Origin of the sequence: Flavobacterium sp. TMP13, from assembly GCF_050847115.1 — a bacterium.
In the GTDB taxonomy this organism is placed as follows: Bacteria; Bacteroidota; Bacteroidia; order Flavobacteriales; family Flavobacteriaceae; genus Flavobacterium.
In genome coordinates, this window is sequence record NZ_CP193656.1 from 1,153,426 (window position 1) to 1,211,096 (window position 57,671).

Below are 57,671 nucleotides of genomic sequence, written 5' to 3' on the forward strand. Positions count from 1 at the left end.
CTCATTCTTTTTTTGCTCTTTTTCAATCTTTTTGTACGTTTTGTCGATACTTTTTTGTGCACTTTTTAAACTTTTTTCGTGCTTTTTAATTTCCTTTTCTCGCTTTGCAAAACCAGACTTTTCTGCTTTAAATTTATTCTGGTACGATTCCATTTTTTTTGCTTGCTCTCTTTTTTGATCAATCGCGGTATTTTCGGGATTAGCAGCATCAACCTTTTGAGCAAAAGAAGGAATCGAAATAACTAAAAAGCAAGCAACAATAAAAGCATTTAATTTTGCACACATAATTTTACTTATTAAATGTTATTATAGATTTTCAATTAAAATCCAAGCCTCAGGATTTTCTGCTTTATGAATTTCACGTTGTGCACGTTCTGCTTCCTGCATTGTCGCGTAACTTGCGTACAAAACGGGATACAATCCGTACTTGTTCATTTCGATGCATTTGGCATTTTCAAAACCATTTTTAATCAAAATGGTGTATAATTTTTGAGCACCTTTTTCACTTCTAAAAGCACCTGCAACAATATGATACGACTTGCTTTCTTCTTTTTCTGCCACAGTTAAAGTAACTGCTGGCATTGGATTTTTAATAAAGAAAGTTGCTTCTTGAATCTTATTTTGAACTTGTTTTTGAACCGCGTTCTCAACCACAATAGTTTGTGATGCAATTTGGTTTTGATACATTGGGTAACCAATACCTCCAGCAACGGCAAGACCTAAAACAAAAATGGCAGCGTATTTTAAGAAAGAGCCAGATCTGCTAGTTTCTTCAGAAAAATATTCAATAACTTCAGTTTCTGTAATCGTTGGTTCTAAAGTAGCTATTCTTTGTTCAAAGACCTCTCTTTGCACCAAAGGGGAAACAAACGGACTCAAACCAAAAGAACTGGTCAAATAATTGTGTTGATCGCTTGGTGTAAAAATGATATTGTGATCTGCATTCAAACGCAATTCACCGATATTTTTTATAAATAAAGTTCCATTTTGTTCCAATTCTTTCTTCCAAGACAAGACCTCATGACCAATAGCGCTTACGGCGTAATCATAAGAAGTTTTTTCTGCCTGAGCAATGTGATTGGCTAACAATCCATCGTTATTTTTTAAGTAACCGTTAAACGAGATCGTCTTTTTTGGAGGAAAAAACGAATTCGAGCTTTCATTAAGCTGTGCCGATTGAATTTCGGTTAAAAAAGCGCCGAATCCAGGAACCGTTACGCACTGATAACGATATAATAACTGAGAGATGTATTGTTCAATTTTCATAGTAACAAAGTTAGGCAAGAAGAATAGTTATCAAAATTTTATTCACAATTTTTATTAACAATTCGGTTAATTTTATAGACAATTCAAGCTCAATAAGTTGAATATTTACAAGTTGTTGAAAAGTAAAGATAAACAAGAGCATAATTAATATTTTTATAAGAATTTACGTAAATAATTGCCAATTTATTTGTTAGAAGATTTAATTTTGATTTAGTTTGACGGAATTTTTAAGTAAATAATAAGGCATAAAGTAAACTGATTTTTATGACAGAAGAAGAATTGTATTATACGTTGGCTTTACTTCGTGTAGATGGTATAGGCGACATAATGGCTAAAAAATTGTTGCAGCATTGTGGTACTGCTAAAGCTGTTTTCGAAACGAAAAGAAACCATCTTGCTGCTATTGATGGCGTAGGTTCTTTTTTAGTAAACAATTTAAAAGTGACTTCTGTTTTTGAAAAGGCTCAAAAAGAGCTTGATTATATTCGTAAAAATAATATTGCAGTTTCTTTTTTAAAAGAAGACAGCTATCCCGAACGACTGAAACATTGCATTGATGCTCCTGTTTTACTTTTTGCATCGGGCAATTTGGACTTTAGCAATCGTAAAATAATAAGTATTGTTGGTACCAGACAAATTACAAGTTATGGTACCGATTTTTGTAAAAAATTAATCGAAGATTTGGCACCATTGAATCCGATAATCGTAAGTGGATTTGCCTATGGAGTTGACATCGTCGCACACCAACTAGCGATGGAGTTCGGTTTGCAAACTATTGGGGTTTTAGCACACGGTCTCAATCAGGTTTATCCGAAAGTGCACAAAAGGTATGTAGCTAAGATGGAGGAAAATGGTGGATTTTTGACTGAATTTTGGAGTTCATCGAATCCCGATAAAGAAAATTTTGTGCGCCGCAACCGAATCGTAGCTGGAATCTCAGAAGCAACAGTAGTTATAGAATCGGCCGAAAAAGGAGGTTCGCTCATAACAGCCAATTTAGCCAACGATTACAACCGAGATGTGTTTGCCGTTCCAGGGCGTGTCACAGATAAATTCAGTTTGGGATGTAACAATTTAATTAAAACTCAAAAAGCCAATGTCTTAACTTCGGCAGCCGATTTGGTGTACATGCTCAATTGGGATATTCAAGAAAAGAGCAAACCTATTCAAAAACAGTTGTTTGTAGAATTAGAACCCGAAGAACAAAGAATTTATGATTACTTACTTCAAAAAGGCAAAGAATTGTTAGATGTCATTGCGTTACAATGCGAGTTGCCTGTTTATAAAATAGCGGGTATTTTAGTCAATATGGAACTCAAAGGTGTCATTCGACCGCTGCCAGGAAAATTATTTGAAGCAATTTAAGATTGTATGTTATTCATTTTTTGAATTGCGGAACTGTAAAAAAAATCCCTTTTAAAGTCAAGGCTCAAAAAGGGAAAATTTTATACTATGTAATTATTTTTAGTTGGTTTCAAATCCTAATTTAACACGCACGCGGTGCAAAACACCATTAGCTACAAACGCGGCTTTTTCAGCGCCTTTTTTTAACAAAGCATCAACTTCATCAAGGTTGTTCATGTAGTAGGTGTATTTTTCTCTTTCAGTTTTAAACTTCTCGCATATCAATTCAAACAAAGCTTGTTTGGCGTGACCGTAACCGTAATTTCCACCCAAATAATTCGCTCGCATTTCGGCAATTTGCGATGCTGTGGCTAGTAACGAATAAATAGCAAAAGCATTACAAGTATCCGGGTTTTTAGGATCTTCCAAAGGGGTACTGTCGGTTTCAATTCCCATTACTTGTTTGCGCAACGTCTTGTCATCCACAAATATATTGATGAAATTATTGGCCGATTTACTCATTTTTCCGCCGTTGGTTCCGGGAATCAACATGCTGTCTTCCTGAATTTTTGCTTCAGGAATGACAAAAGTTTCTCCCATTTGATGGTTGAAACGAGAAGCTACATCGCGTGTAATTTCTAAATGTTGCAATTGGTCTTTTCCAACGGGTACTAATTCCGCGTCGTACAACAAGATATCAGCAGCCATTAACATCGGATATGAAAACAAACCTGCATTAACGTCGTCTAAGCGATCTGCTTTATCTTTGAAGGAATGAGCAAGCGTTAAGCGTTGAAACGGAAAAAAACAGCTTAAATACCACGTTAATTCGGCCGTTTGAGGAACATCTGATTGTCTGTAGAAAGTTACTCGGGCAATATCCAAACCAAAAGCCAGCCAAGTTGCGGCTACGCTAAAGGTATTTTTACGCAGCGTTTTGCCGTCTTTTATTTGTGTAATGGAATGTAAATCAGCGATAAACAAAAAAGAAGTATTGCCTGGATTGTTCGATAATTCGATTGCCGGAATAATTGCTCCCAATAAGTTGCCTAAATGTGGCGTTCCCGTACTTTGTACGCCCGTAAGTATTTTTGCCATTATAATTTTTTCTGATCTGCGAAGTTCGCAAAGTTTTTTTCAAATTTCGTAAAAGTTTTTGGAAACTGAATTAATTTACTAAATACCACCGCTCTTTTATTACATTTGAGCCTTGTAAAATTGATCTAGGCTTACAGATTTTTTTTGTAAGTAACTTTAGAACAAGAAGTCAGAACGTATTTCAACATTAAAAACTATATTCCCCATAAATGAAATTTCTCAAAAAGCCTTTTTGGATTCTGTATCGCATTTGGTTTTACGTCTTAATGGCGATTCCAATTCTAATTATGTTTCCATTTTTAGTTCTTTCCATTTTAAAAGAAAGTGGCTATCCTTATTTTTTTAAAATGGCTCGAATTTGGGCTAAATTTATTTTATTCGGAATGGGGTTTTACTATAAAGTGGAGCGAGAACAACGGTTGCAAAAAGGTAAAAGTTATATGATCATTGCCAATCATACCTCAATGACCGATATTATGTTGACATTGGCTGTGGTTAAAAATCCATTTGTTTTTGTAGGTAAGAAAGAGTTGGTGAAGATTCCGCTTTTTGGATTTTTTTATAAACGGACCTGTATTTTGGTTGATAGAACGTCTTCGAAAAGTAAGATGGACGTTTTTGCTCGCGCTCAAAGTCGCTTAAAACAAGGACTTAGCATTTGCATTTTTCCGGAAGGTGGAGTACCAGACGACGAATCGATTGTATTGGACGAATTTAAAGATGGCGCTTTTAGATTAGCGATTGAACATCAAATTCCTATTGTACCCATTACGTATGCAGACAATAAAAAACGATTTTCGTATACCTTTTTTAGTGGGAGTCCTGGAAAAATGAGAGTAAAAATTCATGCCGAAATTGCTACGCAAGGGAAAACTGCAGAAGATCGCAAAGCTTTGCGGGATGAATGCCGCCAGCTAATTTACCAGCAATTATTAAAATTTCAGTTGCGAAAAAAAAGGAAAAGAGAAGTTGAATTAGTTCACAATCAAAATGTTATCGATGAATAATTTTTTCGGATATAAAAGTAAATACACGACGAATTTTCACTCTGGTTTTTCTGCTGAAAAAAGGTTTGGTTAGTAGCATTTTACAAAAGATTAGTTAGACAAGCAAATGACGTTACTTTTGTAAGAGTAGCTTTTATAAAAAAGGTTGCGTGAAAAATAAAAAAAGCCCGAAAATTTTTTCGGGCTTTTCAATTTTAAAAAATTATGCGTTCGCTAATTCTTTGATATGTGCTTTAATTTTTACTTCTAATTCATCGGCCATTTCAGGATTGTCTTTAATTAAAGACTTTACAGCATCACGGCCTTGTCCCAATTTAGTTTCGCCATAACTGAACCAAGAACCTGCTTTTTTAACGATTTCGAACTCAACGGCTAAATCTAAAATTTCACCTGTTTTCGAAACTCCTTCTCCGTACATAATGTCGAATTCGGCAATTTTAAATGGTGGAGCTACTTTGTTTTTAACGACTTTTACTTTAGTTCTGTTTCCAATTACGTTGTCCCCATCTTTAATTTGAGACGAACGACGAATGTCCAAACGAATCGAAGCGTAGAATTTTAGTGCATTTCCACCCGTTGTCGTTTCAGGATTTCCGAACATAACACCAATTTTCTCTCTCAATTGGTTGATAAAGAATACTGTACAATTTGTTTTGCTAATGGTTCCTGTTAATTTACGCAGAGCTTGTGACATCAAACGTGCATGAAGACCCATTTTAGAATCTCCCATTTCGCCTTCAATTTCACTTTTTGGAGTTAAGGCAGCTACGGAGTCAATTACGACAATGTCAATCGCTCCCGAGCGAATTAAATTTTCAGCAATTTCCAAGGCTTGTTCTCCATTATCAGGTTGAGAGATAATCAAGTTTTCAATATCCACTCCTAATTTTTCGGCGTAATTTCTATCAAATGCATGTTCCGCATCAATAAATGCAGCAATTCCTCCTGCTTTTTGAGCTTCCGCAATTGCATGTAGTGTCAAGGTTGTTTTACCAGAAGATTCAGGTCCGTATATTTCGATAATTCTACCTCTTGGATATCCATTTACTCCTAAAGCCAAATCGATTCCAAGAGAACCAGAAGAAATAGTTTCCACTTCAACAATGGCCTTGTCGCCCATTTTCATCACGGTTCCTTTTCCGTATGTTTTATCTAATTTATCAAGCGTTAACTGTAACGCTTTTAATTTAGCATCTTTCTCCGAACTCACTTTTTCTTTTTCTTTCATCTAAATAATTATAAATCTGTTCTGTAGTATACAAATCAGTACCAATAAAAGTCTGATTTTGATTGTTTTCGCGTTCTAGTTTTCGTAAAAATAATTCTTTTTTTCGAACAAACAATGGCTTTATTTTTATGGCAAAAATAAGGCTCTTAATTCGGTTGCATCCGCAGGTTTTATTTTTCCAGCGAGCAATAAACTCAGTTGTTTGCGTCGCAGGGCAGCTTCAAACCTGCTCTTTTCTAAGTCAGTTTCTGGAACAACTGGTGGCACTTCAACAGGAACGCCGCTATCATCAACGGCTACAAAGGTATATATGGCTTCGTTGGCTTTGGTACGGTTACGCGATTCGCGGTCTTCTACCCAAACATCGATGTAAATTTCCATGGAACTTTTAAAAGCACGAGAAACTTTGGCTTCAATTGTTACCACCGCACCTAGTGGAATTGCTTTGTTAAAGGCTACGTGATTCACGGAAGCAGTTACAACAATACGACGAGAGTGTCTTCGAGCAGCAATACTTGCGGCACGATCCATTCGGGCCAAAAGTTCACCACCAAAAAGGTTGTTTAAAGGGTTTGTTTCGCTTGGCAATACCAAGTCTGTTAATATTGTTAATGATTCTGAAGGATGTTTTGGACTCATTTGCATGTTTTAATGTAATAGTGTTGAAATTTAATTCAACCAGTAAACAGCCATTACAGCTGGAATAAAATAAATAGCGATGGTTCTTGCTCCATCATAATCTTTGGCCAATCGTTGACCGAAAAGCAACATTAGTAATGTAATACACGAAAAAACTGCTCCATAAAAACCGTATTCGCGACCATCATTCATAAGCAGTTGAATGGCTCCGACAATGCATAAGATACTCGAAATTAATTCAAGAATCAAAATATGCAAGAGCGCTAGTGGAACTTGGTTTTTAAGTTGGGTTTTAGCAAAGTGCTCTTTAAGCCAAGAGACATTGTCTTTCCAATAAAAAAGTTTATCATAACCCGATTGTAAAAAGGTTATTGTTAAAAAAGCTAAGATTAAAATTGAAGCTACATTATTCATTAGGTTATTTTTTATGAATTAAACGGGTTAGTTTTATGGATAAATCGGTTAGTATAATTTTAGCATTTCCATTGCGCTCAATGTGATACATGGCAGTGGATAGTTCCTCAAAAATGGAGGTTATATTGTTACCGTTTACAAAAGGAGCAAAGTTTTCGAGTTTAAATTTCGCTACTTTAGGTTGCATATAAACCAATTTTGGCGTTTGGTAATTTAACAATAAAGCTTGACGGAACATTTCGATACAAAAGCCGATAAATTTTTTCTGACTTTCACGACCAAGACCAGCAATTTTTTCACTCCATTCAATTAAATCTTGAATCGCGGCTGCATTTCCTTTTGCTTTAAAAGCAGCACGAACCCAAACGACAAACCATTGTTCAAATGGATCCTCAGTAGCATCTTGGTTCAATAAAGACACGGCTTTATTATAATTTCCTTGTGCTTGATGCGCAATTTTAAGAGCCAAATTACTTTCTATTTTATGCTTTTCAATTAAGGCTTCAGCAACTACTGCTTCACTTAAGCCATTAAAATGAAGTACTTGACATCTGGATCGAATGGTTTGAATAATGTCTTCTTCGTTTTCGGAGATTAATATAAATAAGGTTTTATCATGAGGCTCTTCTAATAACTTCAATAGTTTATTGGCTGCTGCAGTATTCATTTTGTCCGCCATCCAAATAATCATAACCTTAAAACCACCCTCATACGATTTTAAGGCGAAAGATTTTAGTACTTCTTGGGCATCTTCTACGCGAATTTCTCCTTGTTTGTTTTGTACGCCCAACAGGTTATACCAATCAAATAAACCGCCGTATGGATTTTCTAAAATAAATTTGCGCCAATCCTGAATAAAATCTAAACTTTTAGGTTTCGTTTTTACGTCTTCGGTGGTTACCGTTGGGTAAATAAAATGCAAATCGGGATGTGAAACCGAATCGAATTTTAAATTACAAGCTGCATTTCCATTTGAATTTTCGCCGTCGCTATTGCCACACAAGATATACTGCGCATAAGCTAGCGCAATGGCCAAAGTTCCGCTGCCTTCTGGGCCAATAAAAAGTTGCGCATGCGGAATGCGCCCCATAGATGCGCTCTTGGTTAAATGCGTTTTAATGTGATCTTGACCTAATATATCTGAAAATAGCATGCAGCAAAGATAACAGAAAATGATTTATGCAATAATTTAAGGGACTTAAACTTTCGATAGCTAATTTTTATAAAAATCGACGTTTCAGGAGCCTCGAAAAGCATTTCTTAAGGCATTTTTTCACAAAAACTTTATTAACAGTATTTTGTTAATATTCTTTTGAAGGACAGCAGCAATTGAAAATATTCTTTGTTAAATTAATGCTGTTATTAGTGCTAAAAAGATGTTAAATTTTAAGAATTTACCTATGTAGTTAAAATTTAACAAATAGCCTTCCAAGCTCGATTAAAGACACTTTTAGCCGTCAGAACGCTGTTTATTAACACTATTAGTAGTTGCTTCTGTTAAAATATTATCACAATAAAGTTGCAAATTAACTTAATTTATATATTTTTGTTTTTATTAATGAATATTTAAAATCGAATTTATGAAAGGGAAAATTATTTTTTTAAGCTTATTCTTATTATTAGCTACCGAGGTGATGTCATCTCAAAATAAAAATGCACCTCAAAGTATAATTAGTACAACTGCAATTATCCGTAAATACCATTCTCAAGATGAATTGAAAGGAATGCAAAAAGGAGAATTACTTGAACTGTATATTGAACGTATTAAAGTTTTAACTAAAACCCTACCGTACATTGCATTGGCGACCAAGCCAGGTGTAACTATGGCAGATTTAGGTATCCCTATGGATAACGAAAATAAAAAAGTTCAGGACAGCCAAGTAGCATCTACAGACTCGTACTTAAATGTAACCGTAGATTTTCAACGTAAAATGATGCCCTATTCTGATAAAGATAATTTGGTAGCAGCAATTTTATTTTACGAAAATACCATTAAGTCATTACACCTTTTCAATGAATACAATTAGTAACTCTTTTAAGTTTTACTTTCATAAATAATAGTGAGAACATTTTATTTGAAAGTAAATTACTAGTTTTTTATTCTATTTAAAACTAATAAGACTTCAAATGCGTATGTTCTTAGTATTAACATAAATACCTACAATATCATGAAAAAATCATTACATGTTATCTGGATTACACTTGTTATGGTTTGCACAGCAAATGCACAACAAGAAAAAGGAATTATTGGATACAACAATTGGTTAAACAATTGGACTGAATTCAAACCTAATAAAATTGAGTATGGAGAAGCAAATCAAATACTAGCTGGAAATATTTCGGTAAATACTAAGTTATTAAAAAGAAACATCTACGTTTTGCAAGGGCAAGTATATGTAACAAATAATGCAGTACTTACTATTGAACCAGGTACTGTTATTATAGGTGATGCGGATACTAAAGGAACATTAGTTATTTCTAAAGGTGCCAGTATTATTGCTGACGGATTAGAAACTGACCCTATCGTTTTTACTTCTAGTAAAGGTTTAAAAAAAGCGGGAGACTGGGGTGGAATCGTGATTTTAGGAGATGCACCGATCAATAAATTTGGAGGGATTTCTTCTATTACTTACGATTTAAATCCGGCCTTAACTATTTATGGCGGTCAAAATGTGGAAAGTAATTCAGGTATTTTAAGATATGTTCGTGTAGAATTTGCTGGTAAAAAAGTAAGAGGTTCTACTGCTATGAATGCGCTTACATTGGCTGGAGTAGGAAATAAAACTGTTCTAGAGAATGTAATGGTAAGTAATTCAGGTGGAGATTCATTTGCAATTATAGGTGGAGAATTAAGTCTTTCTAAATTTGTGTCATATCACTCGGTGAATGACGATTTTAAATTTACTCAAGGAACACAATGTAAAATATTTAATTCGCTTGCTGTACGTTCTTCTTATGTAACGAGCAACAAAGATGGATCTCGTTGTATGGAAGTAATTTCATATGATAAAAAAGAAGAAACAGATTTTAGTAAAAAACGAACTTTAGTTACGGCTTCAAACATTACGATGTTAAATGACAGTCAAAACATTAGTGCTGATATCCAGTCAGGATTGGTAAAAGAAGCCATTTACATCGGTAGTGACGCTGCTCTTGAAATCAAAAGAAGTGTAGTTTCAGGATTTAATCCGGCCGTTATTTTAAACAGCCAAATTGAGATCAACGATAAAAATTTAAAGAAAATCAAAATTGAAGAAATGTATTTCAATATGTGTAAAGGAAATATCTTTACAGAATACAATTCAAACAATGAAGATTTAGAAAACTGGTACGGTAACAGTATCTTTTTTAACGTCTACTCACAAACAGATAACAATGAAACTTTTATTGATATCATGAATCCTAAGAGACCAGATTTTAGAATCAAATTAGGAAAAATTACTGCTGCTTCTGGCAAGTTTTAATTTCAGTAAAAACATAAATAATAGGTAAGGAATTAGTGATTCGTCGCTAATTCCTTATCACTTTTGCCCAAAGTATCTTATAAAAGAATGATAGCCCCCAAATGTTAAAAAAAATTCTTTTTATTTTGTTTTTGGTAACCCCATTAGCAAATAAAGTAATCGCGCAAACACTAAAAATTGGAAAACCTAATTTCGATTTTAGTCAAGCTTGTGCCAACTCGGCCTTTAATTCATTTGAAGTGAGATTTAATTTCTCCACTTCTACTCCATTAGATCCGAACAATCAGTTTATAGTAGAGTTGTCCGACCCCGAGGGCGACTTTGCTATACCTACTGCTCTATATCAGTCTAAAAAAGGTGAAATTACTAATAATGCAGTTTCGTTAATATTGAGTCTTCCAGTTACTGCGTCTGGCGAAAATTATCAGATTAGAGTTAGAGCAACAGAGCCTGCTGTTACTAGTTCAAAGTCCAGTATTTTCCCCGCTTATTACAAAGCACACGACTCACAATTTACCATAAATAATACTATTCCCTCTGCGACTTATTGCGCAGGAGGTAGCTATGTTTTATCTATTGATTCAAATGGTAATGGAGTAACAAATTCTCCTTTGCAATACTCTTTTTTAAGCTACAACTGGTACCGAGACAATAGTACACCTTCATTATCGCTACCTCCCACTTTGCTTGCCACTGCAACATCAGGGTCTTACACGGTAAGCACACCAGGAGTATATTATGTAGAAACTAATTACGGTACTTGTACGTCAGATTCTTATTCTAATTACGTGACCGTTACAGAGGCTAATACCACTGCTGCTGCTACCGTGGTTTCAAGCTTGGGCAATCCTTTCTGTTCAACTTTAGGAGCTACAATTTTAAGCACTACAGCAGGTAAAAGTTACCAATGGTTAAAAGATGATGTCGCGATAAGTGGCGCAACAAATAAAACTTTTTCAGCAACTTCAGCTGGAAAATATTCTGTTAAAGTAGATTATGGTGGATGTCAAGCGAATGGCTCTATCGTCTTGCAAGAGTATCAAATGACTGCTAGTCTTAATGTACCTTTGAGTCCTGCAATAAAACAGATTGTTTCTGGCGAATCTTTTAATGTAGTTGTTGCGACAGATGCAAATAATCCTACATACAAATGGTACCTTAATGAGACTCTAATTGAAGGAGTTAATTTAAACAATTACTTGGTTGAGGTAAAAGGAAAGTATAAAGTAATAGTAACTGAAGAAGGAACTTGTAACTTAAGTAAAGAGCTTTCTTTTATTATTAACGATTCCAATCCTTTTGCGGATGTTCCAAATATTCCCAATTTAATTAGTCCGAATGGTGACTTTGTAAACGATACCTGGATTTTACCAAACGAATATGTTAACGGTAGCAATGCAGAAGTAATGATCATTAGCGGTAATGGGAATGTAATTTTGCAAACGACCAATTATCAAAATGATTGGCCTTCAAATGAAATCGAATTTAAAAATATAAATCCAGTTTATTACTATATTATTACAACACAAGATAATAAAGTTAGAAAAGGATCCATAACGGTTATAAAATAATATGAAGAAAATTTTACTATTCATAACTTTATTTTACGGTGTTACCTTTCCACTCTATTCACAGAAAACTGATTCTGGGGATGGAGTTGTTTCGTTTTCACTGCCGATAAGGAATTCTATAAAGTACAACCGTTTTGCCGTTAATCCAGCTTTTAGTTTTGTTAGAGAACAATCTACTATTGCAAGTTTTTATAACAAAAGACAATGGATAGCATTTGATGATGCGCCACAAACGTATGTATTTAGTTATTCGGGTCGTTTCAGAGAAAACGAAGGAATAGGTATAGGCGTTTTTCAACAAAATTACGGGTTGCTTACCACTTTTGGTGTTATTGCAAATTTTGCGCACAATTTAGTACTTCAAGAAGACAGCAATTTGACCTTCGGTTTAAATGTATCTGCTTATAAAAGCGGTTTAGATCAAGGAAAAGTAATTGTAAATACACCCGATCCATCTTTAAATGATATCCCTTCCAATACCATTTTAGCGGTTAATCCAGGAATCAATTACGGAAATGCATTTTGGGACGTAGGTCTAGCGGTTCATAATCTAGTGCTATACAATTTTGCTAGTTCAGAAATTGTAAAAGAAGACCCAGAGCAAAGTGTACAAGTGCATGGTATGTACACGGGATATTTAGATTCGTACGGCTTTTTAGACCGAAGCAAATTTTCTGCAATGGCTCGAACTGAATTCAAAAAGGATGAAATGGTTATTTCTGGCGTTGGTATGTTCATGATACCGCAAGGGGCATGGGCTCAAGTAGGCTACAATACTGTTTTTGGTTTTTCAGCAGGATTAGGAGTCAATGTTACTCCAAAAATATCAATTGAATATAATTACGAAAGAGGCACAGGAAATTTTTCAAATTTTGGTGCTTCGCATGAATTTTTAATAGCATATAAGTTCAAAAGTAAAAATTATTATTACGGTGACGATGAAGAAGAGGGTGCTTTAATTGCTCCAGCTCCGGCGCCTAAACCAGCGGCAACGACTGCAACTAAAGCACCTGTACAACGTGTGAGTGCAGAGCAACGTGCTGCCGAGGCTAAACTTCTTGCTGCTGCAAAAGCTAAGGCGGATGCAGAAGCGCTTCAAGCTAGACTCGCAGCTACCAACAAAGCTAAAGCGGATGCTGAAGCATTGCAAGCAAAATTAGCAGCGGACGCTAAGTCAAAAGCCGATGCAGAAGCCGTTCAAGCAAAATTATCTGCTAGTGATAAAGCTAAAGCGGATGCAGAAGCACTTCAAGCTAAGTTAGCCGCAGACACAAAGGCCAAAGCTGATGCAGCCGCAGTTCAAGCAAAGTTTGCAGCTGAGGCTAAACTTAGAGCTGAGGCTAGAGCTAAAGCTGATGCAGAATCACTTAAATTAAAAATTGCGGCTGATGAAAAAGCAAAAGCAGCAGCTGTAGCATATCAAGTTCGTTTAGCAGCAGATAATAAAACTAAAGCAGAAGCAGAAGCGATCAAAGCAAGACTTGCCGCCGCCGCTAAGGCCAAAGCTGATGCTGAAGCACTTAAAGCCAAACTAGCAGCTGATGCTAAAGCGAAAGCCGATGCAGCAGCTTTACAAACGAAACTAGCAGCAGATAATAAAGCGAAAGCGGATGCAGCAGCATTGCAAGCGAAACTAGCAGCTGATGCTAAAGCGAAAGCCGATGCAGCAGCTTTACAAACGAAACTAGCAGCTGATGCTAAAGCTAAAGCGGATGCAGCAGCTTTACAAGCGAAACTTGCTGCAGATGCGAAAGCTAAAGCAGACGCCGAAGCTGCACAAGCGAAATTAGATGCAGCAGCATTACAAGCAAAACTAGCGGCGGATAGGAGAGCCAAGGTTGATGCCGAAGCTACACAAGCAAAATTAGCTGCCGATGCGAAAGCAAAATCTGATGCGGAAGCGTTGAAAGCCAAACTTGCTGCAGATGCGAAAGCTAAAGCAGACGCCGAAGCTGCAGCAAAATTAGCTGCCGATGCGAAAGCAAAATCTGATGCGGAAGCGTTGAAAGCGAAACTTGCTGCAGATGCGAAAGCGAAAGCAGACGCCGAAGCTGCCCAAGCGAAAGCCGATGCAGCAGCATTGCAAGCGAAATTAGCTGCAGATGCTAAATCTAAAGCCGATGCGGAAGCGCTTCAAGCCAAGATTGCAGCAGATGCGAAAGCTAAAGCCGACGCCGAAGCTGCCCAAGCGAAAGCCGACGCAGCAGCATTGCAAGCGAAATTAGCGGCGGATAGCAGAGCCAAAGTTGATGCCGAAGCTACACAAGCAAAATTAGCTGCCGATGCGAAAGCAAAATCTGATGCGGAAGCGTTGAAAGCCAAACTTGCTGCAGATGCGAAAGCTAAAGCAGACGCCGAAGCTGCCCAAGCGAAAGCCGATGCAGCAGCATTGCAAGCGAAATTAGCTGCAGATGCTAAATCAAAAGCCGATGCGGAAGCTTTACAAGCGAAACTTGCTGCAGATGCGAAAGCGAAAGCAGACGCCGAAGCTGCACAAGCGAAAGTCGATGCAGCAGCACTACAAGCGAAATTAGCGGCGGATAGGAGAGCCAAAGTTGATGCCGAAGCTACACAAGCAAAATTAGCTGCCGATGCGAAAGCGAAATCGGATGCGGAAGCGCTTCAAGCGAAACTTGCAGCAGATGCGAAAGCGAAAGCAGACGCCGAAGCTGCAGCGAAAGCCGATGCAGCGGCATTACAAGCGAAATTAGCGGCGGATAGGAGAGCAAAAGTCGATGCGGAAGCTACGCAAGCGAAGTTAGCAGCTAATGCAAAAGCGAAATCTGATGCCGAAGCGTTGAAAGCCAAGCTTGCAGCAGATGCGAAAGCGAAAGCAGACGCCGAAGCTGCAGCGAAATTGGATGCAGCTGCACTACAAGCAAAACTAGCGGCAGATATCAAAGCAAAAGTTGATGCGGAAGCTACTCAAGCGAAGTTAACAGCTGATGCGAAAGCTAAATCGGATGCCGAAGCATTAAAAGAAAAACTTGCTGCTGATGCAAAAGCGAAAGCCGATGCTGTACAAGCAAAATTAGATGCAGAAGAAGCAGCAAGAATAGCAGCTGCCAAATCAGTTCAGAAAGACGAAACGGCCAAAGCCATGGATAACTTGGCGGAGAATTTTGGGTCGACCTCAAAAACGCAGTCTGACTTAATTGCACAATTAAACGCTGCTGTTGCAAACAAACAAAAAGAATTGGATGACATGCGCGAAGAAAATGACTTGAGTGAAAAAGGAATTTACAGAGAGCAAAAAGAATTAGTGTTCAAAAGCGTTTCTGGAGAAGCAGCTCAGTTAGAGAGTTTGAAAAATCAAATTAGCGATGTCAATAGAAGTCAAAAAATCGCTTTAGATAACTTGACTAAATTATATAACGATAGACTTAAGAAAGTGCCGAATAAAAATGATGCACTCAACAAGTCGTACTTAGAAAAAATTGAAGCATTAAAGGCCGAGCAGTTGGCAGCCGAAAAATCGAATGCTGCACTCTTAGCTAGTTTAGAAAAAATTAAAGCAGAAACCGAAATCGAACGCAAGCGTCGTATTAAAAGAGCAGCTTTTGAAAACGATCAAGGAAAATATACCCAAGATCAAGTAGCCTTAAAACGAATTAAGGAAACGACCAAATTAAGTGCGACTGCTTTAAAAGCAGCAGATTTTGATTTTGGTGAAGAGCAATCGAACATGCAGATCATTAAAAATGTTAAGAACGAACAAAGCGGTTATTATTTAATTATTGCCGTTCATAATAGCGTCGAGAAGAGAGATCAGTTTTTAACCAAAGCAGTGGCAGCGGGACGATCAGATATTAATTTCTTTTACAATGTCAATACGAGTAAGTATTACATCTATTATGAGAAATTTGACGGATTAGAAGATGCTCAAAAAGCATTAGAAAATAAAGGGACAAAACCATATAATGAAAAAATGTCGGTGGTGAAACTCGAAAACGAATAAAAGTATAAAACAAAATTATAAAAGAACTGCAGTTGTTTTTTATCGCAAGAGAGCAACTGTAGTACAATAACATTTAAGGACGAGTTCGCTCTTTTTTAGAAACCCCTCTAAAAAGAGTAAACAGATCAAACCTCAAAATACCATGAAGAAACCTACTATTTTAAAAGCAGTTTTAGTTGTATTATTCTTAATACAGAGTTCTATTTCTGTAGCGCAGAATGTAGTGGCTTACAATTCAAATATGTCTTCGTACTTGAATACTGATCCTACTTTGTTAGGTCAATCAATTGCTAAGCATAATGTGAGAAACTATGTAAAGCAAGATAGAATAACTAACAAAATAGTTGAAGACTTCAATGCCAATCCTATAATAAAATACGCACAATTGCCTTATGCAGGCCAAGTTGCTCAATGTAGAAATGACGGTAAATTATTACCAAAATTATTTTTGTGTGGAGGAAATGACTCTAGGCCACTATCGACAGGTTTTATAGATGTCGAATCTATTACTTGGGAGCGATTTACTTCAAAAAATGGCTGTATAACAGTTTCTAATAGTAATTGTGCTAATGAACAAGCAGAAGGATGCTGGGAATTGGAGCAATCTGGAGAAAATTATTTGGCTAATAAGGCCGGTCAATTTCGCGTTAAAATAAAAGACAAGATAGGTACTGTTTATACGCATTATTTTAATGTATATCAAAATACATTAATACCAACAGCAGTAACTAAAAGTGATATCATTATATCTGCGAGTTGTAAAATTCCTGCTCAAATTACGGTTGAAGGATTTGGCGCTGGCTACGAATATTATTTCACAACAACTGGAATTTCAAGTTCGAATCCTAATGATTGGAGTAACGAGAAGGTATTTACTACGACAGTACCAGGAATTTACACAGCATTTATTAGAATAAAAGGGGTAATAGGATCTTGCGAATTTAAAGTCATAAATCTTGAAATTAAAAGTTTAGATTTTGGTGTAAAAACTTCCATTACTTCGCCAAAATGTAGTGGTGCCCAGGGAAGTATACAAATAATTACAAATGATATTGGCAAAGAATATATCTATACAATTTATAAAGGTAAAAATACTACCGCCATTGCTGATAGATTAAACTATTTTGGCCCAACTCCGAAGGTAGATCATTCCTTTACTAAATTAGATGGTGGAGATTATACAATTACTACTTCTATAGAAGGATCTGCTTGTAACATTATAACGCCAGTTACTATTGTGGCTGCTCCAACACCGTTAACAGTAACTGCAACGTCTACTAGAGAGCTAGAAAACTGTAAGTCAGGAGAAATTACAATTACGGCAGGTGGAGGAACAGCTCCCTATTTGTATTACTACAATAATGGTTCGGGCTTTGTAGAAAACCCGACTAAAATTATTCAAGTTACACAACCAGTAAATTATGTAATTCGAGTAGTAGATAAAAATGGATGTACTGTAGCAAATGATGTAACGGTTAATATCCCTGCAGTAAGTAAGCCTATTTACACTATTGATAAAGTTGATGGAGATTGTTTGGGAAATGTTGGAAAAATTTCACTTAATATTTCTAATACTAACAAATATAATTTTATTGAGTATAGTATTGATAATGGAGCTAACTTTTCATCGAGTACGATGGTATTTAATATTCCTAATCAAGGAAGTTATCGGGTAATTGTAAGATATAAAAAGAAAAATGAAAATTCATGGTGTATTGAGCCAGCAGCAATTATAACTGTAGGTCCTTCGATCGCTTTGACAGCATCAGCAGGTGTGGGTGAATTGTCAGGTTGTGGTCCTGCTGGAAAAGAACTTTACGGATTGGTAAGAATTATAAATCCTCAAGGTGGTACTCCTTTTCCAGGTGCATCTCCATACAAATATAGTTTTGATGGTAAAGTAAGCTGGGTAGATAATAATTCTCAATATATGGATCATGGTGGACCGTATACGGTTTATATAAAAGATGCTTCTGGGTGCGTGTACGCAATGGAAGGAATCATAATTGATAAAAAACCAAACCCTCCTACAATAGAAATTTCAGATCCGGTTTTCAATTGTGACGGTTCAGCCACTACTACTGTAACCATTCCAAATAGCGGAACTGCAGATTCAAAATATAGTTATGACTATTACATGGATGGTATTTTAAATACATCTGTTCCAACAAATGTTTTCAAAAACGTAACACAAGGTGATCATACGGTAACTGTAAAATATAATGTACTAAAAGTTTCTACTTATAGTAACTTATTACAGGAGGATTTTGGAAGAGGAGGTTATACTACTACTCCCGGAATTAATCCTGCATATTGTTTCGAAGATGAGGCTTTTACTCATCTTTTGCCTGGTTACGCATGTAACAAAGATGAATCGATTAATGACGGTGAATACGCTGTTGCGAGTACAATTAAAACAAGGTTCGGAAATACTTGGTTAGTTGCTAAAGATCATACGTTGCCAAAAGATAAATTTGGTAGATTTTTGGTTGTAAATGTTGGTGGAACAGCTGGTATAGGTGGAATTTTATACAGTAAACCTATAAGGGACGTTATTGAAAACCAAGATGTAATAATTTCTTTGTGGGCTGAAAATTTGATAGTTAAAACAAGTCCAAATTTACATGATCCAAAATTAACTATAGAACTGGTTAATAATTTGAATGGTGTAGGAGGTACTGAAACTATTGTGGCAACTAGTGATCCAAGTCCTGGTCACACTAATCCATGGCAAATTCCGAAATCTGAACAATGGGAGTATAAAGAACTATCTCTAAATCCTGGAAATTATAACAATTTAAGTTTCGTTGTAAGATCTTATAGTAATGAATTTAATGGGAATGACGTTCTTATAGATGATATTTGGGTGCGTCAAATACCAAAATCATGTAACACAGTTGCTAGTTTCCCTATTGTGGTTGATGGAAGCAAAGCTTTTTCTGCAGGAATAACGGGATACAAAGATGTACAGTGTAATGGTGGAACAAATGGTGAAATAACTTTGTCAGCCAAAAACTTTGATCCAGTAAAAGGGTTTCAATATCAAGTTGATGGTGGTAATTGGATAACGGTAATTCCTTCACCAGCGAAATCTCCAACTACTGGGAGTGTTACTTTGCAAAACTTAGGTAGTAAAGTATATGACATTAATATTCGTTATGACGATACAGGCGTGAGTTGTAATTTTCCTCTTAAACAAGAAATTAAAAACCCACCTGTTTTAACAGATGAAGCAAAAGTAACTACAGATGCAACTTGTATTTTCGGAGCTACTATAACTGCTGAAGCAGCTGGTGGAACTCCAGCATATGAATATGAATTGCGACAAGCGGATGGTACAACATTAGTGCAGCCTTTTCAGGATTCTGGAATATTCACTAACGTAGCAGTAGGAGATTACACAGTTATTGCAAAAGATTTAAATTCATGTCAGTCTGCGGTTCTTGCAGAAGTAAAAGTGGTTGCTGCAGTTGCACCAGTTGCTGTATTTGAACCTTCAGATCTGTGTTTTGATTCTACAGCAGAATTTAAAATAAAAGTAACTGGAGGTGTAGGACCTTATACTTATACCACTATATTTAATGATGGAACAAAAAGTAATTCAAGTGCTACTTTTAACGGACCCATTCTTACGTATACTGTAACTAATGCAGGAAAGTACGAATTTGAAATTACCGATAGCTACGGTTGTAAAACCAATGTACTAACTGAAACAATTAGTGCTAAATTAGTTACGGTAACTCCAGTTACAACGCCATTAGATTGTGATGTGGCACCAGCTAATGAAGCTGTTATTACAGGAACAATTACAGGAGGTAAAGCACCATTTGTAGTAACTCTTACAGCTGGCTCAAATACGGGAACATTAGTTCAGCCTACAGCTGTTACAACTAGTAAAGAAAGAATATTTAACTATTCTACTGCAGTTTCAGGAAATTATGAATTTAAGATTACTGATGCCAATAATTGTACAACAACAAGCAAAGCTACTATTGCGGCCTTAAATCCTATCACTTTAAATTATCAAAAGACAGACCCAAAATGTAATGGTGATTCGACTGGATCTGTAACATTGATACCAGATGGCGGATCAGGAGTTTATACGTATAGTAAAGATGGAGTTGCTTATGATAATACTATTCTTTATACAGGATTGAAAGCTGGAATAGAATATACTTTTTATGTTAAAGACGGTAATGGTTGTACTAAGAGTGAAAAAGTTACATTAGTAGATCCTGCAGTAATAGTAGCTTCTGCAAATCTTCCTGTACAAACCTGTACTAAATCTACGGTTGTTACTGCTTCAGGAAGTGGTGGTGCAGGATTAGTAACTACAGATTATACGTATAGTTTTAATGGAGGTGAATATAAAACCACAAATACTTACACAGCAACCAAAACAGCAATTGGTTACGATCTTAATTATTCTGTAAAAGATGCTAAAGGTTGTATTAGCACTAAAACAATCGAAATCCCGGCATACAATCCACCGACTGGAATTACTTTTTCGACTCCAGCAGCAATAAGCTGTCAACCTGGTTTTACTACAACAAGTATAACATTGACTCCAGTTGTAGTATCCGGAACAGGAGTTGCTCCTTTTACCTACAAAATTATTTCTGGACCAGGAACTGCAACTTTAAATGTAACTGGATTAAATAGTGGGACATTCACAGGTTTAGTATCAGGAGATTATACTTTTGAGATAAAAGATGCAAATGGTTGTACCAAACAAGCTTCAACAGCAATAGCTCCAGCTGCAACAATAGCGGTTTCAGGAGCAAAAACCGATGTGAAATGCGTTGGTAATACAGATGGGACAGCAACTTTTACAGTAACTGGCGCAAGTAGCTCAGGGAATTTTACTTATACAATAAGTCCAATAGTTCCTGTGGGTCAAATTAGTGTAGTAGGAGACGTAGTATCAGTAACAGGATTAAGTGCAGGTATCTATAAATTAACAGTTACAGATAAAGCAACAGGTTGTACATCTAATACTGCCTCTGTTACAGTTGGTGCTGCTACAGCAATTACAATTACGGGTGTTACTGCAACAAATGTAAATTGTGGTCAATCTACTTCTACTATTGTGGTTACTGCCAGTGGTGGAAAATTAAATTATAAGTACGCTTATGTTATAGCAGGAAGTGGAATGCCTGCTGCAAATTTATTTGATATAAATAATACAACAATTAATACAGGAGTAACACAATCTAATTTATCTTGGGATGTATATATAATGGATCAAAATGATTGTACAGCTGGTCCATTCACATTCCCAATTTTTAGAGATGCTTCACCAAGTGTAAAAACGCCAGCACCAGCAACCTTCTGTTTTAAAGCTGGATCATCAACAGCGATAGATGTACGTACGTTTTTTAACCTTGGTACAGGTGCTCATACTTATACTGTAAACACAACTGAATTAGGAGTGGGTGTTACAAATTATAATATTACGGCAGACGGAACCTATACTGTTATAGCAAAAGATGCAAAAGGATGTACTGCAACAGCGACTTATGAAGTAAAACCAGAGTTAACTATTACTGCAACCAGAGTAAAAGATTTAACTTGTGATAACGATGCTGAAATTAGTTTTGTAGCTTCGGGAGGAACAACTGTTTATTCTACTTATGAAGTACAGCTTAATGGAGTAGGTGCCTGGACTCCAGTAACTTCACCTTTTACAGTTTCTGTAGACGGAATTTATAAAATTAGAGTTACGGATAATGCAAGTCCAAGTTGTTCAGCAATATCAAACCCAATAACAATAACTCCGAAATCTACACCAGGATTTAGTCATAACGAAACTCAAGTAAGCTGTAATGGAGGTAATAATGGAGTGATCAATATTACAAACCCAACAGGAATTGCACCTTTTACTTATTTAATTACCAAAGGAGGAATTACTATTTCAACAACAGCAACGGCGAGTAATCTCACCGCAGGTATTTATAATGTACTTATAAAAGACGGTAAAGGATGTCCACATTCAGAAGATATTACAATTTCTGAACCAAGTAAATTAGCAACAACAGCTTCGGTAACTACTAAACTTTCGTGTGGAACTAATAATGCAACTCAAGATGCTATTATTACAGTTGTCGTTCCTACTACAGGTACGGGACCTTATAAATATAGTTTTAATGGAGGAGCGTTTAATGTTGTAAATACATATGCTACATCAGTTTCAGGAGATGTAACCGTACAAGTTCAAGATAAAAATCTTTGTACTTTAGCAACTGCTTTGATTGTGAATGTGGCAGCATTAAACAGTCCAAAATTAGATCCTATTACAGGTATTATCGGAACTACTATTTTGTGTGCTCCAGCTCCAGCTAACGTAACAACAAGCACAGTTACTGTTACAGCAACAGCAGGTACGGGAGTTGGAACGTTAACGTATGATATTGTTTCAGGTCCTATCACTGCCAATACTACTGGAGATGCTACTGGAATATATACTGGTTTAATAACAGGAAATTATGTTTTCAAAGTGACTGATGCTAACGGTTGTTCTGTTAGTGGTTCCTATTTTGTAAAACCTCTTGAAAGCATTACAGCTTCTTTAACCTCTCAAGTAAATGTTGCTTGTAATGGAGATAGTACAGGTTCTGCACAAATTTTAGTTTCAGGATTTGGTACAGGAACCTATACAGCAACATTAACAACTGGCACAGGAACAGTTACACCAGCTGGAAGTACATCAGTAAATACGATTGATGTATCAGGATTAAAATCTGGGTTATACACTGTACATGTTATTGATGATGTTACGAGCTGTACTAAAGATGTTTCATTTACTATAACAGAATCTACTTTAGCTTTAACAGAAACATCAAATAAAAATGCAAATTGTAATCAACTCAAATCAAAAGTTACTGTAACTGCTGGTGGAGGGAAATCACAATATAGTTATGTTTTTGTAAGTGATCCATTAGCTACACCTTCAGCAACCGATTATATTTTAAATGCAAATACTGCAGATTTAGATCCTGCGGTTGCGACTACATGGTATGCTTGGGCAAAAGATGCTAATGGTTGTGTGACTTCATTACCAATTACTATTGCTAAAGATAAAGATCTAGCGATAAATTTACCAGCATTACAATGTTATGCTGGAACTGCTTTTAACATTACCCTTTCTGTAGATCCGCTTAAGCCAGGGACTGGAGCTTTAACTTACTCTGTAAATGGGGTAACAATACCAAATGATGTAGTAGCTGGTTTGCCAGTAAATACAGCAACATACAGTATTGCAGCTGCTGGAACTTATAAATTAGAAGTAAAAGATGCTAATAATTGCCCTTCTACTGTAGATTATATAGTAAATAAGCAAATATTCGCGGCGGCAACTCCTGATAAAGATCTTACTTGTTCGGTACCTGCAGCAGCTTCTATTACTGTAAAAATCACGAATGGAAAAGCTCCATTTACTTATCAAATGTATGATGGCGCTACAGCAGTTGGCTCTCTTGGCAACGCTCCAAGTTCTACTTTTACAGTAAATACTATCACTACAGCAGGAAATTACAGTTTTGTAGTTACTGATGTTAATGGTTGTTCAGTTACTACTAATGCACTTGATGTAATAGAGCCAGTTAATCCTGTAATTACTAGTGTAACAGTTCCGTTGGGTAAAGAGATAACATGTAATGGAGCAGCTACTGCTAGCATAGATATCGTTATAGATAATACAAAGGGACAAGGACCATATGTTTTTAATGTAAAACAATGGACTGATGCTACTCTTTCACTTTCTCCATTAGTGAAAGATTTTGGTGCTCAAACTTCAGGTTTACCTGCAGGATTTTTTGAAGTTACTGTTACCGATGCTAAAGGTTGTATTGGTAAAATGCCTATTACGATAAATCAACCTAAACCAATAGTAGTTATTCACCATGAGGTAGGTGTTGAGTGTGTAGATGATGGAACAGGAACAGGAACAAATGTTACTAAGGGATCTATTATAATAGATAAAATTACAGACGGTGGTTTAGGTAGTCTAGGAGGTTCAGGAGGTACGGCTCCATATACTTATTATGTAACTGGAAATGGCTATAATAAATCTGAAATTAATGTTTCAGGAACTACATCGGTACAGTTTGATGTGGTAGATTTTGGTTTGTATCAAATAAATGTAGTTGATTCCAAAGGTTGTTCTATGTTAGTGGAAGATGTTTTGGTCCCTACAAAAGTTGATAATTTAGATATCATTGTTAGTGTGAGCGTTGATTGTACGACATTAGGGACAGCTGAGGTGAAAATTGGAACTGCCTTAACGGGTCCAAAACCAGTTCATTTTGCTATTTATACAGGTCCACCAATGATTTATTCAGCACTAAACCCACTATGGAAGAATGAACAAGACCTAGATATTATTACAGGTTTACCAGTTGACACACCAGGAAGTAAAAAAACATATTTTACTGGTTTGATTCCAGGAGTTAAGTATACTTTTATTGTTTTTGATGAAAATTCAGATTGTTATTACTTTCAAACAGCTGACGTAGTTCCTGTAAATTCTAAGATAAATATTAGTACTCCGGTTCCACAAAATGTAACTTGTCAAGGAAGTGGCGACGGTAAAGTTTCTTTCGAATTATCTTCTACTTATGGAGTAGCAACTGATGTTACCTATCAGATATACAACTCACAATCTTTAGCTGCAATTGGTGGACCTTTAGCAGTAACTATTCCGAATACTGGAACATTAACTGTCGGTCCAATTGGGGCATTATCAGCAGGTAATTATTTTGTTGTTATAAAAGAAGCTGTAGGTGCAACAAATCCAGGTTGCTCTGTTGCTTCTGCTACATTTACTATTAAAGAGTCTACAATTCTTTTATCAGTTTCTGCTGATGTTACAAAAAACTCAAACACTTGCGTGACCAATGCAGGAATTATTACAGCTATTGCGAGAGATGGTACAGCAACTTTAACAAATCCTTATTTATATCAAATTTTCCCTGATGATTTAAATGATGGTATAATTAGTGGTACTGATCCAGATCCTTTAGATGCTACTTTTTCGGCTTCATTTACTTCTGGTATGACTGCAAATACTTTTGCAAAAGACAAAGGCGATTATATTGTTTATGTAAAAGATGCTTATGGTTGTATTCAGTTTGCATTTGTAACCGTAGTAGATGATTTACCTCCAGCAATCACAGCACAAACACCTCCGTGTTTTGTTGCAGGAATGAATATTCCTTTAGATTTTTCAACTTTTAGTTCTTCTACTATTGGTACTCCAACGTATAGTGTTAATGGCACTTTTTTTCAACCAAGTCCTAATTTTACTATTAGTGCTGCAGGAACCTATTCTTTAGAAATTAAAGATGGTAATGGTTGTATTGCTTCAACTCCTTATGTTGTTAAAGAAGAATTAACTCTTAGCCCAACTTTAATTACACCATTAGATTGTAAAATTGTTGCTCCAAAAACGTCAAATGGTGCCATTACTGTTAAAGCGGAAGGCGGAAATACAGTTTCTCCTGCGATATATACTTATACAATTACAGCACCAGCAGCAGCTGTTGGAAATACGTCAGGTGTATTCGATGGTATATTTACGGACTTAACTGCTGGGACTTATACTTTCCAAGTGAGTGATGGAACTTGTACCGCCACAACTACAGAAAGAATTGAAGCTTTAGTTCCAATTGTTCCAACAAAAAAAGTAGCTACACCTGCATGTATAGGCAATAGCGCCAATGTTGAAATAAATGCTACAGGAGGAACTGAAATTTTTGAATACAAAAAAGGAGCATTAGGAACTTATTCTACTACAAATATTTTTTCTCAGACTGCTTTAGAAGGTACAGTAACTTATTATGTTAGAGATTCTAAAGGTTGTGAAGAAACAATTGATGTTCTAGTAACAGATCCAACCCCAATCACTGTTTCAAATATTGCTACTGTGCAAATGTTATGCGGTGGTGGAAATCTTCCAACTGATGCAACTATTACGGTTACTGCTGCTGGAGGTACTGGAACTTTAGAATATAGTTTTGATAATGGTGCACACTATTCTACTAATAACGTTTTAACTACAACAATTGCGGGGTCTTATACTATTATTGTTAAAGATGCAAATGGTTGTACTTCAGTTGCTGCTGCAGTACCTGAGACTATTGCTGCATTAGATCCTCCAGTGATTACTACATTTGATAGTACACCAATGACTTGTCCTGATTTGTTGAGCGATGTAACTATAAATCACACTCAAGCAATTGGTACACTTACTTATACATTAGTTTCTGGTCCTGCTCTTGCTTTGCCTAATACTACTGGAGACCTTTCTGGCACCTATTTAGGATTAATTACTGGAGATTATGAATTTAGAATTACGGATGGTAATGGTTGTATTGATCAAGAATTTTTCAATGTGCCACCATTGCCAACTTTAAAATTAGCAGAACAAATTGTCGCTAACGTTAATTGTAAAGGTGGTGCAACAGGTAGTGCAACATTTACGGCAAGTGATTATGCTTTGCCTTCTAATTATACATATAGTGTAACTAGCTTTCCAGCAGGATGGGTTGCTTCTAGCAGTAAAACTCTAGATGTAATTACTTTATCTAATTTAATTGCTGGAACTTATACCGTAAAAATTACAGACAATACAACACTTTGTGATATAACTAAATCGGTTATTATCACTGAACCAACGGATGCTTTATCTATAACTGCTACAGCTACAAATGTAAATTGTAATGATGATCATTCACTATTTACTATGTTACCAGTTGGAGGAACTGCAGACTACCAATATGCTTTTATTGAGGGTGGGACAGCTATCCCTCCTACAGTATTTAGTGGAAATACAACATTAGATACTGCAACTTTGACAAATGCAGTAACAGTTGGGGCTTTAACAACTTGGAGCGTTGATGTGTATGTAAAAGATGCTAATGATTGTACTGCTATGGTCAATGTAACTGTATCTACAGATGTTGCACCAACAATTACAGTTCCTGCACAGCAATGTTTTACAGGAACTGATGTAACAGTTGATTTAAGCAAATTAACAACAACTCATAATACTACTAAATTCTATACTGTAGATGGTGTTGATTTAGCTACATCAACAGCCACATTTACAGCTCCTGGCACTTATAAATTAGGTATTAGAGATGATAATGGTTGTGAAGCATTTGTGAATTACACTGTTCAGAAACAGTTAATTATAAAAGTGGAACTTACTAAGGATTTATATTGTACAAGTCCAATTGCTGCGGATATTAAAGTTGATATTAAGGATGGAGTAGGAACTTATTCTACTCAATTGTATTCAGGATTAGCGCCTGGAGGTACTGCTGTAGGTGTACCCTATACAACACCAAGTTTTACAGCCAACGTTTCTCTTGCTGGTGATTACTATTTTGTAACTACAGATAGTAATAGTCCTGCTTGTACGGTAACAAGTGATAAAGTAAGTGTTTCAAATCCTGTAAAACCAGTAATTGATTCAACTCCAATAACATCAGCAATACAATGTACTGGAGGAACTGCGACAATGCAAGTTATTTTAGATCCTTTAACAGGAGTAGGACCTTATACGTATTCGGTGACTAGAACTTTGCCAACTGCTGGTACTCCAGAAGTTCAAGTTTCTAATAATATATTTACGGGATTAATAGCGGGTACTTATGATGTAGTGGTTACAGATGCTATAGGTTGTATTTCGAATACTTTCCAAACAGTAATTGTTGAACCAGTTCAATTAATAGCTACAATAGTTCCATTTGCAATTAAAACAAATTGCGATACTGCTACTACTGTAAAAGTGATAGCTTCTGGTGGTACTTTGCCGTATTATTATGATTTTGGTACAGGGTATGATACTGTTGATAACATTACTGTTAATAATATAAATGGTACTATTCAAACAATTAATTACACTGTAAAAGATGGTAATGGTTGTGAAACTATAATGCAATCGGTAAACGTTGACCCTTTAAACAAACCAACAGATTTAACTTTTGATGCTACACCAATTTTTTGTTCTCCAATTGTAGATCAAACGAGTACGGTTACCGTAACGGCTACAAACGGAGTTGGCGCATTGAAATTTGAAATTATTGAATTTGATGGTGTAGCTACTACTTTGTATCCTGCACAAACTACTCCAGGTTTTGGAGTTTCAGCGATTTTCGCAGGATTACCAGCTGGTGACTATACTATTAAAGTAACAGATGCTAATGGTTGTTCGTACCAAGAACTTACCACTGTAGAGGATGGTATTAAAATAGCCGTTAGTGGAGAAGTAGTAGGTGTTGCTTGTAAGGGTGAAGCGAACGGAAAAATTACTTTTAAAGTTTCTGATTTTGGAGCGACAGGATTTATTCACAGTTATACTGGACCAACAGGAGGCACCGAAACTTTAGTAGGCACGGACACAATTGAATTAACCAATTTTATAGCGGGTACTTACGGAATAAAAGTGGTAGACAATACCACTCTATGTGAGGCTACTGTTAGTATAGAAGTAGAAGAACCTGTTGTTTTAGATGTTAATTATGTGACAATTAAAAATGCCAATTGTAATAGAGGTTTTGAAATAAAAGCAACGGCTTTTGATGGTACACCGGGATATACTTATGCTTTTGTAAAAGCTGGAGATACAAAAGTATATGATGTTTATGATACAGCGATTTTAGATACTGCATTCGCGTGGACACTGTGGACAAAAGATGACCACGGTTGTGAAGATTTTATTCCAATAGTGATTGTTGAAGATCCAATACCAACTGTAACTGCAACTACTAGCCAATGTGCTAGTCCTTATACAATCACTGCTGTAGGAGCATCGGGTGTAGCCCCATATGAATACAGTCTGGATGGTAATTCTTGGCAATTGAACAACAATATATTAACTATTCAAACAACAGGAAATCATACTGTTTATGTTAGAGACGCCAACAAATGTGTGGTTACAGAAACGGTAAATATATTAGAACCGTTACAATTGCTATTTGATCTTACCACTACTCCAACTTGTACAACAGCAGATGGCGTAGTAACCTTAACGGCTTCTGGTGGGACATTATTGCCAAGTTATGAGTATAGTATTGATGGAGCTCCTTATGTTTCATCAAATGTATTTGGAAGTCTAGCTCCAAAAGCGACTCCTTATACTTTTTATGTGAAGGATATGGGTACACTGTGCATTAAATCTGTAGACGTTCTTATTGAAAATCCAAATCTAATTATAGATTTTAGTTTGGCTAAAACGGATGTAATTTGCAACGGAGAGAGCAATGGAACTATTACGGTAAATATGGATACTCCAACAACAACGGTAAACAATAATCCGGTTTATACGTACGCTATTAGCCCTACTGCGGGAACTTTAGTTGGGAACGTATTTAAAAATCTTCCTGCTGACACGTATACAATTACGGTTACTTCGGGAAGAGGATGTCCAAAGGATGCGGTTATTACTGTAGGTGAGCCAGCTCCAATAGTTGTTGCAGCTCCAAATGTATCAGAATACGGCTGTACAACAGGAAACGGAACCAATGATGCGACCATTAGTGTACCATTGCCAACTGGAGGTTCAGACGTTTATACGGTATATGAATTTTTAAGAGATGGAAATCCTATCCCAGTTCAAAGAGGTGATAATCCTATTTATACAGAAACGGATTTATTAGGAGGTACTTATGTAATCAATGTTTACGATGATAAAGGATGTTTAGCAACTGCTACAGCTACCATTAATCCATTTGTAGGAATTGATTTTGCTATAACAGAGAATATCACGGTAACCAAAGCAATTACATGTATTGATACCGAAAATATTCAGGTTAATGTTGTATTTACAAGCGGTGCAGCAGTTCCTCTTGATTACACAATTGAAGGAACAGCAACTAATGCAATTGCATATCCAACGCAAACAAATGCTAACGGTATATTCACAAATTTAACTGTTGGTAGTTATGCAATTACTGCTATAAATCCCGTAACAGGATGTAGCATAAAAGCGATTCATTATGTAAATGAACCCAACACATTTAATATTGTAGCAAGCAACGTTCAAAATGTGGTTTGTTATGGTTCAGCTACTGGAAGTGCAGTATTGACTTTTGTTGACAATCAAACGGACCCTACAGATGATGCAGGACCTTTCGAATATACCATTACGGGACCAAATGGTAGTACTCCATTACAAACAACAGCAGGAGTTTCAATTACGATTCCGAATTTACCAGCAGGAGTTTATAATGTAAAAGCTAAATTAGTAAATACTCCAAGTTGTGAGGTCGAAACAAACTTTACGATTGCAGGGCCTACAGCGGAATTGGAAATTTTTGCAACAGCTACGCCTATTACCTGTGATCCAGGCGATGATGGAACAATTTCAGTAACGGCAGATGGCGGATGGCCAGGTATTTACCAATACGAGTTGGTAGGGCCTGTAAGTGTTCCTTATTCTGATCAGTTCTATTTTGAAAACTTGATTCCAGGAACGTACATAGTAAATGTTAAAGATGCAGGTGGCTGTATTGATACAGAAACAGTTATTCTAAAAAATCCAGATCCAATTGTGGTTACGGCAAGTGCTACCGCAACTACGCTAAATTGTAACGGAGCTTTCGATGGAGAAATAGTTGTTGCCCTTCCGACGGGAGGTCAAGGGACAAATTATGCTTACATTTTAAATTATGTGTCAGCTAATCCGATGTTTTCTTCTACACCACAAAGTAGTCCTGTATTTTCAGGGTTAGGTGCTGGAACGTACAGCGTAACCGTTGTTGATGGTTTAAATTGTGTATCACAACCTACAGCGAATATTGTAATTGGAGAACCAACTAAGGTAGAGCCAACATTATCTCTTGAAACTGGAGTGACTTGTCTGACACAGGCAACATTAACCTTAAGCGCTACAGGCGGAAAAGGACCATATGAATACAGTGAAGATCAAAATTTTGTAATAGTTTCAGGTTCTTTTGTTTCTGAAGTAACTTTTTCTGTCGGCTTAGGAGATCACCAGTATTATGTTAGAGATGCAAATAATTGTGTGAGTTTTATCTCCAACAATGTAACTATAAATGCATTAACACCATTAGATCTTAATTTAGATTTAAGTAATGCAGACGTTAAATGTACAGGTTCTGCGTCAGCAAGTATCGACGCAACGGCCTTAGGTGGTTTAGGAGATTATAAATATACATTGCTAAACGGAAATGGTTTAGTTGTAATAATAAGACCAAGCCAGATCAGTGGTTACTTCGATAATCTTCCTGCAGGAAATTATATTGTTCGTGTAGACAGCGGAGATTGCCAAGACAGCAAGCCAGTAACAATAATCGAACCACCAGTAGCCTTAACTGCTATTGTTGTTGGAACAAATGTTACATGTAACTCTAACAAAGATGGTGAAATAACAATCACTGCCACAGGAGGTACTGGAGTATTAGCGTACGCTATTTCACCGAATTTAAATCAATTTTTCGAAGGCAATCGTGCTGGAGGACATGTATTTGATAATTTGAGAGCAGGCGATTATGATATTTTAATTACAGATGAAAATGGTTGTTTTGTAAAGGATAAAATTACAATCACAGAACCAGAGGAATTACTAGGTTCACTTATTCTGAATTCTGTTATAAATGAAATTTGCAAGGGAGATAAAAATGCAGAATTCAGTATTGTTATTGAAGGAGGGACAGGACCGTATAGTGTTGTGTTAGATAATGTAACATACGTTACAGGTAATGTAGGTCAAACACAATTTGATTTTACGGGATTGACTGGAGGTAAACATAAGGTGTATTACAAGGATGCTTTAGGATGTGATTCAGATCTGGAAGTCATTCTTGAAGCAGCAGCGGTTTTAAACCCTGTAGTCGATGTGACTTACTATTGTGTAGACAATGCGGCAGCAAACTTGATCACAGTTACAGTAGATGCAAGTAATGCACCTGGTGAGGTGGATTACGATTTAGACGGATCAGGTAACTTCCAAATCAGTAATATATTTACCAATGTAGCACCAGGAAAACACAGAATAACAGCGAGACATGCTAACACCTGTGAAAAAGATACGGCTGAATTTGAAATTCTGACCGTCGATCCATTAACTCTTACTTTAAGTGATGGTCAATTAAACCAAATTGTGGCTACGGCTACAGGTGGAAGTGGTGAGTATGAGTACAGCTTTAATTACGAAGCCTATACAACGAACAATAAATATGTGTATTACAAAACAGATGTGTATACCGTTACGGTAAGAGATAAAAACGGATGTACTGCAACAGCTTCAAGACAATTTAATTATGTTGATGTGTGTATTCCTAATTATTTCACGCCAAATGGTGATGGAAACCAAGATACTTGGGGACCTGGATGTTCAATCAATTACACTGATTTAGTATATACGATTTTCGACCGTTACGGACGTGAAATTGCTAAATACCGTTTCGGACAAAAATGGGATGGAACGTACAAAGGAGCAGCATTACCAACAGGAGATTACTGGTATGTTGTTAAATTAAACAACCCAAAAGACGATCGCGAATTCGTAGGTCACTTTACATTATACAGATAACTTTTAATTCCCAAATCGACTGTTGTCTATTAAAAAGAATACCATGAAAAAAAGATTTTTAGCACTATTACTCTTGGCCGCTAGTTACGGTTACGGCCAAGAGTTAAATTTACCTACGTTTACGCAATACCTTGCAGACAATCCATTTGTGGTGTCGCCTGCTTATGCTGGTATTGGCGATAATCTTAGAATACGTGTGAATGGGTTGACGCAATGGGTTGGTGTCAAAGATGCACCCGAAAACCAGTCCGTTTTTGCCGATTTCAGAGTGTTAGATCGTTCGGGAGTTGGACTGTCCTTTTACAATGATAAAAACGGATACACCCGCCAAACGGGAGCCAAAGTTTCGTTTGCACATCACTTGGTTTTAGATTACTATTCCAAACAATATTTGTCTTTTGGTCTTTCGTATAACTTCAATAGTTTTAAGATTGATATTAATGAGTTTGATCCAAATTACGAAAATCCAGTACTTGATCCAGCAATTACCAACAACCGGTATACCGCAAACAATAACTTTGATGTGAGTGCTTTGTATCGTAATAAAGGATTTTATGCTGCCTTAACTGCCAGTAATATTTTAACTAAAGACATTGATAAGTTTTCGGGTATTGAACCAAATTTGCTTCAGAATTATCAATTGTATACGGGATTAATCATCAAAGGTCAAAATTATGATGAGTTCGAACCCTCTGCATACATTCAGTATTTTGCAAGCGACGGTCGTTCAAGTACTGACATCAACTTCAAATACCGAAAGTTCAACCGCTACGACGATTATTATTGGATAGGGGCTTCGTATCGTTTCTTAAATGATCAACCCATGAAACCGCTTAATGTAGGTCCAATGGTTGGTTTTGCGAAATCTAAATTCTATTTTGGGTATTCGTATCAAGTAACGGTCAATGATTTCGTGTCGTACAATAGTGGTACGCACATGATTACATTAGGTTTTGATTTCTTACAGTCGATAAGTAACTGTCCGTGTACGCAAGGGCCAGTTCACGATTAATTTTAATAATTTGTAATAGTTTAAAAGCGGTTAAGAAATTAACCGCTTTTTTTTGTTTTAAAAACAAGCACTAGGAAAATTCGTTTTTTCTAAAGTTTGGAACTCTACTACGAAGTGGATTTCAGCAGAATATTTATCCCGAAAAGAAGGAAATACATCTCTAAAAAAGCAAATTAGTACGGACGAGAACGGAGTTTAGGTTACTGCATAGCCAGTGTATGGATAAAGCATAGCTAGTGCATGGATAGTGCATGAAAACAAAGTAGCGAGGAAGTCAGTATTTGCTAAAAAATTAGAGATGAGGCTACGGATGCGTTTTCGTACACTTACTTTCTCCCTTCAAACAATAATTCTTACTTTTTTACAACGTTTTCGTAAAATTTAGATGCTATTTTCTGAAAGTGTCGAATTTATTACTTATTCTAAAATGCTATATTTGTGGGACTTTCAAAAAATATAAAAAACGATAAAGTATGAAAACGATAAACGATTTTAATTTTGCAGATAAAAAAGCCATTATCCGTGTTGATTTTAATGTGCCTTTGGACGATAATTTTAAGGTAACCGATACCACGCGTATCGACGCCGCTAAACCAACTATTGATAAAATCCTTGCCGATGGCGGAAGTGTAATTTTAATGTCGCACTTAGGACGTCCAAAAGGTGTAGAAGAAAAATATTCTTTGAAACACATTTTAAAAACAACTAGTGATATTTTGGGAGTTCCTGTCCAATTTGCAGCGGATTGTATTGGTGAAGAAGCGAAAAATGCGGCAGCCAATTTAAAGCCAGGTGAAGTTTTATTGTTAGAAAATTTACGTTTTCATGCAGAGGAAGAAGCAGGAGATGTTGCTTTTGCAAAAGAGTTGGCTTCTTTGGGAGACATTTATGTAAATGATGCTTTTGGAACGGCACACCGAGCGCACGCTTCAACTACAATTATTGCACAATTCTTTCCAACAGCAAAATGTTTCGGATTGCTATTGGCCAAAGAAATTGAAAGCTTGAATAAAGTATTAAAAAACAGTCAAAAACCAGTAACGGCAGTTTTGGGAGGCTCGAAAGTTTCTTCTAAAATTACAGTGATCGAGAATATTTTAGACAAAGTAGACCACATGATTATTGGTGGTGGAATGACCTTTACCTTTGTAAAAGCACAAGGAGGAAAGGTAGGGAACTCCATTTGCGAAGATGACAAATTAGAACTAGCCTTGGAGATTTTACGTTTAGCGAAAGAAAAAGGAGTTCAAATTCACATTCCAGTTGATGTAGTTGCTGCAGATGATTTCTCAAACACAGCAAATACACAAATTGTAGATGTAATGGCCATTCCTGATGGTTGGGAAGGTTTAGATGCTGGACCAAAATCATTAGAAAATTTCAAGAAAGTACTATTAGAATCAAAAACTATTTTATGGAACGGTCCTTTGGGTGTTTTTGAAATGGAAAGTTTCGCAAAAGGTACTATTGCTTTAGGTGAATTTATTGCAGAAGCAACTGAAAACGGAGCCTTTTCTTTAGTAGGTGGCGGAGATTCTGTGGCCGCTGTAAAACAGTTTGGTTTTGAAGATAAAGTAAGTTATGTATCGACTGGTGGAGGCGCCATGTTAGAAATGTTAGAAGGAAAAGTGCTACCTGGTATTGCGGCAATTTTAGACTAACTAACTGATATTTAACATAGTTTAAACATTATTTTAATTTCAACAGGCTAAGTTTGTAAAAAAAGTTTATCTTGCTTTTTCAAAAGCCCCTGTTGAAATTAATCTATGTTAGTAAAAAATACCACACTTTCGTTTTTTTGTTTGTGTTCTTTTGCCTTATTTGCCCAAGATAATCAAACAAATACCCCTTCAAATCTTTCGTATTTAGAGCAAGTCAAAAACTCCTTTGTTACCGATAAAATGACGACTTGTGTCGATAGTTTATGGATCAATGAATTGACCAGTTCTGATTTATATGAAGAGAAAAATGTAAGCTTCGAAGAAGTCGTAATCGATACCGATCTGGATGTCGAATTACCGACCGCTTTACTCAAAGAACGGTTGCAAGTAATGAATCAAAAGTCGCCTTTCAATATCGAATACAATGAAAGCCTCGAAAAAACCATAAAATCATATTTAAAATACCGACGCAAGTCATTTGGTCGCTTGATGGCCTTGTCAGATTATTATTTTCCCTTATTTGAGGAAGCGTTTGCCAAACAAAATGTTCCTTTAGAAATAAAATATTTGGCCGTTGTCGAATCGGCGCTTAATCCGAAAGCGGTGTCAAAAATGGGAGCTACAGGATTGTGGCAATTCATGTACCACACCGGTAAGCAATACAATTTAAAAATAGATTCGTACATCGATGAACGTAGCGATCCGTTAAAATCCAGTCGAGCCGCTGCCGATTATATGGCAAAAATGTATAAAATTTTTGGCGATTGGGATCTGGTTCTAGCCTCATACAATTCAGGTCCAGGAAATGTTTCTAAAGCAATTCGTCGTTCGGGCGGAAAACAAAGTTATTGGGAAATTAAAAAACACTTGCCTAAAGAAACCCAAGGCTATGTACCCGCTTTCTTAGCAACGATGTATTTGTATGAGTTCCGCAAGGAGCACGGCATCGTTGCGCAGGAAGCAGTCGTGCAACATTTTGAAACCGATACGGTTCAAGTACGTCAAAAAATGAGTTTTCAAGACGTAGCCGATTTACTAGATGTTCCACAAAAGCAAATTGAATTATTAAACCCTTCGTATAAATTGAAAGTAATTCCATACTACGCAAACGAACCACACTTTCTTCGTTTGCCTTTGGATAAAATTGCAGTTTTTACGGCCAATGAACCAAAGATTTACGCGTATTTAGAAAATAAAAATAATCCGGAATTTAACAACCAGCGAACAGCTATTGCCAAAGCTGAAATTAAAACCAGTACCAACGGTTCTATTAGTTATTATAAAATTAAAAGTGGCGATAATTTAGGAGCAATAGCAGATAAGTTTGATGTTTCTGTAGTAGAGCTAAAAAGTTGGAATAAATTAAATACGAATCGTATTGCTGCTGGTGCAACTTTAAAATTGTACAAAGAAGGTCAAGTTGAGGTTGTTCAGCCAAAAGAAGTGAAAGTAAAAAACGCTTCGAAAATTGATAAAAAACGTGTGGAAGAAGTAGTGGCCGAGGTTCCGGGAGATAAAAACAAATCGACAAAAGATCCAGTTTTATATACCATTCAAGTGGGCGATAATTTAGAAAGTATTGCTAAAACAAAGAATGTTGCAATTGCTGATTTGCAAGAATGGAATGCATTAAAAGATTCTAAAATCACGGCAGGAAAAAGTCTAATTGTTTCTTTAGCGGTTCCAGAAGAAATGGTGGTTGTAAAAACGAAAACTAGTATTGTTTCCAACAACGCTACAGTAAGTGAATTTAAAAGACATGCGACAAGTAGTAAAGAATCTACAATAAATTACCAAGTTCAAAAAGGAGATTCGTTGTACAGTATAGCTAAAAAATACCCTGGAATTTCGGTTTCAGATATTAAGCAGTTAAATGATGGCATCGAAGCCAAGGATTTAAAACCCGGAATGAAACTTAAGATTAGCAGTTAGTCCAAAAAAAATACATTAAATTTGGCTTTATTTCATAATAGTAAAAATGAATAAAGCCATTTTTTTTATCCTAATTTCGGCGGTCCTCTGTAGTTCTTGTTTTAAAAAGAACGATAAAAATAAGAGTAAAGAAGCCAATAAAACCAATGCTATATCGGTTATCATTGACGACCAATTGTGGTACGGAGAAGTCGGAGATACGATTCGAAATAAATTTGCTTCGCCCGTTGTTGGCCTTACCAAAGAGGAACCTCTATTTACCATCAATCAATATTCGGCAAAATTACTAGAAGGCTACATGACCGATGGCCGCAATGTGATTATTGTTAAAAAAGAAGATTTTAATAAATTTGAAGTCAAAAGAAATCAATATACCTCTCCTCAAAATGTATTTCGCATTAGCGGCAAATCTATTGCTGATATTATCCAGTCGATCGAAATAAACGCAGCAAGCATCATTCAACAAATTCATAAAACCGAACTCGAAGAATGCCAGCAACAAAATGCGAAGTCATTACTCGATCCGACGGTTATCAAAAACAAATTTCATATCGATTTAAAGATCCCAACAGGTTTTAAATATGCCTTGCATGAACGCAACTTTATTTGGCTTAAAAAAGAAGTAGTAGGCGGCAATATCAGTTTGTTACTGTACCAAATTCCACTACATTCATTTGATGCGTCAAAGGATATTGCCAATCAAATTGTAAAAATTAGAGATTCTGTTGGCCTGCATGTAAAAGGAAAAGAGCCGGACACACCAATGGTAACAGACGATTCTTATGCTCCCTATTTTTCTACCATTCTTCTAGATGGTAAGAAAGCATTCGAAACCAAAGGAACATGGGAATTGCAAAACGATTTTATGATGGGACCTTTTATCAATTATGCTATTATAGATGAAACGTACAATCGAGTTTTGGTTGTTGAGGGTTTTTGTTATGCACCGTCTAATGAAGAACGAGATTTAATGTTGTATTTAGAATCTATTATCAAATCGGTGCAAGTGCAACCGCGACAAAAAGCAGAAGAATGAATCAAGTAGAATGGAAAATAAAGTCTTTTCAGGAGTTAACGGTATCCGAATTATATGACACGCTACAATTACGCAGTGAAGTCTTTGTGGTGGAGCAAAATTGCGTCTATCTTGACTTAGACGGTAAAGATAAAAAAGCGTTGCACCTAATTGGTGTTTGTGATAGTGAAATCGTGGCGCATGCCCGTTTGTTTGATGCCAAAATTAGTTTTGAAAATGCATCGATTGGTCGAGTAGTGGTTAGTCCAAAATACCGTCATAGAAAGTGGGGTCACGCGTTAATGCAGCAGGCTATTGATGGCATAAGACTGCATTATAATAAAACAGCAATAACCATCGGTGCACAATTGTATCTTAAAAAGTTTTACGAATCGCACGGCTTTATACAAACTAGCGAAATGTATTTAGAAGATGACATTCCGCATATTGAGATGCAATTGCTGCCAGTGCTAAAAAACAGTACAAATGAATAAGTACAAGATCGATAGCGAACGCTTAACGTTGAGGGCTATTGTCGAAAAAGATCTCCTGCAGGTACATTATCTGCATTCGTTAGAAGAGGTCGACCAATACAACACAGTAGGTATTCCTGAAAATTTACAAGAAACCGAATCAATTCTCCAAAGTTGGCTTAAAGAACATGATACTCAAAACACGCAGCGGTTTACCTTTGCGGTTGAGTTGAATACGGATCATCAATTCATTGGTTTAATTGGAATCTCGCTTGGAAAAGCCAAGTACAAAAATGCTGAAGTTTGGTTTAAATTTGATCCAAAGTTTTGGAACAAAGGCTACGCGACAGAAGCGTTGAAAGAACTATTGCTTTTTGGTTTTGAGGAGCTAAGACTCCACCGAATCGAAGCGGGCTGTGCTGTAGCGAATTTGGGTTCAATACAGGTTTTAGAGAAAGCAGGAATGCGTAGAGAAGCACATACCCGACAACTTTTGCCGTTAAAATCGGGATGGTCAGATAATTACGGATACGCAAAATTAGCATCCGATTGATGAAACGTATCGCGTTTCTGTAAGCAGAACTTAAAAATAAGCATAAAAAAAGTGGGTAGTTAGAATTCTAAATACCCACTTTTTTTTTAAGAGTTGAAGCGTATTATACTCCTATTTTTTTAGCAATATCTGCTGGAATTGCATTTTTGTTCACTAAGAAAGAAGTCGTCTTATATTTTACGAAATTCTTAGTTACAAAAAGATAACCTTTGTAATCATTGGTTGCGCCCCAAGAGTTCTTAACGATATAATAGTCTTTACCCGATTGATCTTTGGCCAAACCGATAATGTGCATTGCGTGATCGTCTGTAGTTTCATAATTGTCAAACGCTTCTTGACGCAATTCTTGAGTAATGTCTAGTTCTGTTTTTGGACCGTTAAACATTTCTTTTTTCTCCTCTTCGCTCATATCTTGGTATTTCTTGGTTGGCACATACGCTACACCATTTTTCCAGCTAAAGCTTTTTTCGCTCACATCTGTCGACCACGCTACTGTATACCCTTTTTTCAAAGCATTGTCAATTACGTCGGTCATCTCATTCATTTTTACGTTGTATACTTGATCAAACGACCAGTTATCAGGAACCATTAACATTGTTTTTTGATAGTAAGGTGCATTGGTAAACGAAGATAGTTCTACATATTCGTCTGGATTTATGCCTACTACTTCTTTTGCAAAAGTCTTTGGAGTGTATTCTTTACCTTTAAAATTAAATTTTTCTGGAACCTGACCCAAATACGAGTCAATTACTGCGGCGTATGCTTTTTGCCAGTTGGGAGTTAAACTTCCATTCGGATTTTTAACAACCGCATTTAAAACACCTTCTAGCATCGCAGACATTTCGCCCAGTTGGTTTTTATCTGTTCCATAATTTAGACCAGTGTAGACCTCTCTAGGTACGGCTCCGTATTTACGAAACATGTTTATTACGTCGTGCGTTTCTCCACCTTCTCCTAAAGAAACAGCTCCGTGCATTCTCACATAGTTTGCTCCTTTATCCACATAGACGTTGCGTGCAGAAAAAAGCTGAGACAATTCAACTGGTTGTTTCCCCATACGAATCATTTCCGACTCCAAATACGAATTGGTGGCGTAGCTCCAACAGGTTCCCGAAGATCCTTGGCTTTTTACAGCTGTAGTTCCTAAGTTAATTTGCTCGGTAAATTTGAAGCTGCTTTTGCTGTTCTCGCTGGCATTTAACTTCAGTGAATTGACCAAAATGTCTTGGGCAGACACCACACTTAATCCCGCAAAAAACAAGGTGGCAACACCAAACGATTGGATTAGATTTTTTTTCATAGTAATAATTTAATAATAGTTGAGTTAGTAAGCATAAATGAATTAGTGTTGCAAAATAATCAAAAACAAACCAAAAAATTTAGTCTTTTAACAAATTATTGAATCACAAGCAGATTGCAATTGCGTAAAACAAAAAAATCCCTGCGTTCTGTCGCAGGGATTCTAAATATAAAATTTAAACTGGAATGATTGACTATAATTATTTGGCTCCTAATAATTGCAATTCACTAATTAGGACTTCAGTGATATAGCGCTTTTCACCGTTTTTATCGTCATAACTTCGGTGGGTCAACTTACCTTCAACGGCAACTTCTTTGCCCTTGGTTACGTATTTCTCAATTAATTCGGCTGTTTTTCCCCAAGCAGTTAATCGGTGCCATTCGGTCTGTTCTACTTTTTCGCCTTTGTCATTGGTATATCGGTCGTTGGTTGCAACCGTAATGTTGGCTACTTTTCGACCGCCTTCTAATGTTTTTACTTCTGGATCTTGACCTACGTGACCAATCAACTGCACTCTGTTTCTTAAATTACTCATGGCGTATACTTTTTTAATGGTTTATATAATGTTGCAATCGTTACAGTGATTCAACGAGGCAAAGATGCAACAGTAGTCAAAAAGTATTCGGTTGTTAACTAGTTATAGTCGGCTGTAATTATTTGTTGTCGTTTGTAATTAACTTTTTACAGGTACAACATTGGTAATAAAAATGAAGCTAAAATCAATAAAACGATCGATAGTATTCCTCCAATAATCAAAAAATGTTTGAATTTGTAAATACCCAATCCGTAAATAATAGCATTGGTTTGGTAGCCCATTGGCGTGTAAAAACTAAAGTTAGCACCGAACATAACCGCATATAAAAGTGGCTTCGGATTTAAATTTAGTTTGGCGGCAACTGCAATCACAATTGGTGCTACGATAATTGCGGTAGCATTATTAGAGACAAAGCCACTCATTAACATTGTAAATGCAAAAATGATAGAAATGGTTACCGAGGTAGGAACTGATTTTAAAAGTCCGTACAAATGTTCGGCAAGATACACATCGGTTCCTGTGTTTTTCATCGCTACTCCAAGTGGAATCATTCCTGCCAATAAGAAAATTACTTGCCAGTTAATTCCAGAGTACGCATCTTTTAACTGAATACAACCGGTAAACAAACACAAACCAACTCCCAAAAGACTGCTCTTTAGTATGGAAAAGGTATTACTAGCCGATAAAATGATAACCAATAAAATAGCACCAAACGAAATTATTTTCTTATAATTTGGAATGTGTGGGTTGGTGATTACGGTGTTTGCAAACAACAAGTTATTAGAATTTGCTATCCTTTGAATTTCAGTTAAATTCCCTGTCAATAACACACGGTTTCCCGGAATTATAAATTTCTTTGAGAAAAACTTTTTAAAATAATTGCTGTTATTTGGACGATTTCTGTCGCTGCTTACCCCTTTCACATACACGTTCTCAGGCAAAGATTCGTTAAATTCTTCAATCGACATATTAATGTAACGCGAGTTGGGAAGAATAATAACTTCATGAAATTCATTGCTAAAATGCTCTTCAACCAAATCTTGATCAACTCCCAAAATATTTAAACCTAAGCTTTCAGTTTGTGCCGTTAAATCTTCGATGGTTAAATCAAGCCAAAGTATGTCGTTTTCTTGCAGTATTTCCGATTTTAAATCGCTTTTTAAATGCCTTTTCCCACGCTGAATTTTAACGAGACGAATGTCATTTTCATTCCAAATTTCAGTATCGTAGGGTTCTTTGCCAATTAATTTAGAACCCGCTTTAATTTTTACTGCGGTGATGTACCCAAATTTATTATGCAAGTCGATATTTTCTGGCTCTGGAGTTCGGGGTAAAAACTTTTTAGCAAGAAAAAATATAATCGGAATAGAAACTAAGATAAAAATGATTCCCGCTGTAGAAAATTCGAAGAAACCAAAACGCCCGATACCACTTTTTCGCGAAATATCCGAAACAATCAAGTTGGTACTTGTTCCCATTAAAGTACAGCTACCACCTAAAATTCCAGCAAATGAGATGGGTAATAAAACTCTAGCACGATCTACTTTGCCCAGTTTGTCTAATTCGTTGACTAATTTGATAAAAATAATAACAACGGCAGTTGTTGCAATAAAAGAAGAAAAAATCCCAACAGTAATCATTAATAAAGGTAAAAAGAACCAAATGGGCAATTTCATTATCGGAACAATCTTTTGCGCCATCCAAGAAACTACGCCATTTTTCTCTAAGCCAATGGCAATAATCATTAAACATAGTATGGTTAAAACCGCATTGTCAGAAAATCCAGATACGGCTTCTTCGGGTGTTACCAGTCCACAGATTAGAAGACTTATCAAGATAAAAAAGGCAGTCTTGTCTACCGTAAATTTTTCGCTCACAAAGAGTGCGAAAGCCACCACTAAAATTCCGATTACGATAGCAATAGCTGTTGTCATAATTTCTTCAATTAAAAATTTAAAAGTATTGGCAAAACTACCGATTAAAGTTATATAATTTTTTAGAGATGTTATATTTTAAGTTATTTTGATTTATAATTGTAACCGTTTGTAAATGGAAATAGTTTTTGTATATTTGTTAGATTGCCGCGATTTATTTTCGAATTATTAAAAAAGGAAGTGTTTTATTCGTAATTACCACTTTTTTAGTACTTGAAAGGAGTTGTTAGTAGAAATCGGTTTTAAAGTTCGGACAGAAAAAATGATCATTCGGAAGTACAGCGAGGCAATAAAAAATAAGATTTAAAAAAATTAAAACAAGATTTGCAGACAGTAAAAGCAATAAAATCATTCGCGTTTAAAATGCTTTTAAGTAGAGATGAGGTGGAAATGACGCTGTAAATTAAAATTCAAAAAAGGAAGAACAAACATGCAGAAAGAAATAAATAAAGTCGAGCTACGAAATTTGGCTTTTGAAGATTACAAACAATTAAAAAACTCTATGATCGAATCGTACCCAGAAATGGCCGATTCGTATTGGAAACCCGGAGAAATTGAATTATTACTAAAAATTTTCCCAGAAGGACAATTGGTTATTTTGGTTGATGATGTCGTTGTAGGTTCGGCACTATCGTTAATTGTAGATGAAAAAAGAGTAGATAAAAAACATAATTATTTAGAGATTCTAGGCAACTATACCTTTTCTACCCACAACCCTGAAGGGGATGTATTGTACGGAATAGATGTTTTTATTCATCCCGAATACCGCGGTTTGCGTTTGGGGCGACGTTTATATGATGCTAGAAAAGAACTATGCGAGCAACTAAACTTGCAGTCGATTGTATTTGCAGGTCGTATTCCTAATTATGGACAATACGCCAAGAAATATTCGCCAAAAAAATACATTGAAAAAGTAAAGGATAAAGAAATACACGATCCAGTGTTATCGTTTCAGTTGAGTAATGATTTTCACGTATTGCGTGTGATAAAAAATTACCTAGAAGGCGACCAAGATTCAATGGAATTTGCTGTTTTATTAGAATGGAATAATATTTATTACGATGAAAGTCCGAAGTTAATCAACCTCGATAAAAGTGTGATACGTCTGGGATTAATTCAGTGGCAAATGCGATCACTAAACAATATTGAAGCTTTATTTGAACAATCTGAGTTTTTTATTGATGTAGTTTCGGGTTACGGAAGTGATTTTGCTTTGTTTCCAGAATTGTTTGCAGCGCCTTTAATGGCCGATTACAATCATCTTACTGAAGCAGAAGCCATTCGCGAATTAGCCAGACATACCGATTCTATTCGCAAAAAATTTCAAGAATTTGCCATTTCATATAATATCAACATCATTACTGGAAGCATGCCTTACATGGATGGTGGCAATTTGTATAATGTTGGATTTTTATGCAAAAGAGACGGAACCTCAGAGATGTATACCAAAATTCACGTGACACCAAATGAAGTACAGCATTGGGGAATGAAAGGTGGATCTGAATTTAAAACGTACGATACCGATTGTGGTAAAATAGGAATCATGATTTGTTACGATGTTGAATTTCCCGAATTGTCTCGAATTATGGCCAACGAAGGAATGAACATTTTATTTGTTCCCTTTTTAACGGATACTCAAAATGCGTACACCAGAGTCAAACATTGTTCGCAAGCACGAGCTATAGAAAACGAATGCTATGTGGCCATTGCGGGTTGTGTCGGAAATTTACCCAAAGTAAACAACATGGACATTCAATATGCACAAGCGGCCGTTTTTACACCTTCAGATTTTGCTTTTCCGAGTAACGGAATCAAAGCAGAAGCTACGCCCAATACCGAAATGACTTTGATTGTCGATGTAGATTTAAATTTATTGAAAGAATTGCACGAACACGGAAGCGTTCGGATTTTAAAAGATAGAAGACATGATTTGTACGATATTAAAAAGATTGAGAAATGAAAACTTGTTTAGAGTGTAGCGAAAAAATTGTTGGTCGGGAAGACAAAAAGTTTTGTTCAGATAGTTGTAGGAATGCCTACAACAATAAAATGAACAAAGACAGTACTAACTTTATGCGAAATGTAAATAATAAACTACGAAAAAATTACCGTATTCTTGCAGAATTGAATACTGATGGAAAAAGTACGGTGACCCGAGACAAATTGTTGAGTAGAGGGTTTGACTTTGAGTTTTTCACCAATATTCTAGCCACTAAAACCGGAAACACCTATTATTTTTTATACGATCAAGGCTATCGAATTTTAGAAAAAGATTATTATATGCTTGTTAAAAAGGAAATCTAGTATTGCGCTCCATTATGAAAAAAAGTTTCTCCTCTATAATTGCCACGTTGTTTATTTTGATCGTATTGATACTGATGTATTTTACGATTATGCCGCGTTGGGATTCAAAAAGTCACGAAGCCTTGTCTGATTTCTCTACGGAGCGGGCGATGGATCAAATTAAAAACATTGCCAAAGAACCGCATTATGTTGGCTCGGCAAATCACGAAGTAGTAGCTACTTATCTGCAAGCCGAACTAGTTGAATTAGGTCTAGAAACGACTATTCAAGAAGGTTTTACTTTGAGTGATTGGGGCAATTTGGTCAAGTCCAAAAATATCATGGCTCGCATCAAAGGATCCAATAATTCTAAAGCCTTGGTTTTGCTTTCGCATTACGACAGTGCGCCACATTCAGCTTCAAAAGGGGCAAGTGATGATGCGTCGGGCGTTGCCACAATTTTAGAAGGTATGCGTGCTTTTATCTACGACAAGCAACCGCATAAAAATGACATCATTATTCTCTTTACCGATGCCGAAGAGTTGGGCTTAAATGGCGCCGCTCTTTTTGTAACCGAACACCAATGGGCAAAAGAAGTCGGAATGGTCATTAATTTTGAGGCCCGTGGTACGGGAGGCCCGAGTTATATGCTGATGGAGACTAACAAAGGAAATTCGGCTATGGTTGATGCTTTTGCAGCAGCAAAAGTTAAATATCCGGTGAGTAATTCACTAATGTATAGCATTTACAAAATGCTTCCTAACGATACCGATTTGACTGTTTTTAGAGAACAAGGTCAAATTCAAGGCTTTAATTTTGCTTTTATTGACGGACATTACAATTACCACACACAGCAAGATGATCTTCAGCACATAGATGAAAACTCGGTAACGCACCAAGGAACGTATTTGATGCCGTTGCTGCGCCTTTTCGCAAATGCAGATCTTTCTAACTTGAATACGACTGAAGATCAAGTCTATTTTTCTCTTCCTTTTACCTTTCTTAAATATCCTTTTAGTTGGGTTTGGCCAATGACCTTAATTGCTTTTGGGTTGTTGATTGTCATTGTTATCTTGGGTTTCGCCAAACGAATTTTTATCGCCAAGGAAATAATTAAAGGATTTGTACCCTTTTTAGGTGCAGTGCTAACTTCAGCTTTGTTGGCTTTTATTGGTTGGCATTTATTAAAACTATTATATCCACAGTACAATGATTTGCTCAACGGATTCACCTACAACGGTCATGCTTATATCGCTGTTTTTGTATTATTGAGTCTAGGTATTTGTTTTGCCTTTTACCATAATTTCTCAGAACGAAAATTCGCTATGAACCACAGCGTAGCGCCGTTAATTTTGTGGATTATCATTAATGGAGCAGTAGCAAACAGTCTTCCTGGGGCTGGATTTTTAATTATCCCAGTTTATTTCGGATTGCTATTGCTTGCTTTTCATGCGCTTTTTCAAAGTAATTCACTTTTTATAATGTTGCTTTTTAGTATTCCGACACTTTTAATAATTGTCCCTTTTATCGAAATGTTTCCAATTGGCTTAGGATTGAAAGTTTTATTTGGAAGTGCCATTTTAACAGTACTCACGTTCGGATTGCTTTTGCCGATATTCGGTAATTTTGAAAACAAAGTAGTGTGGACGATATTCTTTTTTGCGGGAGCGATTGGTTGTTTAGTTTGGGCACATGTAGACTCTGGTTATGAGTACGGGAAAGCCAAGTCAAATAGTTTATTGTATGTATATAACGCCGATACAGGTCAAGCCAAATGGGTAACGTATGATAAAAATTTAGACGAGTGGACCAAGACTTATTTAGGAGAGAATCCAGAAAAAGCAACGGACTTAAATCTTCTTCCCTTGTTTAGCAAATACAATTCGGGCTTTACGTACGATAAAGTGGCCGAAAAGAAAATGCTAATTACACCTTCTGTTTTCTTCTTAAAAGATACCGTTCGTGGCAACCGCAGATTTTTAAAAATTAAAGTGGTGCCGAATAGAAAGGTAAATCGATATGATATTTTTGCCAATCCTAAAATGACTTTTTATAATTTTAAAGGAAATGGCGTGGCCTCTTTAGGTCAAAAAGGAGAAAAATTAGAACGCAAAGGCAAGAAAATACTAAGCTATTATGTGGTAAACAATGATCCATTAGAAATGGAATTTAGCATTGATAAAAGTGCCGTATTTGATATGGATCTTTTAGAAAGTTCTTTTGATTTATTGACTAATCCGTTATTTGATATGAAGCCAAGAGCAGATTGGATGATGCCTACTCCTTTTATTTTAAATGATGCGGTTGTAATTAAACAAAAAATAAAGCCGCGAGCTGTTACTACCGATCCTAGAATTATTTCTCCCTTGGGAGAAGTCGTTATTGATAGTACAGCCACGGATAGTATAGTTGTTAAACCTGTAAATATTGGACAATGAAACAAATTAGTATTTTAGGTTGTGGATGGTTGGGATTGCCTTTGGCTAAAGCCCTACTTGATAAAGAATTTGCTATTAAAGGCAGTACGACTTCTGATGAAAAACGGAGTATTCTTGAGAAAGCCAGCATAAAACCGTTTGTAATTGATTTAGGAACGGAGGCAATTCAGGGCGATGTGCATTCTTTCTTGGAAGGAAGTGAAATTTTAATCATCGATATTCCGCCTAAGTTGAGAAAAGAGAACTCGGAAAGTTTTATAGATAAAATTAAATTGTTCGTGCCTTTTATTGAAGAATCAGGTGTTACGAAAGTGATTTTTGTGAGTTCAACATCGGTTTATGGAAAATCTTCAGCTGAAGGAGAAGTTACAGAGAATACACTTTTAGAACCAGAAACAGAAAGTGGAAAGCAGTTAGTACAATCGGAAGAATTTCTTCATAGTAATACTAAATTTAAAACCACTGTATTGCGTTTTGGCGGATTAATTGGCCCAGATAGACATCCAATTACGTCTTTGGTTAAAAAAGTAAATACAGATGCAAACGCACCTTTAAACTTAATCGATCAAAAAGATTGTATTGCCATCATATCCGAAATTATCAAGCAAGACTGTTGGGGAGAAACATTTAATGCGGCGTCTCCAATGCATCCTACAAAAAAAGAATATTATTCGAAAAAGGCAGTAGAATTTAATTTGCCTGAACCGCAGTTCACTTCTGAAAAAACAATGACCTACAAAATTGTTTCTAGCGCAAAACTAGAGCACATTCTTAACTATACTTTTCAAGTAGCGATTACATAAAAAAAGCGTCCCAATTGGGACGCTTTTTTGTATTACCAAATCTTAACTCGTTTAGCAGGTTCGACATACATACCATCTCCTGGTTTGATATCAAATGCTTTATAGAAGGCATCCATATTCTGAATCGGAATTACCGCGCGGTACATTCCTGGCGAATGCGGATCTGTTTTTACCTGACTTTTCAAGGCTTCATCACGGCTCTTAGTTCTCCAAACCGTAGCCCAAGAAATAAAGAAACGCTGTTCTGGCGTGTATCCGTCAATTAAACCTGGGTTTCCATTTGCTTTCAAATACGTTTGTAAACCGTCATAAGCAGCGTAAACACCACCTAAATCTCCAATGTTTTCACCCAAAGTAAATTTACCATCAACAAAAATTCCTGGTAAAGGTTCTAAAGCACTGTATTGGTCGGCTAAATTTGTTCCCAATGCTGTAAATTGTTTCAAATCTTCTGCAGTCCACCAGTCTACTAAATTGCCGTCTGCATTGTATCGAGAACCAGAATCATCAAAACCATGTGAGATTTCGTGACCAATTACAGCTCCAATTCCACCATAATTTACGGCTTCGTCAGCTTGATAATTGTAAAACGGCGGTTGTAGAATTGCTGCTGGAAATACAATTTCGTTATAAGAAGGATTAAAATAGGCGTTTACGGTTTGCGGAGACATTCCCCATCTGGTTTTGTCTACTGGTTTTTTAAGATCGGCTAATCCTTCCTCAAAACTCCATTTGGCTAAATTCATATTGTTTTCAAAATACGAACCGCCTTCGCTGATGCCTTTAATTTGTAATTGACTGTAGTCTTTCCATTTATCAGGGTAACCAATTTTTACCGTTAGTTTATTTAGTTTCTCAATGGCTTTCTCTTTGGTTGAAGCAGACATCCAAGGCAAATCGTTAATTCGAATTTCATAAGCAGCAATTACATTTTTAATCATGTTTTCTGCTTTGGTTTTTGCTTCTGCAGGAAAATACTTTTCAACGTACAATTTACCTAAAGCTTCACCAATTGATCGGTTCAATACTTGAAGGGCTCTTTCGTCGCGCGGACGTTGTTTTTCGGCACCTGTTAATGCCGTTCCGTAAAATTCGAAATTAGCATTTTCTATGTCAGTCGACAATTGGGAAGAAGATCTATTTAAAAGTGTCCATTTCAAATATTCTTTCCAAGCAGGTATATTTTTTTCTTTAAAGACTGTTTCCAAAACTTCCATGTAACGCGGCTGCGTCACGATTACTGTATCTACTTTAGTCATTCCTATCGCAGTAATAAATCCTTTCAAGTCTAAGGAAGGAGTCATTTTGCTCAAGTCATTTACAGCAGTTGGGTTGTATTGCTTGCGTCGGTCCCTGCGTTCTACACGATCCAATCTTGGTGCAGACATTTTAGTTTCTAAAGCTAAGATAGCCGCAGCATTGGTTTTTGCTTGTGCTGGAGTTTCACCAATAAACTGCATCATACGCGCTACGTGTGCTTCGTATTTCGCTCTTTTTTCTTTAGAATCTTTATCGTCAGAATTATAATAATCTTTGTCTGGTAACCCTAAGCTGCCTGGAACAAGAGAAACTACATTTCTAGTACTATTTTTGCTATCTGAGCTCACATAAAGTCCGAAAAATCCGAGTCCACCTTTTGGCTCCATTTCGACTAACAACTTTTGTAAATCGGATACGTTTTTAATCGCATCAATTTTTTTTAAGTAGGGCTGTAGTGGAGTGATTCCTCTTCTATTTCTACCCACCGTATCTAATATCGAATTGTAATAATTGATTGCTTTTCCTTGATCGGTAGTCGATTTGTAAGCGTTGCTTTTGGATGCTTCGTGCAAGAGTGACAAGGCGTTTTTGTCTGTTCGTAGACGCAATTCATTAAAAGAACCCCAGCTCGTTTGATCGCTCGGTATTACCGTTTCAGTAAGCCAAGCGCCGTTCACGAATTTAAAGAAATCATTGGCAGGTTTTACATTTTTGTCCATGTAAGCACTGTTGATTCCTGGTTCTTTTTGAACATTGTTTTGGGCTACTCCAGTGGCAAAAGTGACCATTGCAGGAATCGCAAAAAACAAAAGTTTCTTAGTTTGTTTTTTCATATTTGTTTACTATTTTGTGGTTATATACAAACATATCGTTATTTTTTGAATAATTATGTTAAATTATTCTTTTCAAATAGAAGAATTTATCACAAAATTCCAGTTAGTTTTTGTGGTTTGTTTACCTAATGTTTCAAAGAAATTGCAGCAAGTTGGCGATGCGATAATGTAACGCTTAAACATTTTTAAAGTGAACTGAGACAGAGGAGTAAATAATCAGTTTTATTTCTTCTGCAATAAGCGTTAAAGTGCTATAAGTACGGCGGTGCTTTTTGAGATAAAAAAAGAACTGTAGTAAGAGTAATTATTTGATTGTCAAATAATTTATAATTGTAAATTAATAGTCGGAATACGATATTTATCATAAAATGGGTGATAAACTAATCTTACATTTAACTCATAAAAAAATGAATTCTAAAATATTTTAAGATGAGAGCATTAAAAATAAGTGTACTGGCTGCAATCGCTTTTCAAGCAGTGGGATACGCACAAGAAACAAAATCGCCATTTTCATTAGATGGAGAATTTAGACCTCGAACGGAATGGAGAGATAGTGGTTTTTCGAAAACTGCTTCAGAAGGTGCTGAAGGTTATTTTAGAACCGACGCTAGAGTGCGTTTGGGTGCGGGTTATAAAACAGAATCCATACATACGTATTTGCTTTTGCAGGAAGTTTTCGTTTTTGGCGATCGCGCACAAACCGCAACTAAAGGCAATGATAATTTTAGAGTGCAAGAAGCTTGGGCAGATATTAAATTGACCAGCAAATCTACTTTTAAAGTAGGACGTCAAACCTTGTCTTATGATGATCAACGTATTTTAGGTGCATTGGATTGGGCACAGCAATCGCGCACGCACGATGTTGGTGTTTTTAAATTGAATGAGAATGGGTATGTTTTTGATGCTGGATTTGCTGTTAATTCTGATGGGCAAGACAATTTGTACAATACTGCGGCCGGTTTCTCTTATAAGAACATGGTTTTTGCGCACTTAAATAAACAGTTCGGACAGTTTAATATGAGCATTTTAGTTTTAGGAAATGAATTTCAAGATGCCACCGATCCTGATGCTCTAGGTCCTTTGTTGCCTTCAGACAATAAATCATTTTTAAAAACGGCTGGTGTTCATCTGGATTATACTTTTGATATTTTAAAATTAAGCGCCAACGGATATGTGCAAGACGGCTACCGATTAAATGATATTGCGGTTGATAATGCTTATTTAGTAAGTTTGGATGCAGCTTTTAAATTGAGTGAAGTTTTTGGAGCTACTCTTGGAGCCGAGATAATTTCTGGTAAAGACGATTCTTCTGTGGGATTTTTCCCGTTGTACGGAACCAATCATAAATTTAATGGTGGAATGGATCGCTTTTATGTGGGAAATTATGCGAATGCTAATGGTTTGGTAGATCTGCATGCAGGACTTTCGGCAAATTTAAAAAATGATTTTTCGGTAGGTTTAGATGTGTTGTACTTTACAGAGCAATCGCAAACTAAAGAATACATGGGAACCGAATTGGATTTTGTAATTGGTAAAAAATTCAACGGCTATGCTTTAAAAGGAGGTTACTCTCAGTTTTTTGAGCCGAGTCGAATTACAAATGATAAAGGCAATCAAAATTGGGCTTGGTTAATGTTGGTAGTAAAACCTAAGTTCTTGTAATAGCGTGCTACGGCAAAAGTAGTGTCAAATCGAGCGCATTGGAGTTATCTTGTAAATTAGCAAGAAAAGTCTCGACTGCGCTTGAGATGATAGCTGCAGGATTGTTGAGGTTTTGGCGTTTCGTCTGATTCGTGAGTTGAATAATAAAAAGAAGTGACTTAGCCCTGGTAGCAGCGGTATCCCCGCTTTTTGCGGGATATAGCGGATGACGGGACTATACGTTGTTATGAAAAGGAAAACTTCAGCTCCTTAAACTAGCACAATTCAATTCTTAGCAGAAGGTTAAAACCGAAAGCTTTGCAACAAAGAAGAAGTTGTTTTTGTATTTTTGAGGCCAATTCGTTTTAGAACCGATTTATTGGTAAAGAAGTTGTTTTTTAGACAGCAATTATCGTGAGATGGGCAATATTCGAACGTTAAAAAACAAATCACACTGCTATGAAATCTTTATTGTACCGCTACCGAAAATTTTTAATTTCACTTTTTATTTTTTCGGCAGTGACCTTATCTCTAATCTACATACAACTTAAACCGGCTAAATCATTACCAATTTTTAACCCCGCTGATGTCAATCCAGAGTTGGTGGATAGCACCATGCAGTATAAAAGTAAATACCATACCATTGCAGATTTCTCTTTTGTGAACCAAAACGGCGATACGATTACCCAAAAAGATTACGAGGGTAAAATATATGTAGCCGACTTCTTTTTTACAACCTGCGGAACTATCTGCCCTAAAATGACGGCCAATTTATTTGACGTACAAGCGGCGACTTTAAACAATCCGAAAGTTATGTTGTTGTCGCACACGGTTTTCCCGGATACAGACAGTATTCCGGTGCTTAAATCGTACGCTATTAAACACGGCGTAGTGGATCGAAAATGGAATTTGGTCACTGGCGATAAAAAACAAATTTACGAAATGGCGCGTAAGTCGTATTTGGCTGTTAAACTTGGTCGTCCTGACCAATTGTACGATATGGTACATACTGAAAATTTTATTTTAGTCGATCAAAAAAGACGCGTTCGCGGTTTTTATGATGGAACCCAAAAAGAAGACGTAGCACGCTTGATCGAAGACATTGAATTTTTGAGCACACAATAAAAACACACTAATTTACAATTGTTAAAAGATTTTTCATAGCCTCCAAATGCCCTTAAATTCATATATATTTGCTACTTTTGCAATATTAATTCAATCTAAATAAGCTTGAGACATTCAATTCACACCATGAAAAAAGGGGACAAAGCAATCATCAAAGATTTTGATATTGACTTGGTTCCATTAAAGTTATTAGAAATGGGCTGTTTGCCAGGAAATAGTGTCGAGTTGCTTCAGATTGCTCCTTTCGGAGATCCGTTGTATTTGGATATTAATGGCTCTCATGTTGCCATTAGAATTGAAACCGCACGCGAAATAGAAGTTGAATTAATTGAAGTCCACTTATAATGAGCATAAAAAATATAAATGTTGCCTTAATTGGTAATCCCAATGTTGGTAAAACATCTGTTTTTAATCAATTAACTGGACTGAATCAACAAGTTGGTAATTATCCCGGAATTACTGTCGAAAAAAAGATGGGATTCTGTAAATTAACCAACAACATCAAAGCCAATATTTTAGATCTACCAGGAACGTACAGCTTAAATGCAAGTTCTATGGACGAAAGTGTGGTGATTGAATTGTTGTTGAATAAAAACGACAAACTTTTTCCCGATGTTGCTTTGGTAGTGACTGATGTAGAAAATCTGAAACGAAATTTACTGCTTTTTACACAAATTAAAGATTTAGAAATTCCGACGATCTTAGTCATTAACATGGCAGATCGAATGAAGCAAAAAGGAATTACCTTAGAAATTGACATTCTTGAAGAGCGATTGAATACCAAAATTGCGTTGGTAAGTTCTCGTAAAGGACTGGGAATTGAAGCCCTAAAAGAGTTGATTGTTTCGTACAAAACCCTTCCGCACAAACCGTGTTTGAATGCTTCAAATATCGATCCCGAATATTTTGCAAAGTTACAAAAAACATTTCCCAACCAATTGTTGTACAAATTGTGGTTAGTAATAACGCAGGATGTGAATTTTTTAAAGCTAGAGCGTAACGAAATTCGCAGTACGTTTACGCGATCACACTCGGATTTAAAGCGTTTGCAGCAAAAAGAAACCGTTAAAAGATACCAATTTATAAATGAAGTTTTAAAAGACGGAATGCAAGTTGACTCTAGTGCTGCAACCGATTTTAGATCTAAATTAGACCGTGTTCTCACGCACAAATTCTGGGGATATATTATTTTCTTTATGATTTTGGCGGTTATTTTTCAGTCCATTTTTGCTTGGTCTGCTATTCCGATGGATTTTATCGATGCGACTTTTGCTGATTTAAGTGCTTTTGCTGCAGACAAATTGCCAACAGGTATTTTGACCGATTTAATTTCGCAAGGAATTATTCCAGGTATCGGCGGAATTTTAATTTTTATTCCACAAATTGCCTGCTTGTTTTTATTTATCTCAGTACTCGAAGAAAGTGGTTACATGAGTCGTGTAGTCTTTTTGATGGATAAAGTGATGCGTAAATTCGGTTTGTCAGGTAAAAGTGTAGTGCCTTTAATTTCGGGAACAGCTTGTGCGATTCCTGCAATTATGGCAACGCGAAACATTGAAAATTGGAAAGAACGTTTGATAACAATTTTGGTCACGCCGTTCACGACTTGCTCCGCTAGATTACCTGTTTATGCGATTATAATCTCGTTGGTTATTCCAGACGAACGCGTACTCGGTATTTTAAATTTACAGGGATTAACCTTAATGTTGCTGTATTTACTAGGTTTCGGAATGGCAATTTTGTCCTCGTATCTCCTAAATATCATTCTTAAAATAGACGGTAAAACGTATTTTGTGGTAGAAATGCCCAATTACAAATTGCCTTTATTGAAGAACGTTCTTATTAATGTGGTCGAAAAAACCAAGGCGTTCGTTTATGGTGCAGGTAAAATTATATTAGCGATTTCGGTAATATTGTGGTTCTTGGCTTCATACGGTCCGGGAGCGTCATTTAATAATGCCGAGAACATCGTTAAAGAGCGTTTTCAAGGACAAAATATGACTCAAGATGATATTGAACATGAAATTGCTTCGCAGAAAATAGAAAATTCTTATATCGGAATTATGGGGCACGCTATTGAACCAGCTATTGCACCTTTGGGTTACGACTGGAAAATTGGTATCGCCATCATCAGTTCTTTTGCAGCGCGTGAAGTATTTGTTGGAACTTTGGCCACTATTTATAGTGTAGGCGGAACCGATAATGAAGCTACAATTAAAAGCAAAATGCAAGAAGAAGTGAATCCGGTGACGGGCGAGAAGATCTTTAATTTTGCAAGCGGAATTTCGTTATTATTGTTCTATGCCTTTGCACTGCAATGTGCTAGTACATTAGCTATTACCAAAAAAGAAACGAATTCATGGCGTTGGCCAATGATTCAGTTGGTATTAATGACTGGATTTGCATACATAACGGCATTAATTGCCTACCAACTTTTAAGCTAAAATTATGATTCAAGAAATTATAGTCTTTGTCATTCTAGCCTTCGCACTTCTTTTTTTGATTAAGAAATTCTTCTTTAAATCTAAAAAAAAGAAAAGCGGCGATTGTAATGATTGTCATTAGTACAAGCCAGTGTGGATAATACTTAGACCAACAAAACAATGTTTAGACACCGAGGAAAGACAAGAACATTAAACCACAATAAAAAAATTGCTTCTTTGCTTTCGTGTGTGGCAGGAATTGTAAACGTTGTCGGGTTTTTATCGGTGCAGCGGTTAACGACAAATGTAACGGGACACTTTGCGTTTTTTGTAGATGAGGTTTTTAAGCTTAATTTTTCTGAAAGTTTTATTTACTTTTTTTACATCTTGTTCTTCTTCTTGGGTTCTTTTTTTTCCAGTCTATTAGTCGAAATTATTACCTTAAAAAACGAACGATTTATATTTGTTATTCCAACACTGATTGAAAGTGTTATTTTGTTTGCGATTGCATTTTTGGGTCACATTCTCATAAAAGACAACCCAAATTTAATAGCGTTTAGTTTGCTTTTTGCCATGGGATTGCAAAACTCACTGGTCACACGAATTTCCAACGCAGTCGTGAGAACGACCCACTTAACAGGACTTTTTACAGATTTAGGAATCGAACTTTCTCAATTATTTTTCTACAAACAAAAAGAGCAACAAGTCAAGCTGATCTCTACTATTAAACTGCGCTTGCGCATCATTCTCTTTTTCTTTTTCGGAGGTTTACTTGGCGGAATTTTATATCCTTATTTCAGTTTTTATGTTTTACTTATACCAGCGTTTATGTTAATTATGGGCTTGTATTATGATACTTTGCGATTTAAACTGTTGCATTGGAAACGAAATTACAATCTGAAAGACAAACGATCGTACCATTAAATAATGGTTTCTTTATAACGAATCATACGCTGCGGTGCTAATCTTCGGTAAAAAATAGCGGTAAAAGTTGCTTTCTTTTGTGAGCGTAAAATCCATTTTATTTTAAAAAATGTATATATTGCTTCTCTAATTCTAACCTTCAATTGTACTAAAATGAGAAACAGTAAATACACCAAATACGTAGCCATCGCGTTAATCGTTTTGTTCTTAGTTACTAGTTTAATGGTATAAACTATACTAGTATACAATAAATTTAAACACCTAGCTCGCGTTTTATAATGCGAGTTAGGTGTTTGTATTAGTAATGGAATACGTGGATCACTTAAAAAATGTACAATGAAAGTATTTGCAGAAACCGAAAGATTTATTTTAAGAGAACTACTTCCGAGCGATGTGGACGGAATGTTCGAATTGGATGCTGATCCTGAAGTTCATAAATATTTAGGAAATAAAACAGTTTCAATCAAAGACGAGTCTGCTGTAATTATTAGTACCATTAGACAGCAGTATTTGGATTACGGCATTGGAAGATGGGCTGTAGTGGACAAAAAAACTAAAGAATTTGTGGGTTGGTGCGGAATTAAATTTATAACTGAAGAAACGAACAATCATAAAGACTTTTACGATATCGGCTATCGATTACAGAAACGGTTTTGGGGAAAAGGAATTGCAACTGAAACGGCTTCGGCCTGTTTAAAATACGCTTTTGAAGAACTCGATTTTAAAGAAGTCTACGCTTTAGCTGCTGTTGATAATGCGGGATCGAATAAAATTCTAAAAAAAATTGGAATGCGATTTATCGAAAATTTCGATTACCACGGTGAAGATGAGAACTGGTACAGAATCGAAAGGAAAGATTTTTTAAAAAAAGAATAACCATTGATTTATAAGTGCAGCTTATAGTTAAGAGTGCAATCTAAACAATTGGTATTCATAAAACTTAACTGTTTTTATTTTAATAGTTTTGAATAGTGCGATA

Annotated in this window: 36 protein-coding genes (1 of these 36 running past the window's edge); 24 read left to right on the plus strand and 12 right to left on the minus strand. The window is 36.2% G+C overall.

Features of this window, described 5'->3' with window-relative positions:
* Together ACRASX_RS05065 and ACRASX_RS05070 are read right to left on the minus strand one after the other, a co-directional pair.
* Positions 1-285: the 5' portion of a hypothetical protein gene (locus ACRASX_RS05065; RefSeq protein ID WP_432222634.1), read on the minus strand. 153 nt of this gene lie to the left of the window's left edge; 285 of the gene's 438 nt are visible here — the first part of the coding sequence; its start codon is at positions 283-285; its stop codon lies off the left edge, out of view.
* Between the two features lie 21 nt (positions 286-306).
* Positions 307-1,266, minus strand: a complete 960-nt coding sequence (locus ACRASX_RS05070; RefSeq protein WP_432222635.1) for an SPOR domain-containing protein — start codon at positions 1,264-1,266, stop codon at positions 307-309.
* Between the two features lie 264 nt (positions 1,267-1,530).
* Between ACRASX_RS05070 and dprA the strand changes: the two genes are divergently transcribed.
* Positions 1,531-2,631: a DNA-processing protein DprA gene (dprA, locus tag ACRASX_RS05075; RefSeq protein WP_432222636.1), complete on the plus strand. Its 1,101-nt coding sequence runs from the start codon at positions 1,531-1,533 to the stop codon at positions 2,629-2,631.
* Between the two features lie 99 nt (positions 2,632-2,730).
* On the opposite strand, the gene trpS is transcribed toward dprA, so the two are convergent.
* Entirely contained in the window at positions 2,731-3,708 is a 978-nt protein-coding gene (gene trpS, locus ACRASX_RS05080) for a tryptophan--tRNA ligase (protein ID WP_432222637.1), read from the minus strand.
* A gap of 209 nt (positions 3,709-3,917) precedes the next feature.
* On the opposite strand from trpS, the gene ACRASX_RS05085 reads away from it, so the two are divergent.
* Positions 3,918-4,715: a lysophospholipid acyltransferase family protein gene (locus tag ACRASX_RS05085; RefSeq protein WP_432222638.1), complete on the plus strand. Its 798-nt coding sequence runs from the start codon at positions 3,918-3,920 to the stop codon at positions 4,713-4,715.
* A gap of 202 nt (positions 4,716-4,917) precedes the next feature.
* On the opposite strand, the gene recA is transcribed toward ACRASX_RS05085, so the two are convergent.
* The 4 genes from recA to ACRASX_RS05105 all read right to left on the minus strand — a co-directional run bounded on the left by recA (position 4,918) and on the right by ACRASX_RS05105 (position 8,149).
* Entirely contained in the window at positions 4,918-5,925 is a 1,008-nt protein-coding gene (recA, locus tag ACRASX_RS05090) for a recombinase RecA (RefSeq protein ID WP_157492766.1), read from the minus strand.
* A gap of 144 nt (positions 5,926-6,069) precedes the next feature.
* Positions 6,070-6,582, minus strand: coding sequence for an acyl-CoA thioesterase (locus ACRASX_RS05095; RefSeq protein ID WP_066313485.1), 513 nt, complete (start codon positions 6,580-6,582; stop codon positions 6,070-6,072).
* Positions 6,583-6,612: 30 nt separating this feature from the next.
* A complete protein-coding gene (locus ACRASX_RS05100) occupies positions 6,613-6,996 on the minus strand; it encodes a DoxX family protein (RefSeq protein ID WP_432222639.1) in 384 nt (127 codons plus the stop codon).
* Positions 6,997-7,000: 4 nt separating this feature from the next.
* A complete protein-coding gene (locus ACRASX_RS05105; RefSeq protein WP_432222640.1) occupies positions 7,001-8,149 on the minus strand; it encodes an ATP-binding protein in 1,149 nt (382 codons plus the stop codon).
* Between the two features lie 427 nt (positions 8,150-8,576).
* On the opposite strand from ACRASX_RS05105, the gene ACRASX_RS05110 reads away from it, so the two are divergent.
* The 11 genes from ACRASX_RS05110 (at position 8,577) to ACRASX_RS05160 (ending at position 39,193) form a co-directional block, all read left to right on the plus strand.
* Positions 8,577-9,023 carry a hypothetical protein gene (locus ACRASX_RS05110; RefSeq protein WP_066312219.1) on the plus strand — a complete coding sequence of 149 codons (447 nt, stop codon included), beginning with the start codon at positions 8,577-8,579 and terminating at the stop codon, positions 9,021-9,023.
* A gap of 141 nt (positions 9,024-9,164) precedes the next feature.
* Positions 9,165-10,460: a hypothetical protein gene (locus tag ACRASX_RS05115; RefSeq protein ID WP_432222641.1), complete on the plus strand. Its 1,296-nt coding sequence runs from the start codon at positions 9,165-9,167 to the stop codon at positions 10,458-10,460.
* Between the two features lie 101 nt (positions 10,461-10,561).
* On the plus strand, positions 10,562-12,031 hold the full coding sequence (locus tag ACRASX_RS05120) for a gliding motility-associated C-terminal domain-containing protein (RefSeq protein WP_432222642.1): 1,470 nt from the start codon (positions 10,562-10,564) through the stop codon (positions 12,029-12,031).
* 1 nt (position 12,032) lies between these two features.
* Positions 12,033-15,989, plus strand: coding sequence for a PorP/SprF family type IX secretion system membrane protein (locus ACRASX_RS05125; RefSeq protein ID WP_432222643.1), 3,957 nt, complete (start codon positions 12,033-12,035; stop codon positions 15,987-15,989).
* Between the two features lie 142 nt (positions 15,990-16,131).
* Positions 16,132-32,547 carry a T9SS type B sorting domain-containing protein gene (locus ACRASX_RS05130; RefSeq protein WP_432222644.1) on the plus strand — a complete coding sequence of 5,472 codons (16,416 nt, stop codon included), beginning with the start codon at positions 16,132-16,134 and terminating at the stop codon, positions 32,545-32,547.
* Between the two features lie 43 nt (positions 32,548-32,590).
* Positions 32,591-33,559 carry a PorP/SprF family type IX secretion system membrane protein gene (locus tag ACRASX_RS05135; protein WP_432222645.1) on the plus strand — a complete coding sequence of 323 codons (969 nt, stop codon included), beginning with the start codon at positions 32,591-32,593 and terminating at the stop codon, positions 33,557-33,559.
* A gap of 473 nt (positions 33,560-34,032) precedes the next feature.
* Positions 34,033-35,220 (plus strand): phosphoglycerate kinase, encoded by a 1,188-nt coding sequence (locus tag ACRASX_RS05140; RefSeq protein ID WP_432222646.1) that lies wholly within the window; start codon positions 34,033-34,035, stop codon positions 35,218-35,220.
* Between the two features lie 105 nt (positions 35,221-35,325).
* The gene (locus ACRASX_RS05145) at positions 35,326-37,152 is read left to right on the plus strand and encodes a LysM peptidoglycan-binding domain-containing protein (RefSeq protein WP_432222647.1); all 1,827 of its coding nucleotides are present in this window, start codon (positions 35,326-35,328) and stop codon (positions 37,150-37,152) included.
* Between the two features lie 46 nt (positions 37,153-37,198).
* A complete protein-coding gene (locus ACRASX_RS05150; RefSeq protein WP_432222648.1) occupies positions 37,199-38,188 on the plus strand; it encodes a DUF4837 family protein in 990 nt (329 codons plus the stop codon).
* Positions 38,185-38,661 carry a GNAT family N-acetyltransferase gene (locus ACRASX_RS05155; protein WP_432222649.1) on the plus strand — a complete coding sequence of 159 codons (477 nt, stop codon included), beginning with the start codon at positions 38,185-38,187 and terminating at the stop codon, positions 38,659-38,661. The genes ACRASX_RS05150 and ACRASX_RS05155 overlap by 4 nt, the downstream gene beginning before the upstream one ends.
* Entirely contained in the window at positions 38,654-39,193 is a 540-nt protein-coding gene (locus ACRASX_RS05160) for a GNAT family N-acetyltransferase (protein WP_432222650.1), read from the plus strand. The genes ACRASX_RS05155 and ACRASX_RS05160 overlap by 8 nt, the downstream gene beginning before the upstream one ends.
* A gap of 103 nt (positions 39,194-39,296) precedes the next feature.
* Here ACRASX_RS05160 and ACRASX_RS05165 read toward each other — a convergent pair whose 3' ends face one another.
* The 3 genes from ACRASX_RS05165 to ACRASX_RS05175 all read right to left on the minus strand — a co-directional run bounded on the left by ACRASX_RS05165 (position 39,297) and on the right by ACRASX_RS05175 (position 42,962).
* Complete coding sequence (locus tag ACRASX_RS05165) at positions 39,297-40,493, minus strand: aminopeptidase C (RefSeq protein WP_432222651.1); 1,197 nt, start codon at positions 40,491-40,493, stop codon at positions 39,297-39,299.
* Between the two features lie 199 nt (positions 40,494-40,692).
* Positions 40,693-41,028 carry a single-stranded DNA-binding protein gene (locus tag ACRASX_RS05170; RefSeq protein ID WP_432222652.1) on the minus strand — a complete coding sequence of 112 codons (336 nt, stop codon included), beginning with the start codon at positions 41,026-41,028 and terminating at the stop codon, positions 40,693-40,695.
* A gap of 146 nt (positions 41,029-41,174) precedes the next feature.
* Positions 41,175-42,962, minus strand: coding sequence for an SLC13 family permease (locus ACRASX_RS05175; protein WP_432222653.1), 1,788 nt, complete (start codon positions 42,960-42,962; stop codon positions 41,175-41,177).
* Between the two features lie 430 nt (positions 42,963-43,392).
* Between ACRASX_RS05175 and ACRASX_RS05180 the strand changes: the two genes are divergently transcribed.
* The 4 genes from ACRASX_RS05180 to ACRASX_RS05195 are packed head-to-tail and all read left to right on the plus strand — an operon-like array spanning position 43,393 to position 48,486.
* Complete coding sequence (locus ACRASX_RS05180) at positions 43,393-44,922, plus strand: bifunctional GNAT family N-acetyltransferase/carbon-nitrogen hydrolase family protein (protein WP_432222654.1); 1,530 nt, start codon at positions 43,393-43,395, stop codon at positions 44,920-44,922.
* Positions 44,919-45,266: a hypothetical protein gene (locus ACRASX_RS05185; RefSeq protein WP_066312265.1), complete on the plus strand. Its 348-nt coding sequence runs from the start codon at positions 44,919-44,921 to the stop codon at positions 45,264-45,266. Before ACRASX_RS05180 ends, ACRASX_RS05185 begins: the two co-directional genes overlap by 4 nt.
* 14 nt (positions 45,267-45,280) lie before the next feature.
* A complete protein-coding gene (locus ACRASX_RS05190; RefSeq protein ID WP_432222655.1) occupies positions 45,281-47,683 on the plus strand; it encodes a M28 family peptidase in 2,403 nt (800 codons plus the stop codon).
* Positions 47,680-48,486: an SDR family NAD(P)-dependent oxidoreductase gene (locus tag ACRASX_RS05195; protein ID WP_432222656.1), complete on the plus strand. Its 807-nt coding sequence runs from the start codon at positions 47,680-47,682 to the stop codon at positions 48,484-48,486. The genes ACRASX_RS05190 and ACRASX_RS05195 overlap by 4 nt, the downstream gene beginning before the upstream one ends.
* 32 nt (positions 48,487-48,518) lie before the next feature.
* On the opposite strand, the gene ACRASX_RS05200 is transcribed toward ACRASX_RS05195, so the two are convergent.
* On the minus strand, positions 48,519-50,579 hold the full coding sequence (locus ACRASX_RS05200; protein ID WP_432222657.1) for a M13 family metallopeptidase: 2,061 nt from the start codon (positions 50,577-50,579) through the stop codon (positions 48,519-48,521).
* 429 nt (positions 50,580-51,008) lie between these two features.
* Between ACRASX_RS05200 and ACRASX_RS05205 the strand changes: the two genes are divergently transcribed.
* The 6 genes from ACRASX_RS05205 to ACRASX_RS05230 all read left to right on the plus strand — a co-directional run bounded on the left by ACRASX_RS05205 (position 51,009) and on the right by ACRASX_RS05230 (position 56,692).
* Entirely contained in the window at positions 51,009-52,241 is a 1,233-nt protein-coding gene (locus ACRASX_RS05205; protein ID WP_432222658.1) for a hypothetical protein, read from the plus strand.
* Between the two features lie 438 nt (positions 52,242-52,679).
* Entirely contained in the window at positions 52,680-53,345 is a 666-nt protein-coding gene (locus ACRASX_RS05210; protein WP_432222659.1) for an SCO family protein, read from the plus strand.
* A 126-nt stretch (positions 53,346-53,471) separates the two neighbouring features.
* Positions 53,472-53,690, plus strand: a complete 219-nt coding sequence (locus tag ACRASX_RS05215) for a FeoA family protein (protein WP_157492736.1) — start codon at positions 53,472-53,474, stop codon at positions 53,688-53,690.
* Positions 53,690-55,789, plus strand: coding sequence for a ferrous iron transport protein B (gene feoB / locus ACRASX_RS05220; RefSeq protein ID WP_432222660.1), 2,100 nt, complete (start codon positions 53,690-53,692; stop codon positions 55,787-55,789). The genes ACRASX_RS05215 and feoB overlap by 1 nt, the downstream gene beginning before the upstream one ends.
* Positions 55,790-55,793: 4 nt before the next feature.
* Positions 55,794-55,910, plus strand: coding sequence for a FeoB-associated Cys-rich membrane protein (locus ACRASX_RS05225; protein ID WP_432222661.1), 117 nt, complete (start codon positions 55,794-55,796; stop codon positions 55,908-55,910).
* 38 nt (positions 55,911-55,948) lie between these two features.
* Positions 55,949-56,692: a YoaK family protein gene (locus ACRASX_RS05230; protein ID WP_066312282.1), complete on the plus strand. Its 744-nt coding sequence runs from the start codon at positions 55,949-55,951 to the stop codon at positions 56,690-56,692.
* Here ACRASX_RS05230 and ACRASX_RS05235 read toward each other — a convergent pair.
* Positions 56,689-56,940 carry a hypothetical protein gene (locus ACRASX_RS05235; protein ID WP_432222662.1) on the minus strand — a complete coding sequence of 84 codons (252 nt, stop codon included), beginning with the start codon at positions 56,938-56,940 and terminating at the stop codon, positions 56,689-56,691. The two genes, ACRASX_RS05230 and ACRASX_RS05235, sit on opposite strands and share 4 nt — an antisense overlap.
* An 88-nt stretch (positions 56,941-57,028) precedes the next feature.
* Here ACRASX_RS05235 and ACRASX_RS05240 point away from each other — a divergent pair, with 88 nt between their 5' ends.
* Positions 57,029-57,568 carry a GNAT family N-acetyltransferase gene (locus ACRASX_RS05240; protein WP_066312284.1) on the plus strand — a complete coding sequence of 180 codons (540 nt, stop codon included), beginning with the start codon at positions 57,029-57,031 and terminating at the stop codon, positions 57,566-57,568.
* The last annotated feature ends 103 nt before the right edge of the window (positions 57,569-57,671 follow it).

Excerpts from the sequence above, each read along its gene's own strand:
- ACRASX_RS05140 (WP_432222646.1), top strand. The coding sequence starts at position 34,033 with ATGAAAACGATAAACGATTTTAATTTTGCAGATAAAAAAGCCATTATC.
- ACRASX_RS05100 (WP_432222639.1), bottom strand. The coding sequence starts at position 6,996 with ATGAATAATGTAGCTTCAATTTTAATCTTAGCTTTTTTAACAATAACC.
- ACRASX_RS05180 (WP_432222654.1), top strand. The coding sequence starts at position 43,393 with ATGCAGAAAGAAATAAATAAAGTCGAGCTACGAAATTTGGCTTTTGAA.
- ACRASX_RS05170 (WP_432222652.1), bottom strand. The coding sequence starts at position 41,028 with ATGAGTAATTTAAGAAACAGAGTGCAGTTGATTGGTCACGTAGGTCAA.
- ACRASX_RS05115 (WP_432222641.1), top strand. The coding sequence starts at position 9,165 with ATGAAAAAATCATTACATGTTATCTGGATTACACTTGTTATGGTTTGC.
- ACRASX_RS05130 (WP_432222644.1), top strand. The coding sequence starts at position 16,132 with ATGAAGAAACCTACTATTTTAAAAGCAGTTTTAGTTGTATTATTCTTA.
- ACRASX_RS05185 (WP_066312265.1), top strand. The coding sequence starts at position 44,919 with ATGAAAACTTGTTTAGAGTGTAGCGAAAAAATTGTTGGTCGGGAAGAC.
- ACRASX_RS05190 (WP_432222655.1), top strand. The coding sequence starts at position 45,281 with ATGAAAAAAAGTTTCTCCTCTATAATTGCCACGTTGTTTATTTTGATC.
- ACRASX_RS05145 (WP_432222647.1), top strand. The coding sequence starts at position 35,326 with ATGTTAGTAAAAAATACCACACTTTCGTTTTTTTGTTTGTGTTCTTTT.
- ACRASX_RS05135 (WP_432222645.1), top strand. The coding sequence starts at position 32,591 with ATGAAAAAAAGATTTTTAGCACTATTACTCTTGGCCGCTAGTTACGGT.
- ACRASX_RS05175 (WP_432222653.1), bottom strand. The coding sequence starts at position 42,962 with ATGACAACAGCTATTGCTATCGTAATCGGAATTTTAGTGGTGGCTTTC.
- feoB (WP_432222660.1), top strand. The coding sequence starts at position 53,690 with ATGAGCATAAAAAATATAAATGTTGCCTTAATTGGTAATCCCAATGTT.
- ACRASX_RS05160 (WP_432222650.1), top strand. The coding sequence starts at position 38,654 with ATGAATAAGTACAAGATCGATAGCGAACGCTTAACGTTGAGGGCTATT.
- ACRASX_RS05155 (WP_432222649.1), top strand. The coding sequence starts at position 38,185 with ATGAATCAAGTAGAATGGAAAATAAAGTCTTTTCAGGAGTTAACGGTA.
- ACRASX_RS05120 (WP_432222642.1), top strand. The coding sequence starts at position 10,562 with ATGTTAAAAAAAATTCTTTTTATTTTGTTTTTGGTAACCCCATTAGCA.
- ACRASX_RS05110 (WP_066312219.1), top strand. The coding sequence starts at position 8,577 with ATGAAAGGGAAAATTATTTTTTTAAGCTTATTCTTATTATTAGCTACC.
- ACRASX_RS05085 (WP_432222638.1), top strand. The coding sequence starts at position 3,918 with ATGAAATTTCTCAAAAAGCCTTTTTGGATTCTGTATCGCATTTGGTTT.
- ACRASX_RS05215 (WP_157492736.1), top strand. The coding sequence starts at position 53,472 with ATGAAAAAAGGGGACAAAGCAATCATCAAAGATTTTGATATTGACTTG.
- ACRASX_RS05165 (WP_432222651.1), bottom strand. The coding sequence starts at position 40,493 with ATGAAAAAAAATCTAATCCAATCGTTTGGTGTTGCCACCTTGTTTTTT.
- ACRASX_RS05225 (WP_432222661.1), top strand. The coding sequence starts at position 55,794 with ATGATTCAAGAAATTATAGTCTTTGTCATTCTAGCCTTCGCACTTCTT.
- ACRASX_RS05210 (WP_432222659.1), top strand. The coding sequence starts at position 52,680 with ATGAAATCTTTATTGTACCGCTACCGAAAATTTTTAATTTCACTTTTT.
- ACRASX_RS05150 (WP_432222648.1), top strand. The coding sequence starts at position 37,199 with ATGAATAAAGCCATTTTTTTTATCCTAATTTCGGCGGTCCTCTGTAGT.
- trpS (WP_432222637.1), bottom strand. The coding sequence starts at position 3,708 with ATGGCAAAAATACTTACGGGCGTACAAAGTACGGGAACGCCACATTTA.
- ACRASX_RS05230 (WP_066312282.1), top strand. The coding sequence starts at position 55,949 with ATGTTTAGACACCGAGGAAAGACAAGAACATTAAACCACAATAAAAAA.
- ACRASX_RS05105 (WP_432222640.1), bottom strand. The coding sequence starts at position 8,149 with ATGCTATTTTCAGATATATTAGGTCAAGATCACATTAAAACGCATTTA.
- ACRASX_RS05205 (WP_432222658.1), top strand. The coding sequence starts at position 51,009 with ATGAGAGCATTAAAAATAAGTGTACTGGCTGCAATCGCTTTTCAAGCA.
- ACRASX_RS05240 (WP_066312284.1), top strand. The coding sequence starts at position 57,029 with ATGAAAGTATTTGCAGAAACCGAAAGATTTATTTTAAGAGAACTACTT.
- ACRASX_RS05195 (WP_432222656.1), top strand. The coding sequence starts at position 47,680 with ATGAAACAAATTAGTATTTTAGGTTGTGGATGGTTGGGATTGCCTTTG.
- dprA (WP_432222636.1), top strand. The coding sequence starts at position 1,531 with ATGACAGAAGAAGAATTGTATTATACGTTGGCTTTACTTCGTGTAGAT.
- ACRASX_RS05070 (WP_432222635.1), bottom strand. The coding sequence starts at position 1,266 with ATGAAAATTGAACAATACATCTCTCAGTTATTATATCGTTATCAGTGC.
- ACRASX_RS05200 (WP_432222657.1), bottom strand. The coding sequence starts at position 50,579 with ATGAAAAAACAAACTAAGAAACTTTTGTTTTTTGCGATTCCTGCAATG.
- ACRASX_RS05095 (WP_066313485.1), bottom strand. The coding sequence starts at position 6,582 with ATGAGTCCAAAACATCCTTCAGAATCATTAACAATATTAACAGACTTG.
- ACRASX_RS05125 (WP_432222643.1), top strand. The coding sequence starts at position 12,033 with ATGAAGAAAATTTTACTATTCATAACTTTATTTTACGGTGTTACCTTT.